This is a genomic window from Sphingobium sp. JS3065 (assembly GCF_026427355.1).
Taxonomy (GTDB): Bacteria; Pseudomonadota; Alphaproteobacteria; order Sphingomonadales; family Sphingomonadaceae; genus Sphingobium.
In genome coordinates, this window is the sequence record NZ_CP102665.1 from 459807 (window position 1) to 516474 (window position 56668).

Here is a 56668-nt window from a genome sequence, read left to right on the forward strand (position 1 = left end):
TCAAGGAAGTCGACAAGGCGCTGTGGTTCCAGATCGACTTCGAACGCGAACTGGGCGGCATCACCTTCCGCGGCGATGCGGGCGTGCGCTATGTCAAGACGGAGCAGACCTCCTTCGGCTATGGCCTGTCCAGCGGCACCGCCGTGCCGATCACCGTCGATCGCAGCTATGAAAACTGGCTGCCCTCGATGAACCTGGTGGCCGAACTGACGCCCAACCTGCTGCTGCGCTTTGGCGCGGCGCAGGTGATCACCCGACCGGGCCTAGGCGCGCTGTCGCCCGGCGGCAGCCTGACGTTGCAGGCCGCGAACCAGGTGTTCAACCAGGGTAATCCCTTCCTGAACCCGACCGAGGCGTTCAACCTGGACCTGGCGGCCGAATGGTATTTCGCCAAGGGATCGCTGCTGGGCGTCAGCCTGTTCCAGAAGGATATCGGTTCGCTTTCGGGCACGCAGATCTCCACGCTGGTGCCGTTCAACCAGCTTGGCTTCCCCATCAATCTGGCGACCGACCAGGGCCTGGCGCCCGACGTGCCGGTCACCGTGCGCCGCACGATCAACGGCGATGGCGGCAAGTTGCAAGGGTTCGAGATCAACTATCAGCACCAGCTTTCCTTCCTGCCGGGCTTCCTGAAGAATGTGGGCGTGCTGGCCAACTACACCTATGTGAAGGCCGACCTCAAATATCCGGGGCCGGGCGGCGTGGGCGTGGTCACGGGACCGCTGACCAACCTGTCCAAGCATACCGCCAACGCCACGCTCTTCTATGAGGACAGCTTGATCAACCTGCGCGGTTCGGTGTCCTACCGCTCCAAATATGTCGAAGCGTTCGGCGGCGGCGCCCGCGAACAGAGCAGCGAGGAAGGCGTCAACAGCTCCATCAACGTCGACGCGTCGCTGGGCATCAACGTGACCAAGGCGATCACCCTGACGATCGAAGGGAACAACCTGACCAACGAACGCAAAGACCAATATATCGACGCCAATGACCGCGTCGTGCTGAACCACCAGTTCGGGCGGCAGTTCTACTTCGGCGTCCGCTTCAAATATTGATCCATGGTTCCCGGGACGTTTCGCGCTTTTTCTGCACGCGGTGCGGAACGCCCCGGCTCCCCCGCAGCCCGGACCGCATGGTCCGGGCTGCTCCTTTTGGCGGCGCTGGCGGCACCCGCCGTCGCCATGGGCGCAACGCCAGTCTATGAGGTCAGCGCCCGCTGCGACGGCAAGGCGCGCTGCTTCCCCTCCATCGGTCAGGCGATCGCCGCATCCGAACAGGTGGGCGGCGGCTGGGTCGACATCCGGGTCGGGCCGGGCGACTATCGGGAAAAGCTGACCATTCGCCGTGCAAAGACGCGGCTGACCGGATCGGGGGTGGCCAAGACCAGGCTGCATTTCGACGCGGTGGCGCAGCGCGCGCGCGCGTGGCATCGCGATGGATGGGGCACGCCCGGATCGGCGACCCTGACTATCCGGGCCGACCGCGTCACGGTGAGCGGCCTGACCGTGGAAAACCGGTTCGACTATCTGGCCAATGATGCGCGACCTCAGGGCGACCCAGCCCGGATCGCAGATGCGCAGGCGGTCGCGCTGCTGCTGGATGTTGGCAGTGACCGGGTACTGCTGCGTCATGTCGCGCTGCTCGGCTATCAGGACACTTTGTTCGCCAACGGACGGCGAGCGCTGATCCGCGACAGCCTGATCGCAGGCAATATCGACTTCATCTTCGGCAAGGGCATGCTGTGGATCGACCGCAGCGAATTGCGGTCACGGCCCCGCGCCCAGCCGCCCGCGCCCGGCGGGTTCCAATCCTATATCGCCGCGCCCTCCACGCCCCGGTCGCAGGCGATGGGCATCGTCTTCGCCCGCTCCCGCCTGACGCGGGAAGCGGGCGTGCCCGACGGCGCGGTGGCGCTCGCCCGTCCCTGGCACCCGACCACCCGCTTCGCCGACGGCCGGTATGCCGATCCGGACGCAGTCGGCCAGGCGGTGTTCATCGACTGTTTCATGGACGCCCACATCCATCCCGACCACTGGACCGGCATGGCCGGCACCGCCCGCGACGGCAGCAAGAGCGCCTTCTTCCGTCCGCAGGATGCGCGCTTCTTCGAACGCGGCTCCCACGGCCCCGGCGCGCCGCATCGCGACATCGGCATGCGCTGGACGTCACCGCAATCCTTGGACAGGATGTGGAAGCAGTTCGCAACATATTGGCCGGACATCGGAAAATAAGCGCGCCATCATTGCCCGGCGGGTCTCGGTTGATGCCGTCTTCGGCTTAGAAGCGGCGTCGGGCACCGCTATCCTGCGCGGAGAAAGCGAAGCAGGACAGGGAGACGGATGTGGCGAACGGCCCGCAATTCAGCCGACGGACCATCATGGCCGGGAGCGCCGCGATGATCGGCATGGGCGCATCGCCCGTCGCGCGCGCCCTGGCCGACCAGCCTCGAAGGCCCCCCTTTCCCGTCGAGGACGACCATGGCCGGCCGATCGATCCTCCGCCGCCGGGCTATTACAAGGTCAGCGGCATCAGCGGGCCGGGCCTGCCCGTCACGGCGGAGACGGAACGGGGCGGCTGGGTGACCAGCGAAGCGGCGGTGGACCGCAGGGGCGTGCGCTTTAAGGGGCCGGGACCGGCGCCGGAAAATGCCCTGCCCTGGAATGATTCCGATTCCGGCCGCGTCGTCAGCCAGGGGCTGATCCCGCCGGTCAAGCCGCTGCTCCACCTGCACCTGCGCGACACGATCGTCTGTCTGGGCGGGGACGGCCATTATTACATGACCGGCTCCACCGGCGACGACATCTGGAAACAGAATGACGGCATCGAACTGTGGCGTTCGCCCGACCTTCAGCACTGGGATTATCTGGGACTGGTGTGGAGCATCGAGAAGGATGGCGGCTGGGAAAGGCAGTGGACGGTGCGCAAGGGCGACTATTTCCGCGCCATCTGGGCGCCGGAAATCCACTATATCAACGGCAATTATTATATCTGCCATTCGATCAGCCGGTCTGGCATCGCCATACTCAAAAGCACGAGCGGAAAGGCGGAAGGCCCCTATGTCCACGCCTTTTCCCCCGACCGGCCGCTGCGCAACGGCATCGACGCGACTTTGTTCGGCGACGATGACGGCGCGGTCTATCTGACCTATGGCCCGGCGCTGGAGATGGTGCGGCTGAAACCCGACCTGTCGGGCTATGACGGCAAATGGACGCCGGTCACGCTGGACGATCCGGATCTCGATCCCGCCCATCACAACCGGAAATGCGTGCGCCACGGCTATCGCGACATCGGCTTTGAAGGACCGACCATGTTCAAGCATGACGGCCACTATTATCTAGGCGTGGTCGACCGGTTCGAACCCAATCGCTATTCCTTCGCCCTGGCCATGGCCGACAAGCCGTTCGGCCCCTATCGCGAACGGCATGAAAGCGTGCCGTGCGGCGGCGGCGGCAACATCTTCAAGGACAAGGAAGGCCGCTGGTGGTGCACCATATTCGGCAATGACGACGAGGCGCCCTTCCGCGAAAAGCCGGGCATCGTGCCCGCCCGATTCGACGCAAAAGGCCATCTGGTCGCCGACTTCCGCCCCCGCACGCCATAACTGGGACAAGGGGAAACAGCCGCCTTTTGCAGGCCGCCATGGGCTGAATGTCGATCGGTCCTAGGCGTCGAAGCCGGGCGACTGGCGCTGCGCCTTGCGAAGCGCGGCTTCCCAGACGAGGTCGTGATGCGACCGGGCGCCCTCGACCGGCTGGCGCTCCCGGCTCATCTGGCGGCGGACTTCCTCTTGCGCGGCTTCGGGGGCGATCAGCATATTGTCACGGCCTACGGCCAGGCTGCGGACCTGCGCCTTGCAGGCTTCCTCCAGATGATAGATGCCGCTGAACGCCTCGCCCGGCGACGATCCCAGCGCGAGCGTACCGTGATTGCGCAGTAGCATGACCTTGGTGTCGCCGAGGTCCGCGACCAGCCGTTCCCGTTCGTCCAGGTTGAGAGCGACGCCCTCATAATCATGATAGGACAGGCGCGGGATCAGCGAGAGGGCGCGCTGGTTGAGCGGCAGCAGCCCTTCGGCGTGGGCCGACACCGCCATGCCGTCCGCGCTGTGGAAATGGGCGATATAATGGGCGTCTTCGCGCGCGCCGTGGACCGCGCTGTGGATGACATAGCCCGCATAGTTGATGCCGTAATCGCTTTCCCCGATGACGTTGCCGTCCAGGTCGACCTTGACCAGGCTGGATGCGGTGATCTCATCGAACATCAGGCCGAAGGGGTTGATCAGGAAATGATGATCCGGCCCCGGCACGCGGGCAGAAATATGGGTGTAGATGAAATCGTCCCAGCCATAGAGGGCGGACAAGCGATAGAAAGCGGCGAGGTCGACGCGGGCCTTCCATTCCGCTTGGCTGATGCCCGACTGGCGGAACCGGTCGTCCTTCAAGACTGTAGCCATGGCGATGCTCCTTTGCGCGGGATAGTAGAGATGCGGCGGGGCGCCGCCCAATGAGAAAGGCTGATAAATGGATTGGCATGGCTCATGCGGGGAATATCCCCGCGTCCACGAACGATGCGACATTGATATGGGCGGGCAGTTCGCCATAGGCATGGAAACGGTCGACCACCCGCTGCAACGGCTTCACCACGGTCGCGTCGGGAGGAATGAGCAGCGGGTTCTGCCGCTCCACGAGCAGGGCGGCGAGTTTCGGGTCGATCTTCGTCTGCTGGGCGAAGATGCGGGCATAGTCGGCGGGATGCGCCCGCGACCATATACTCGCCTTGCGCAGGCGGGCGATCACGTCGCGCAGGGCTTCGCGCTTCGCCGGATCGTCGAGCGCGGCCTGGGAGGCGACGATCAGGCCGAGGCCCGTGCTGATCCCCTCCCCGTCGCGCAAGACCCGCGCACCGCGCTGTTCCGCCGCGAGTTGATAGGTGCCGAAGGTCGCCCATGCCTCTATCTTTCCCGCCGCGAAGGCGGCGGCGGCGTCATTGGGCAGCATGAAGCTGATATCGACCTTTCGCCGGTCGAGCTTCGCTTCCTTGAGCGCTTCGACCAGCAGATAGTGGGAAATGCTGCCGCGTGCGCTGGACACGATGACGCGCCTGCCCTCCAATTGCGCGACCGAGCGGATCGAAGAGCCTGCGGGAACGATGATGGCGATGTCCCTGGTCGAGGATAGCGAGCCGGCGACGATCTTGAGCGGCACGCCCGCCGAGGCCGCGAGCACGGTCGGCAGGTCGCCCGCCACGGCGGTGTCGACCGCCCCGGCGTAGAGCGCCTCCAGCACCGGCGCGGCGCCGAGGAAATTCGCCCATTCGACGTCATAGGGCAGGTTTTTCAGGGCGCCGGCCGCCTCCGCCTTTGCCTGGAGCAGGTGAACCTGATCGCCCAGCACCAGTTTCGTGCGCCCGCCTTTGCCGGAACATGCGGTCAGGCCCAGCGCGGCGGCACCGGCTAGGAAGGTCCGGCGATCAGAAAGCAAGTGCGATCCGTCCATAATAATAACCGCCCGCTGGGTTGAAGGGGGAAGAGCCATAATAGCCCTGGCCCGTCTGGGGATTGCCCGGCCCGTTTTTCTCCGGGCGGACGTCGAACAGGTTGGTGGCTCCCACCGAGAGGGTAGCGAATTCCGTTACCTTGGCGCTGACGCTGGCGTCGGTGATGATCTTCGCGCCGAAATGCCGATCGTCGCCCGCCGCCGTGCGCTGCGTATATTTGCCGTAGCGGGTGGCGGTGAGGCTGAGGCCGAAAATGCCCTTGCTCCAGTTGAGCGTGCTGACCAGCTTCGTACGCGGCTGGAGCACTTCCAGTTCGCCGATCTTGTCGCCGCCGAAGAAGACCGATCCCGCGCCCAGTAGCGAAGCGCCGGTGGGGCCGAACAGTTGCGACGGGGTGGCGACGAGGTCCGTCACCTCGGTCTTCGAATAGTTGAACGCGAGGGTCAGGCCCAGCTTGCCCAGATCGCCAAGGCTTTTCGAATAATCGGCGACCAGATCGAAACCCCTGGTCGTGGTGTCGGCGGCGTTGATGAAATATTCCGCCTGCTCGATATCCGACAGGCCGTTGGCCGCGAGGATGGCGGAAATTCCAGGTCCGAACAGGCGGCCGGTGCGCTCGATCCGGTTTTTGATGCGGATATAATAGCCGTCCAGCGTCACCGACAGCGACGGCGCGGGCGTGAAGACGAAGCCGAGACCGGCGTTCCAGGTCTTTTCCGCCTTGAGTGGTCTGGCACCGAGCAATTGGCCTACGGTGGAGTCCGCCGTCACCAGCTTGGCGACGGTGGGGCGCAATTCCGTCTGGCCCGTCTCCGCATTGAAGAAGGAAGAGGTGCGGCCATCGGTCTGCTCATAGCCGATCTGCGTCAGCGACGGTGCGCGGAAGCCGGTGCCGACCGTGCCGCGAATGGCGAAGGCGGGGCTGACCTCGTAACGGCTGTTGAGTTTCAGGCCGACCGGGCTGCCGGAACCGTCGCTATAATGTTCGGCGCGGATCGCGGCGCCGATATACCAGGCGTCGAGCGGGTAGATGCCGAGGTCGACATAGCCCGCATAGACCTTTCGGCTGATATCCGCCTCGTCGGCGGGGGACAGGACGATGGCACCCTGCACCACGGGCGAGGCGGTGAGGCCGACATTCCAGTCATATTGCTGGTCGCCGGGCTGGAAACGATAGGCCGCCGGTTGATAGGCCAGCGAGTCTCCCGCGAAGGTGCGAAAGCGGTCGAGCCGATATTCGCCGCCGACGGAGATCTGCAACGGTCTGGCCAGGCCGATTTCGACTTCGCGGTGCAGGTCGACATTGTGGGTCCATTGGCGGAATTCGAAGTTGGCGAGATTGGGCCAGCTTGTGGGGCTGCTCGCGCCGAGCGAGGGGCGGATCGACAATTTTGAATATTGATGGCTGTAGTTACGGCCGAAGGAGGAACTGACATCATAGTCCCAGCCTCCCAGCGTTCCGCGCAGGCCGCCGACGAACTGGAAATCATTCTCGTCTATATTGTTGAGCGGATAATAGCCGTCGGGAAATAGTGCCGTGAAATTCGCGGTGCTGTTGGGGCGGCGGAAATTATTGCCGATCTGCGCGTCACGTTTGCCATAGGTTCCGAAGCTGTAGAGGGTGACATTTTCCGTCACCGGCAGTTCGGCATTGTAGGAAAGGTTGAATGCCTTGATCTGCGGGTCGCCATTATGCGCGCCGTCGCGGTTCCATTGGGCGTTGCGGGCATTGGCATCAGCAACATTGGTCAGCACCTGATCGCGGGTCAGGCCGCTGGCCGCCGCGACCTGATCGACCGTGCGGTTGGCGGGCAGGCCGTAGATGTTCGTGTCGGCCGCAGGCAGGTTCCACCATGCGTCGCCGCGTTTGCGGATGTCGCCGCTGAGTGTCAGGAAGCCCCCGTCGCCGATCTTCGTGCCATAGCGGATCGTCCCCTTCCAGCTATCCGGCCTGCCATTGGCGTTGTAGAGCGTGCCATAGGTGAAATCGCCGCTCAGGCCTTCCTTTTCCGCCAGTTGGATGTTGATGACCCCGGCTATGGCGTCGGTGCCATATTGGGCGGCGGCGCTGTCCTTCAGCACCTCTATCCGGTCGATGGCGCTGGTGGGGATCAGGTCGACGTCAACCGGATTCGCGCCCGACGTGTCGGCGATGGAATTGTTTAGAAAAGCGCCGTTGTGGCGGCGCTTTCCGTTGACCAGCACCAGCGTGTAGGCAGGCGCCAGGCCGCGATTGGTGACGGGACGGCCAACGGAGAAGACCCCTGCATTGGTCGCGCCGAAATTGAGCGAGGGCAGCAGTTTCGACAGCGCCTCGCCAAATTCGGCCGAGCCGGTGGCCTGCAATTTTTCGGCGCCCACCACGTCGATCGGCGCAGGGCTTTCCGCCACGGTGCGGGGGGCGCCGCGCACGCCAGTCACGATGATGGCGCTGGCGTCCGCCTCCGCGCCATCCGGCGCCGAGACGCTTTGCGCGAACAGGGGCGCGGGCGTCAGCAGCGCCCCGGCGAGTGCGGTCGAGCAAAGATAAAGGCGGTCATGCTTCATGGATTTATCCCCCGTTTCCGGGGATCGTCTATTTTCTATCGAATTGATTGAGAAATGACTTCGCTACTGTATCCATGAGTAAATTTGAATTTTAGTTATGCTTGCCGATAACGAAGTTCAGCTTCATCCGCCCCTGCCGAAACTGTTGTCGAAGGCGTCAGCGACCGGGCGCTTGCCGTCCGTTAGCCCTGCCTTCTGGAAGCGCTGCGCGATGGCCTGTTCATGCGCGATGATCTTGCCGTCAATGGGTTGCGCCACCCGGTTGTTGCGGTCGAAACTGGCGCGGGCGATGTCGAGCGGCAGGCCGGTCTCCTTCGAGAGCACCTGCGCGAATTCGTCGGGATGCGCACGCGCCCATTGGACGGCCTTCGCCTCCCGCTGGAGGAAATCGGCGAGCAAGGCGCGCTTGGGAGCGATGGATTCGGCGTTCGCGATATCGATATAGATGGGCAGGCCGTAATCCTTCGCGTCGACAACCGCCCTCGCCCCTTCCTTGATCGCCACATTGGTATAGGGCGTCCAGGTCGACCAGGCGTCGATGGCGCCGCTGTCGAAGGCGGCCTTGGCGTCGCCGGGCGGCAGGAAGGTGACGCGCACCCGGTCCGCCGGGATGTTGGCCCGCTCCAGCGCCTGGAGCAGCAGGTGATGGCCGATCGATCCCCGCATCGCGGCGACCGACTTGCCGATCAGATCCCGCGCCGAACGGATCGGCGAATCCTTCTTCACCAATATGGCCAGCGCCTCCCCGGCCTGGGCGGCGGGCGCCTGTATGCCTATGGCCTTGACCGGGCTGCCGCTTTGATAGGCGAAGATGAAGGGCGCGTCGGCGGCCAGGCCGAGATCGGCAGCGTCGCCGCCTACTGCCTCCAGCAAGGGCTGGGCCGCCGGGAATTCGGACCATTCGACCGTGTAGGGCGCGTCCTTCAGCACGCCCGACGCGATCATCATGGATTTGACCTGCCCCTTCTGGTTGGCGATGCGCAGCACCTTGTCGTCGCCGCCGCCGAATTTCGCGGCGGCAAGGCCGAAGCCCGCCGCCGCTACCAATGCCACCGCGATGATCGCGCCCCTGTTTTTCGCCATGTCAGCCCGCCAGCGCCAGACCCGCCCGATCCCCATCGGTACCGTTCCGTTCTGCCACCTTGCGCCGCACGATGGGAAGCAGTTCCCGGCCATAGAGGATGGAATCGGCCAGCGGATCGAAGCCGCGGATCAGGAAATGGTCGATGCCGATGTCGACATAATCGAGCATGGCATCCGCCACCTGTTCGGGCGTGCCGACCAGGCCGGTGCTGTTGCCAGCAGCCCCGGTCAGCGCCGCGACGCCGGTCCAGAGCCGCTTGTCCTGCCGGTTGGCGCTCGCGGTTTCGAGCAGGCGGAGCGACCCGGCATTGGCCGGGCGATGGCCGGTAATCGGCAGTCCGGCGGCGACGCGGTTTTCGCGTACCTGTTCCTCTATCTCCGCCGCGCGCTTCCACGCAGCTTCCTCCGTGTCGGCAATGACGGGCCGCAGCGACAGGGAAAAGCCCGGATCGCGGCCATAGCGCGCCGCCGAGCGGCGCACCTGCCGGACGCTGTCCTGCACCGATTCCAGCGTTTCGCCCCACAGGGCGTAGACATCGGCATGACGGCCCGCGACGTCGATTGCTTCAGGCGAGGAACCGCCGAAGAAGACGGGCAGATTGTCGGGCTTCACGGCGCTGAACGCCTGTTTCACGTCGTAAAACTTACCCTGATGGTCGAAGGGCTGGGCCGCCGTCCATTCCTGCCGCAAGATGGTCAGATATTCGTCGGTGCGGGCGTAGCGTTCCGCCTTCACGCTCCTGGTATCGCCGTCCCGCGCCATTTCCGCGTCAGCACCGCCCGTGATGATGTGGACGGCGACCCGCCCGCCCGACAACTGATCCAGCGTGGCCAGTTGCCGCGCCGCGACCGTCGGCTGGGTGAAGCCGGGCCGGTGCGCGACCAGGAAGCCCAGGGTGGACGTGATCGCCGCCGCATGGGCCGCGACGATCTGGCTTTCCGGGCTGTTGGAGCCGAAGGGGATCAGCACGCGGTCGAAGCCGCCCTTTTCCTGCGCCTTGGCCGCCGCCTCGACATAATCCTTGTCGAGTGCGCGGCTGCGCACCGCCGCCTGGGTTTCAGAGCCGTTGTTGAAGCCGATATAGCCGATAAATTTCACGCTCATGATCGCCTCTCAAATCAGATCACGAAAAAGCCGTGGGTGCCGTCGCGCTCCAATTGAGCGACCAGGCCATATTCCCAATCGAGATAGGCCTGCATGGCGGCGGCCTTGTTGTCGGTGCCTTCATAGGGGCGCTTATAGCGGCCCTCCGGCCCACGCGGGCTGGGCGCGCCGTCCGATCCCTTTTCCTGAGCCACGGCGGACCAGTCGACGTCCAGCACGAAGACTTCCCACCCCAGTTGCGCGAGCCAGGAGGCGGTCATGTCGGCTCGGGGGCCGATATCGTCGGTGACGACGATGCGCGCCCCGCGCACCGGCGCATTATGGTCGGTTTCCTGGACTAGCTGGCCGCCCTGCGCGTTGCGGAAGCCGGGCAGATGGCCGCCCTCATATTCGCGGGGCTGGCGCACGTCGTAGAGATAGAGGGTGCGGGCCGTGTCGGCCTTCAACTCTTCCAGCTCATCCCAGCCGATGCGCTTTACCCCGGCGCGATAGGCGACGTCGCGGGCATGAGCGCGGGCATCCTCCGCCGAGCGGTTGTCGACTTCTGGCGCGACGCGGGTCTGGCCGGTTTCAAGCTCCTGCCCCGCCAGCGTCCAGCCGATGGTGCCGTTGCGCAGCGCGAAGATCGGGTTCGGCAGGCCCGCATTGACCAGCGACTGGGTGCCGATGATCGACCGGGTCCGGCCCGCGCAATTGACGATGATCGTCGTGCCGGGATCGGGCGCGATGGACCGGGCGCGCAGCACCAGTTCGGCGCCGGGCACGCTGGTGCCGGTGGGGATGCTCATCGTGTTATATTCGTCGTAGCGGCGGGCGTCGAGGATGGCGATATCGGCCTTTCCCCGGATCAGCGCCTGCACTTCCTCCGCCGCCAGGGACGGCGTGTGGCGGCGATGTTCGACCAGTTCGCCGAACGCCTTGGAATAGCTGTTAACATCCTCGAACAGTTCGTAGCCTGCCTCGCGCCAGGCGTTGAGGCCGCCTTCCAGTTCGCGCACGTCGGTGTAGCCCAGCCCTTCAAGACGCACCGCGGCCTTGCGCGCCAGCCCCTCGCCATTGTCGTAGACGACGATCAGCGTGTCGAGACGGGGGATACGCCAGCGCGCTTCCTCATCGATGCGGCGCAGCGGAATCTGGGCGGCGAAGAGCGGATGGCCCTGCGCGAATTCATGTTCCTCGCGCACGTCGATCAGCGCGATCTCGCTGCCGACCAGCAGGGCGCGGCGGATATCCTGCGGTGTGGCAGTCTGAATACGGTCCAGCGTGTCGGTGGTCATGTGTTTCTCGATCTGTCCCAAAGGTTGGGGATCACGCCGTTGGCGTAACCCGAAATGAAGCTTTTGGGCGCGCCGTCGGGGGCGTAGGTCGCCCGCTCGACCGCGCCGATATTAGCGCCGTAGACATGGATGCTGATCGACGGGCGGTCGGCCAGGCCATTGGTCACGCGATGGATGTCGCCGATGCGGGGGGAGACGGCGTCGACTTCGCCTTCGCGCAGAAGCTGCTCGCCATGCGGGATCAGGCGGCCGTCGGGCGACTGGCGGAAGCGCTCCACTTTCTCCGCGCCGCGCAGCACGCCGACCAGGCCCCAGACGGTGTGATCGTGGATCGGCGTGGCCTGGCCCGGTCCCCAGACGAAGCTGACCACGCTGAACCGTTCGCGGCTGTCGCAATGGAGCAGATATTGCTGGTAGCGGTCCGGGTGCGGGCGGGTAAATTCCTCCGGCAGCCAATCGTCCTTCGCGATCAGGCGGCTTAGCAGGGCGCGGCCGCTCTCCAGGATCGCGCCCTCGTCGCGGGTCGCCGCCAGCAGGTCGGCGAAAGCGGTGACGAAGCCGCGCAGGCGGCCGATGTCGGTTGAGCCTTCGACGGGTCGGGCTATCGCGGCGACCGCGTTCATTCGGCGGCCTCGGCGATGGGGGCGAAGGGCAGGACGCCTTCCCCATGATCGTCGCCGCCCAGATAGGAAAGCAGCTTTTCGCGCAGGCGGCCGGACATGGCCGAGCGGTCGCCGCGTGGGACCGCGATCCGCTCCTGCGCGACGATGCGGCCCTTGTCGAGCACCAGCACCCGGTCGGCCAGCGCGATCGCTTCCTCCACGTCATGGGTGACGATCAGCACGGCGGGCCGGTGCGCACGCCAGAGCGACAGGACCAGGTCATGCATGCGGTAGCGGGTCAGCGCGTCCAGCGCGGCGAAGGGTTCGTCCAGCAGCAGCAGCTTGGGCTCGCGCACCAGGGCGCGGGCGAGCGCGACGCGCTGCGCCTCCCCGCCAGACAGCGTCAGCGGCCAAGCGTCGAGCCGATGGCCAAGGCCGACCTCCTTCAGCGCCGCTTCGCTGCGGTCGCGCACCCGGTCGCCCTTCAGGCCCAGGGCGACATTTTTCCACACCGGCTTCCAGGGGAGCAGGCGGGCGTCCTGGAACACCACGGCGCGGGAATCGGGGACTTCCACATCCTGGCCCCGCACCTCGTCCAGACCGGCGAGCGTGCGCAGCAGCGTGGTCTTGCCGGAACCGGAGCGGCCCAGCAGGGCGATGAACTCACCCGGCGCGATGTCGAGGTCCAGCCCCTCTATGATCGTGTTGGGGCCGAAGCGGCGGGTGAAGCCACGCAGCCTGACGACCGGCTCAGAATGTAGCGGGTCGCGATGGTCGGCGGCGCTTTGCAGGGCGGAAAATCCGAGACGGGCGTCCATGCTTATTGCTCCACTATGCTGGGGCGCCAGATCAGGGCGCGGGCTTCGACGGTGCGGACCAGCCAGTCGGCGCCAAGGCCGAGAATGGCGTAGACCATGAGGCAGACGACGATGATGTCGGTCCGCATGAAATCGCGGGCATTGTTGATGAGATAGCCAAGACCGGCCGAGGCGTTGATCTGCTCCGCCACCACCAGGACCAGGATGGCGACCGACAGCGCATAGCGCAGCCCCACCAGCAGGGAGGGTAGCGCGGAAGGCAGCACGACATGCCAGATCTGCTCCCAGCGGCTGAGGCCGAAGCTCCTCGCCGCATCCAGCAGGCGCAGGTCGACGCCGCGGATGCCGCTGTAGAGGTTGAGGTAGACGGGGAAAACGGTGCCGAAAGCGATCAATGCCACCTTGGGCGTCTCGCCGATGCCGAACCAGACGATGAAGAGCGGGGTAAGCGCCAGCGCGGGGATGGTCCGCTTGATCTGCATCAGCGGATCGACCGCAAGTTCCCCGGCGCGGGAGAGGCCCGCCACGAGGCCGAGGATGAGGCCTAGGCTCACGCCGATAATCAGGCCGACGGCGACTCGCGCGAAGGACACAAGCAGGTTGGAGGGCAGTTCGCCCGACAGCAGCATTTCCAGCAGCGTGCCGATCACGGCGGAGGGCGCCGCCAGCGTCCGTTCCGGGATCAGGCCGCTGCGCGATCCCAGTTCCCAGAGCAGCAGCAGGACGACGGGCGAAAGCCAGCGTCCGCCGAAGCGAGAAAGGGAAAATCCCCGTACGCCGACCTGTCCGGAACCGCGTCTGTCCACTGTCAAAACCGTCATCAACTCGCCCTCTTGGTGGTGAGGGAAAGCCCAACATGAATTATCTACCAATTCAATTAAGTTTTTATCGGTCGATCTATGAGGGCCGCTCATAGGGCGCGTTTGACCGCAAATCGGGCGCTAGCTGCCGCCGGAAATGCCGGGTTTCCGTGCTTCACCCGTATTGGCCAAGATTTTCATGGCCGCTTTAAATCTCTACTATTTTGATTGATATATAAGTCTTCGCGATAAGAGCGCGACACCGTTTCCGGCATCGGATCGGCGGCCGCCTTTTCCATCTGGCCCTTTTTCATCGAGGTTTCCATGCCGGTCAATCTGCCCACCAACCTGTTGCGCAGCTTCGTCGCCATCGTCGACACAGGGTCGATGCTGAACGCATCGGAGCAGGTGTTCGTGACTCAATCCGCGCTCAGCCTTCAGATCAAGCGGCTGGAGGAACTGGTGCAGCAAACGCTGTTCCTGCGCGAAGGGCGGCGGCTGAACCTGACCACCGCCGGGGAAGTGCTGCTGGATTATGCGCGGCGCGTGCTGCTGCTGCATGACGAGGCGGTCGCTGCGGTCAGCGCGGGGCGTTTCGCAGGACCGGCGCGGATCGGCATGGTGCAGGATTTCGCCGACAGCCTCTTGAGCGGGCTGTTGTCGCGCTTTTCCGAACTGCATCCCGATGCGCAAATCTATGCGCGGGTCGCGGGCACGGCGGAATTGCAGACGCTGCTGGACCGCCGGGAACTGGACATCGTGCTGGGGTTCGCCGCGCCCAACGATCAGCATGCGGTGACAGTCGCGCCGATGAGCTGGTATGGCGAGGCCGCGCTGGTCGAACGGGAGGTGATTCCGCTGGCCGTGCTGGAGGAGCCGTGCCGTTTCCGCGAGGCGGCGATCCGGGCGCTGGAGGATAGCGGGCTGCAATGGCGGATCGCGGTGGAGACGCCCAATCTGGCGACGCTGAAGGCCGCTGTCGGGGCGCGTCTGGGCATCACCTGCCGCACCCATTTGTTCCTGGAGGATAGCAAAGCGCTGGAGCATGAGCGGTTGCCGCACCTGCCGCGGGTCGCGGCAATTCTGCGGGCGGGGGAAAAGCTGGACAAGGCCGCGCACCGGCTGGCGGAACTGGCGCGGGAGACGGTGCAGACATTGTAGGGCTTTTGTGCAGGCGGTATTGGCCATTATCTGACGTGAGATATCCGTTCGGGCTGAGCGAAGTCGAAGCCATCTGCCGAGCGGGGCGAGGCTTCTATGCTTCGCCTCTGCTCAGCATGGCCCTTCGACTTCGCTCAGGGCGAACGGAAAACTGAACGTCCGCCATCCACCCAAATCGGTCAGTCCAGCATATATTGAAGCTAATATCCCCGTGCCGGATCGACGATGTCGCTCGGCTTTTCGCCGCACAGGAAGCGGGACAGGTCGTCATTGACCTTTTCCAGCAAGCGATGACGGATCAGGCTGTAATTGCTGGAGATATGCGGCGTCAGCCGGACGCGGGGATGGGTGTAGAGCGCGTGCCCCTCCGGCAGTGGTTCCGGATCGGTGACGTCGAGCGTCGCGAAACCAAGCCGTTCCCGGTCCAGCGCGTCGGTCAGCGCTTCCTGGTCGATCACCGAACCCCGCGCCACGTTGATGAGGTGCGCGCGCGGCTTCATCTTCGCGAAAAGGGCTTCGTTGAAGAGGTGGCGGGTTTCCGGCGTTCCGGGGACGGCGACGACGATATGGTCGGCCTCCGCCGCCAGCGTTTCCAAGTCGCCGACATGCTGCACGCCGTTGATGCCCGATTGCGCGCCGCTCCGCCGCAGGCCGATGACCTGCGCGCCGAGCGCAAGGCTGCGCCGGGCCACCGCCGCGCCGATCGCGCCCAGGCCGACGATGCCGATGGTGGTTCCGGAGACGCGGCCCAGCGGGCGGGGAATCCACTGATCCCGCGAATGCACCGTCGCCGCATGCAGCTTCTTGGCATGGGCATAGATGGCGGCGATCACATAATCGGCAATCTCTTCCGAAGCTACGCCGCGACCGCAGGTGACGAGCGGCGCGTCCAGCAGCCAGCCGGGGTAGAAATCCACCCCCGCCGACGCGCTGTAGACCCATTTGAGCCGCCCCGGCCAGATATCCGGCCGTAGCTGAGCGGATTGCCGCCAGGCGGGGGACGGCCTGACCAGCAATATGTCCGCCTCTTTCGCGGCGGTCCACGGTTCATCCTCCGCCACGTCGATCAGGGTCGGGGCGGAGGGGTGCAGGCCAAGGCTGCGGTTGAATTCGGGTTCCAACTGGCTGGCGATGATCAAGGACATCTCAGTTCCCCAGCGCGGCCCGTCCCGCCGCGATCAATATCGTATCGGGTTGCGGCGAGTGGATGCGGCTGCACAGCACGTCGCGATAATGGCGCTCCAGCGGATTTTTCCGGCTGATGCCCGGATTGCCGGTGAGTTCCAGCCCGATCTCGACGGCGCGGATCGCGTTGGCCGTCGCGAGATATTTGATGTTGTTGACCTCCACCGCGCTGGGGGTGTCGCCCGCGTCATGGCGGGCGGCGGCGTCGCGGATCAAGGTGCGGTTGACCTGCAACAGCGTCTCTATCTCCCCGAATTTTTCCTGCACTCGCGGCAGGGTGGCCAGCGAAGCGCCCAGATTGCTGGGCACCCGGTCGTTGAGATAGGCGCGCAGCCAGTCGCGCGCCGCCCGCGCCACGCCGTCATAGATGGTGGAGATGGCCAGCGCATTCCAGATCGCCAGGCTGGAATCGCCCGTCCCCGTCGCCCATTGTTCCGGCAGGCGGATGTCGACCGCATGGTCGAGCGGGACCGGCGTGTCCGTGAAATGCACGGCATGGCTGACGGTGGCGCGCATGCCCAGATGGTCCCAGGCCGGCTCTATCGCGATGCCGGGGCTGTCGGAACGGACCAGGAAATTGCCGACGCGGGGATTTTCCTCATCGGTCTTGGCCCAGACCGCGAACCAGTCGAGGCCGGTCGATCCGGTCGAGTAGATTTTCGTGCCGCTGATCGCCCAGCCGTCCGCCGTGCGCCGGGCAACGGTCGCGGGCATGCCGCCGCGCACCGGCGTCCCCAGTTCGGGTTCGACGCGCAGGCCGCCGATCAGTCCGCGACCCTGCACCGCCTGCCGCGCCAACTGTTCGTAAATGCCCTGCGGCCAGCCCTGCGCGCGGGCCGGGGTCGCGTGATAATGATAGGTCATGAACAGGATCAGCGCCGTCGACGGCTCCCCCTTGGCCACCGCGCCCAGCACGCGCAACGCTTCGGACAGGGATGCGCCGCGTCCGCCATGTTCCGGCGGAACGGTCAGCCCGATCAGCCCTTCCCGTCCCAGCAGGTCGAAATTGGCGCGGGGGAATTCACCGCTTCGGTCATAGGACTCTGCCGTTTCCCCCAATTGGCGGGTGATCCGGTCCAACAATTCGGAGCCGATGGGCGCGAAGGACGGAGTTTCGGGGACAATTGCCTGGCTGGCCATGATTTTCAGCCTCTTTTCGGTATAGAATCGTTGAACCGCTTGTCCCAGAGGGGACGGACATCGACAGCCTTGGGCAACAGCTTCTGCCCGAAAAACAGGTCCGCCACCTGCTGTTGGGAAGCAATGGCCGCATCGGTTACGGGGCGCAGTTCATAGGTGGCGCTCTTGCGCCGGAACTGATCCGTCACATAATCGAGCGGCACCCCGATATCCTGGGCGACGATTTTCGCCCATTCGTCCTGATAAGCCGCCGCCCACCCATAGGCCTGTTGCGCCAGCCCCAGATATTCGCGGAGGATTTCGGATAATTCGGGGTCCGCCAGCGCGTCGACATGGGCGGCGACCAGATAATTGCCCGACAATATGCCGTATGCGGTGCGCAATATCCGCGCCCCTTCGGTCGCGATTGCCCGTTGGATCGGGAAGCCGTAGATCGCCCACGCATCCAACGCGCCTTGGGAAAAGGCGGCGGCCCCATCGGACACGCCCATGGCGACCGGCGTGATGTCATCCCAGCCCAGGCCTCCTTCCTCCAGCATCCGGATCAGGAAATATTGCGAGGTGGTGGCCCGCACATAACCCACCCTTTTGCCCTTGAGATCGGCGATGGAGCGGGCCTTGGACCCCTTGGGCACCAGGACCACCTGATTGTTGACGTCGCCATTGGCCACGGCGATCTGCCGGAAGCTCTGAATCGTGGAGGCTGCGGCGAAGATCGGCGGAATCTCGCTCATGCCGCCATAATCGAGCGAACCGCCGTTCAGCGCTTCCACTACCAGATGGCCTGACTGAAACTCGCTATAGTGAATATCGAAATTCCTCGGCGCGATCCCCGCCGCCTTGAACAGCAGCCGCGAATCCCCTTCGCCCTTGCCGGTTATCGAAACACGCAGCCGGGGGCGCGAACCGCCGCCAGCGCCGCAGCCCGACAGCAGCAGGCCGGACGCCGCGCCCGCCGCCATGAAAGCGCGCCGCGACCAGTCGTTAGCGACCACCGGCGCTTTCCCGCTGGCTTGCCGTCCGCTCGAACAGGATCACGTTGGGATCGCGGAGGAATTCCTGGCGGGCGGCGGCGCGGAAGCGGTGCCAATGAATGATTAGGAGAGGTAACAGAGACATTTTCGTCCTTCCGGGATCGATTTCCTATTTATCTATTTTATCGGTAGAGATAAGTCTCACAAGCAATGCTGAACCCACTATTAGAAATGCTTGACCGATGCTGAGGGTCGATCATGCGCTGAAACAAGTTCAGCATGACGGTTTGAGGAAATGGCTCTAGCTATTCGGTCCATGACGACATCCCCCGACCTTGCCATTCGCCTGCGCCGCGCCGATTTCAACCGTGCCCTGGCGGAGGCGGACCTGAACGCCATCGCGCCGCTGCTGGCGCTCCACGCCGTTCTCGTCACCGGATCGGACAGCGCCGTCATTTCGGGGCGGAAGGCGCAGCTCCAGGCATGGAAGCGGGAATTCGGCGCGAGCGAGCGCATCGTCTATAGCCGGACGCCGGAAAGCATCGTCGCGTCCACGGTGGAACCCATCGCGATGGAACACGGACGATGGCAGGGCGTGGCCGCCGGGTCGGACCAGCCCCTCGCATCGGGAAGCTATAGCGCCAAATGGCGGCGGGTAGGCGTGGATTGGATCATCGAGGCGGAAATCTATCTGACGCTCGCCTGATTTGCGCGTTGGTCGGAAATGCTTGAACAGCCGCCCGTCAGCGCCCAATTAGAAGCTGTTCCTTTCCCATTTCAGACCTGCGAATTGCGAGTGATGATGACGACCGCCAACCCCCTTCTTGCCGATCACGACCTGCCCGATTTCGCGGCGATTCAACCCGCGCACGTCGTCCCCGCGATGGAAGAGGCGATCGCCGCCCATCGCGCCGCCGTCGAAAGCATCACCGCCAGCGGAAAGGACGATTTCGACGCGGTCATCCTGGCCGCCGAACGGGCCGATTTCCTGCTGTCGCGGGTCTGGTCGCCGGTGGGGCATCTCGCCTCCGTGGCCGACACGCCCGAATTGCGGGAGGCGCATGCCGCCGCCCAGGCGCTGATGACCGCCTATCTGATGGAGGCGGGGCAAAACCGCGCCCATCATGACGCCGTGGCCCGGCTGGCCGCCCGTCCCGATTTCGCTGCCCTGCCCGCTGCCGCCAGACGCGCCGTCGATCTGGCGCTGCGTGGTTTCCATCTGGCGGGCGTCGCGCTGGAGGGCGAGGCGCGGCAGCGCTTCCTGGACATCGGCGTGGGCTTGAGCGACCTCAGCACCAAATTCGGCAATGCCGTGCTCGACGCGACGGAGGCGTGGAGCGAACATATCACCGACGAAGCGGCGCTGGCCGGGGTTTCGGAAAGCGACAAGGCGATCCTGGCGGCCTATGCGCAGGAAAAGGGCCTGCCCGGCTGGCTGATCACGCTGCGCCAGCCGAGCGTGCTGGCGATCCTCTATCATGCGCAGGACCGCGCGCTGCGGGAGCGTGTCTATCGCGCCTACAACAGCCGCGCCTCCGATCAGGCTGACGACAAGAGCCACGACAATAGCGAGCGGATCGACGCGATCATGGCGTTGCGGCATGAGGCCGCGCAGATATTGGGCTTTGCCGATTCCGCCGCTCATTCGCTGGAGACCAAGATGGCCGCCGACGCCGATGAGGCGCTGGCCTTCCTGGCCGACCTCGCCCGCCGGGCGCGGCCGGTGGGGGAAGGCGAGCTGGCGGAGGCCCGCGCCTTCGCGGCCGAGCATCTGGGGCTGGACGATGTGCAGCCGTGGGATCTTTCCTATGTGGCCGAAGCGATGCGCCGCACCCTGCACGGCGTGGATCAGGAGGCGTTGAAGGCCTATTTCCCCCTGCCCCGCGTGCTGGCGGGGACGCAGGCGCTGATCGAACGGCTGTTCGACGTCCGCCTGGCCGCTCGCGAAGGCGTGTCGACATGGCATCCGGACGTGCTGTTCTACGACGTGCTGGATGCGGGCGGCGCGGTGGTGGCGGGCGTCTATCTCGACCTGTTCGCGCGGGCGGGCAAAAGGGGCGGCGCGTGGATGGACGTTTGTCGGTCCCGCTTCCGCGACGCCGATCGGCTGCATCTGCCCATCGCCTATCTCACCACCAATTTCGCGCCGCCCGCGGGCGACCGGCCTTCGCTGGCAACGCATAATGACGTGGTGACGCTGTTCCACGAATTCGGCCATGTGCTGCATCACCTGCTGACGGAGGTCGACCTGCCGTCCATCGGGGGCATCAGCGGGGTGGAATGGGATGCGGTGGAACTGCCCAGCCAGTTCATGGAGAATTTCGCCTGGGATCGGGACACGCTGATCGGGCTGTCCGGCCATGTCGAGAGCGGGGAGCCGTTGCCGGAGGCGATGTTCGACCGGCTGCTGGCGGCGCGTCAGTTCCAGGCGGGCCTCGCCATATTGCGCCAGATCGAGTTCGCGACCTTCGATTTGCTGTTGCATCGGGACTATGATCCGGCGAAGGGCGCGCGGGTCGATGCGGTGCTGGATCAGGTGCGCAAGGCGGTCGCCGTGATTCAACCGCCCGCCTGGAACCGCTTTGCCCATGCGTTCAGCCATATTTTCGCGGGCGGCTATGCGGCGGGCTATTATTCCTATTTGTGGGCGGAACTGCTGTCGGCCGATGCGTTCGAGATTTTCGCCCATGGCGACATAGCGGGCGGCGGCGCGACCGCTTTCCGGCGCGAGATCCTCGCGGCGGGGGCGAGCCGCCCCGCCGCCGAGAATTTCCGCGCCTTTGCCGGGCGCGGCCCGGAGGTCGACGCCTTGTTGCGAATGCGGGGACTGGCTGCCTAGAGCGATTTCCAGTCAGATGGCATCATCTGACGTTTAAGAAATCGCGGTAAAACAACGGAATAGAGCGCATCTGCGGCATGCGATATTGTGCCTGCAGGTAGAGGATCATTATGTCCGGGTGCACGGCGTCGACGGCAGCGCGATGGTGCTGATCCGGTTCAGCGACGCGATACGCGGAATGACCCACCTTGCCGGGTCGCAGGTGCATCGTAGCTGGTGGGTGGCCAATGACGCGGTCCGAACGCTGCGCCGCACGAGCCGTACCGCGCAGCTCACCCTTTCGAACGAAATGATCGTGCCGGTATCCCAGCCCTATGTCGCCGACGCGGTGAGCCGCTGGGGGCGCGCTGCAATCCGCCATCTGAAATGCGAACTCAGCCGTCAGTCTTCTTTCCCTGGGGCATCCATTCTTCTCCTCATCCGGTCAGGCGAGGGCGAAGGCCTTGCTCCGCCCGCGATTGATCAGCAGCACCATTCCCGCCCCGATCAGGCACAATATCCCCGCCGCGACGAAGGCGGGCATATAGCTTTGCCAGATCGTGCGGGAAAGGCCGCCCGCCAGCGCCGCGCTGGCCGCGCCGAGCTGATGCCCGGCGAAGATCCAGCCGAACACGACATTGGCCCGTTCCGGCCCGAAGCGCTGCGCCGTCAGCTTGACCGTCGGCGGCACGGTGGCCACCCAGTCCAGGCCATAGAATATCGCGAACACCGACAGGCTGTAGAGCGAGAAATCGCTGAACGGCAGGTAGAGCAGCGACAGCCCGCGCAGCCCATAATACCAGAATAGCAGCCAGCGATTGTCGAACCGGTCCGACAGCCAGCCGGAAGCCAGCGTGCCCACGAAATCGAACAGGCCCATCATCGCCAGCATCGACGCCGCGCCCACCGCCGCCAGCCCATAATCGCCGCAAAGCGGGATGAAATGGGTCTGGACCAGCCCGTTGGTGCTGGCGCCGCAGATGTAGAAGGAGAAGAACAATATCCAGAAGCTGGGCACCCGCGCCGCATCGGCCAATATGCGGAGCGGCGTCATCAGCAGCGCGCCGAAACCGGCGGGCTGCGGCGGGGTGGGATGCACTTCCCTGTCGCCATATGGCGGCAGGCCGACATCGGACGGGCGGTCGCGCATCAGCAGCAGCACGACCATGGCCGCCAGCAGGATCGCGCCGCACATCAGCAGGACCGAGGCGCGCCAGCCGAAACGCTCCGTCAGGCCGGCGAGCAGCGGCAGGAAGGCCAGTTGGCCCGTGGCGGTGCTGGCCGACAGCAGACCCACCACCAGGCCGCGCCGGTGCGAAAACCAGCGGGTGGCGACGGTGGCGCCCAGCACCATGGCGGTCAGGCCCGTGCCGATGCCGATGACGACGCCCCAGAGCAGCACGAGTTGCCACAGTTCCGTCATGCCCGTGGACAGCAGCAGGCCGCCGACGATGATCGACAGCGAGATCAGCATCATCCGCCGCACGCCGAACCGGTTCATGAAGGCGGCCGCGAACGGCCCCATCCCGCCGAAGAGCAGGAAACGGATGGCCAGCGCCCCCGAAATATCCGCCGCGCTCCAGCCATATTCCTTTTGCAGGGGTGCGATGAACACGCCCGGCGCGCCCACGGCCCCCGCGACGACTAGCATAGTCAGGAAAGTGGCGGCCAGCACCGCCCAGCCATAATGAATATGCCGCGCGCCCATATGGCGAGCGAGGGTCGCTGACAACATGAAGGCCCCTGTCCCGGACGATTGCCGGGCGTTAGATGATGTTCGTCATGACAAGGTCAAGGGGCCAGTTGGCGCAATCTGGATATGAAGGGCCGTCGGCGATCCGGTCAGGCGCCGATGTCCCCGCCCCCTTTCAGGCGGTCAGCCAGTCCGGTCGACCTTCGCCTCGCGTTCCGCGCAAGGGCCATGATGCCGGGCGGCGGTTGAGGGAGACGACGGCGCTGTTCTCGTTCCAGCTATGGATCAGCGCCGGAATATTCTCCGAAGGGGTGGGCCTGCCGAAGTAAAATCCCTGGGCATAATCGCAGCCCATTTCCTTGAGCTTGATCGACTGGTCCGCTTCCTCGACGCCTTCGGCCACGACCTTCATGTTGAGCGCGCGTCCCAGCGTGATCAGCGCGGACACGATGGCGGCGTCGCTTTCCCGCGCCGTCACGCCGCTGACGAAGGAGCGGTCGATCTTCAGCGTGCTGACCGGCAGGGACCGCAGGTGGGACAGGGACGCGAAGCCGGTCCCGAAATCGTCCAGCGCCAGGGGGATGTGGCAGCGGTGCAGTTCGTCGATGGACCGGCGGACGGTGTCCGATCCCGCGCCCAGGAAGACGCCTTCGGTAATCTCTATCTCGATCGCGTCCGGCTGTATGGAGAAGCGGTCCATCGTCTCGATCAGGCGTCCGGCGAACCGTTCCCGTCGCAGTTCGGCCGAAGACACGTTAATCGCGACATGCCCCACGGGCAGGCCGCGCGCGCGCCAGGCGGCCATGTCGGCGAACACCTGGCTGGTCATGGTCTGGCCGATCATGTCCGCCACGTCATGATCGTCGAACGCCGCATAGATTTCGGCGGGCGAGCGGATCGTGCCGCAACTGTCGCGCCAGCGCAGCAGCGCCTCGAACCCGACCAGTTCGCCGGTCTGCAACGACACTTTGGGCTGATAATAGCTGATGATCGTGCCGTCGCGCACGGCGGTCCTGGCCCGGTTGATCATGGCCACCCGCTCCTGCATGTCCTCCAGCAGGGACGGTTCGAACATCTGCATGCGCCCGCGGCCCAGCGACTTGGCGCGATAGAGCGCCAGGTCCGCATGGCGCAGCAGCTCCGTCGCGACGCGACCGTCGTCGGGGAAGGAGGCGACGCCGATGCTGACCCGGCATTCGAGCGACCGGCCCGCCGCGAAAAAGGTTTCGCGGATGGTGAGGATGCGGTTGGCCAGGGCCGCAAGCTGCTGCCGGTTTTCGACATCCTGGATCAATATGGCGAATTCGTCGCCGCCCAGGCGTGCCACCACCGCGTCGTCGGCAAAGATTTCCTTCAGGCGCGCGGCGAAGCTCTTCAACAGTTCGTCGCCGGCATGATGGCCCATCAGGTCATTGACGTCCTTGAAATTGTCGATGTCCAGCAGGAACACCCCGACCTTCCTGAAGCTGGTCATCGCGTCGGCCAGCGCCTTGTCCAGGCAGGCGTTGAACATCGCCCGGTTGGGCAGTTCCGTCAGCGAATCATGCTCGGCGTTCCAGCGTATCTGCTCTTCGATCAGCACGCTTTCGTGGATATCCTCGGTATAGCCGTACCAGCGGATGATATGGCCGTCCTCGTCCCGCCGGGGATAGGCCTGCGCCCGCATCCAGCGATATTGGTCGTTGACCATCAGCCGGACGCGCACGTCGAAGGGTTCGCCGCTGGTCAGCGAATGGCCGATGCGCTGGGTCAGCGGCCCGATATCGTCCGGATGCGTCGTCGCAAGCCAGCCATTGCCCTCCGCCTCCTCCCTTTCCAGACCGGAATTTTCCAGCCAGCGGTCGGTGAAGTCGATGATCCGGCCGTCCGGATCGGCGATCCAGGGAAGCTGCGGATTATATTCGACGATCAGGCGCAGATTTTCCATGCTGCGGCGCAGCCGGCCGATTTCCGCCTGCTCGCCCGTCAGGTCGACCATCACCATGTCGCCGGTCAGCCGTCCCGCCGCATCGCGCCGGGTCCGCGCGGCGACGCGCATGTTCTTCAGCGCGCCGTCGCCGTCTTCCAGGGTCAGCGTCGCTTCGCCCCCGCCCTCGCGCAGTGCGGCGCGGATGAGTTGGAACACCGGTTTGCGGAAGATCGGACGGACGCCGCGAAGCCAGCGGACCAGGGGCTGCGCATCGCGCAGCCCGAAATGGCGGGCGACCGGGTCGGGCCAGCACAGCCCCTCCCCGTCGACCGAGCAGCGCGAAACGCCCGCCGACGCCAGAAACTGCTGGTCGTCATCCATCGGGCCCTGCCTGCCTTGCAATTCGTCAGGTGACCGCGATGAAATCTGGTCCGTCATTCTACTCCTGCCAACCCCCGACGGGCCTTGCGAATGTTTCACCATCTGCCGGCTAAGATTTGATTAATGGCCGCATCCGCGACACGGGCAGATCCTTGGGAGCGCGGCATTAAAATGCTGCCGACAGGCTGACTCCATAGGTGCGGGGCGCCCCGTAGGCCGCCGTCCTGAACACCCCCAGCCCCGACCGGTCGTCGGCATAGGTCTTGTAGACCTTGTCGGTCAGATTCTGGACCCAGGCGGCGATGTCCCATTGCCCGTGCCGCAGGCCGAGGCGAAGATTCACCAGCGTGCGCGGATCGGATTTGAAGGCGTCGGAATTGGTCGGCTCGAAATAGACGGTCGAACGATGATCCACGTCCGCCCGGGCGAAGATGGTGCCGAAGCTCACGGGAACTTCATAATTGACCGCGCCATAGCCGGTGAAGTGGGGCGCCAACACCAGGTCGTTGCCGGTGCAGTCCGTGCGGTTGCTTCCGCCTGGAGGAATGAGCGATGCGGGGACGCCGCAATTGTCGAACCTCTTATAATGCGCGTCGAGGACGGCGGCATTCCCCTCCAGCCGCAGGCGGGACGATAGTTGCAGCGACAATTCGCCCTCCACACCCTCCACCCGCGCACGGCCCGCGTTGGTCAGCGCCAGCCCGCTGCCCAGCACCTGCGACACCTGCAGCCGGTCGTAATCGGTATGGAAGACCGCCAGGTTCAGCCGCAGCCGCTTGTCCAGCGTCAGCGCCTTGAAACCGATTTCGTAGCTGGTCGCCTTTTCCGGGCTGGCGTCCAGGCCGCCGAGCGAGGAGGCGAGGTCGACATTATAGGCCGCGCTCTTGAAACCGCGGGAGAAGCGCGCATAGACGTTGGCGTCCGGCGCGACCGCATAGGAAATGGTCGCGCTCGGCGACAGGTCGTCGTCGGTCGAGCGGCCGTCGAAGGTCAGGTTGGGGAAGCCCAGGAAGGTGAAAATGCCCGTGCCGCTGGCGTCGTCCTGCACGAAATGGGCGCGCTTCCTCTCGCGGGTGTAGCGCAGGCCCGCGGAGAGCGAGAGGCGATCGGTCAGTTCATAGTCGAGCCGCCCGAACAACGCGCCGCTCTCCGTCTTGACGCTCCCCTTCGTGGTCAGCATCGGTTCGCCCGGCACGCCCGTATTGGCGCCCAGCGCTATCCCCCGGTCCGTGCGCACCATCTGGTCGAAATAATAGACGCCCAGCAGGTAACGCAGCTTTCCGGCGCCACCGGACAGGCGCAGTTCCTGACTGAAGAAATGCGAATCGTCGCTGAAATTGTCCGCCGCGACGAAATCGACCTGCTCCTGGTCGTCGTCCAGCGCCGCATTGTAGGAAGAGTCGCGATAGGCGGTGATGGACGTCAGCGTGACCGCGTCCGACGTCCATTCCGCCGTCAGCGATACGCCCTGGCTGTCGCGGTGGAGCCGGTTGGGCCGGTTGTTGTTGACGTGCAGCGGTTCCCTGGACGGGAAATCGGCGGGATAACCGGCCAGCGCATCCGCCTGGAAGAAGGCGGGCGTGCCCCGGTCGCGCAACCCCTCCCAACGGGCGATGAAGGACAGTTGGTCGGTCGGCGCATATTTGGCCGACAGGCGCCAGGTCAGCAGATCGGTCGACCCGGCATCCTTGCCGCCCGACAGATGCTTGTAGAAACCATCCTGCCGGGCATAGGCGACCGCGCCGCGCACCGACACCCGGTCATTCAGGCGCATGCCCAGCACGCCTTCCGCCCGGCGATAGTCGTAATTGCCCGCGTCCAGCCGGAAGGAGGCTCCCGGATCGGCGTCGGGCTGTTTGGTCTGGACGTTGACCACGCCGGCAATGGTGTTCTTGCCATATTCGGTGCCCTGCGGGCCGCGCGCGATCTCCACCCGGTCGACGTCCAGCAGATGCTGGACGAAATTTTCAGGACGGCCGATATAAACCCCGTCCACATAGATGCCGACGCCCGTTTCCAGCCCGATATTGCGGACCAGCGTGGAAATGCCACGAATCGAGATCTGGCCCTGCAACTGGCCGGCGATGCCGCCGCTGATGTCGACATTGGGCGCCATGCGGGTCAGGTCCGTAAGGGTCTGCAAACCTGCCGCGACGATCGTATCGCCCGAAATGCTGGTGACGGCCAGGGGCGCCTTCAGCAGCGATTCCGGCACCTTGCGCGCCGTCACCGTAATGTCCGCGCGGGAATCCCCGTCATCCCGGACTTCCGCCCAGGCCGTGCCCCCCGATGCCAGCCCCGCCATCGCGCCCATCGTCGCGGATGCCAGAAGCGTTCTTTTCCAATGCCTATAACCTAAACTAATCATCACCCACGAAACCCGTTATTTTTGTTGATGCGCCCTATGTAGGGGCGTTTGGTAAACTGCTGGTTAAACGCTTGGTGGTACCGGCTCCGGAACGGAGCAGCTTCGCCCCGGCCAGACCGAGGAAAGACGGGTCGCCGGAGCATCTGCTTAACCCCGTTTTAAGACCTCACGCGGCATGACGGCAGAATGATGCCGCGTGAGGAACCATGAGCGAATATATCCCCAGCACACAGCTTCGCGCCGGAAGTTCGACCACCGCCGCCGATTTCATCGCGGGCGTCGACGCCACGCTTACCATCGACAAGCTGGTGACACGCTTCAGCCAGGCACTGGGCCTTCAGGCCGCCAGCCATGCCTGTTACGCGGTCGAGGGCGACAGCCGGCGCTTCCTCTTCGGCGAAACCGGCTGGTCCGGGCCGGTCGCGCAGCCGGAAATCCTGCCCCGGCTGTGCTTTTCCATCATCGGTTGGGACGAGAAGCACTATGAGGTCGAAATCCGGCTGCTGAGCATGCTGGAAAGCCGGGAGGAGCGCGCGAACCTGCACGCCATGGCCACGCTGTACCTGTGCCGGGGCATCGCCCTGCTGGATGCGCGGGACGACGCGACCGCCCCTTCCCTCACCGAAACAGAGCTTTTCTGCCTGGACCGGCGGCGGGAGGGTTGGTGCGATCTGGACATTGCAGACGCGCTGGAGCGGTCGGTTCAGGCCGTGAAGGTGCATATCCAGCGCGCCCAGGGCAAGCAGCGCGCCTGAACGCCCTTGGCCGATTGGATTTTTTGCCGCGCCGATCGATTGCGCGCCGCAACTTTCCGATGACCTCCCCTTAATAATATGCTAACGGCCGAACCGTTGCATGCGGGAGACGAACGGATTTGATACATCTGATTTCGAAGAACAATTCCGCACTTTACCAGGACGAGATCAGAGATTTGCACCAAGCCCGCGCGGAGGTGTTCGTCAACCAGCTGGGCTGGGATCTCCGGGTCAGTGACGGGTTGGAATATGACGAATATGATGATGCGCGCGCGAGCAACATCATAGGCTTTTCGACCGAGAATCGGGTCGTCATGGGGCTGCGTTTCCGGCCCACTGACGATTGCTCGATGCTGCTCGACCATTTTTCGCACGTCCTGCCGGCGGGCATCCGCCCCATCGACGACGGGCGCACCTGGGAATTAAGCCGGGGCTTTTGCGTCGAACGGGGCATGCGGCGCCACAATCTGCGGCGGAAGGCCGCGTGCATGATCGCGCCGCTGGAACTGGCCCTGGAGGCCGGGATCGACCGTTGCGTCGGCTTTACCGACGTGCGCATGCTCAGCTTCTGCTATGGCGTCGGCTGGAAGCTGACGCTGCTCGGCTCCGCCATGGACTATGGCCAGGGCGAGGCTGTCGCCTATGAGGTGGAGGTGTCGCAGGCGGCGCTGGACGAAATGCGGCAGATGTGGGGCCTGCCCAGGCCGTCGCACGTCACCGTCGACGACCTTCTGCCGGGGGAGGAAAGCGCGCATGTCGCGGCGGCCCGGATGGCCCGCGACAATCCGGAACTGCAAAAGATCGCCGCCCAGCCGGAGATCGGTTCCAGCGCACAACCGTCCGCCGCTGGGCGGACAGACGTTTATTATAGCGGATTCGGGACAACCCGACAGGCTGCAGGGGGACATTGATGAATTCCGATTCTATTCGACAGGCACCGGCGGAAGAGATTGAAAGCTGGATCGTCGCGCGTATCGCTGAAATGGTGAATGTGGCGCCTGCCGCCATTTCCGCCGATGCGCCGTTCGACAGTTTCGGCATCGATTCCGCCAAGGCGATCTCGCTGATGGTGGAACTGGAGAATTGGCTCAACCTGCCCGACGAACTGCCGCTGGAACTGCTGTTCGAGGCGGAGGCGATCCGCGACGCGGCGGCGGGCATCGCCGAAGCGGTCGCGGACATGGCGGCGGCCCAGGCAGAGGGATCGGCAGCGCGATGATGCAGGACGAACTGATCGAATATGGCGGCTCGGCCGCCGCCATCCGCCACCATTATGACGTCGGCAACGATTTCTATTCGGCGTGGCTGGACCCGACCATGACCTATTCCAGCGCCATGTGGGACGGGCTGCCCAAGGACGCGCCGCTGGAAGAGGCGCAGCGGCGCAAGCTAGCCTATCATGCGGAGTCGGTCGGCGCGGCCGAGGGCATGAGGATATTGGACGTCGGCTGCGGCTGGGGCGGCATGATGCGCAACCTGCGCAACAGCTATGGCGTCGCCGAATGCGTCGGACTGACGCTGAGCGAGGAACAACTCGCCTATATCGAGCAGTTGGGCGATCCGGGCATCGGCGCGGTCCTTTCCAACTGGCACGACTATCGCCCCGACAGGCCGTTCGACGCGATCATCTCCGTCGGCGCGTTCGAGCATTTCGCCCATCCGCAGCAGAGCGTGGACGAGCGCCGGGGCGTGTATCGCGAATTCTTCCAGGCATGCCGCGACTGGACGGCGGGCAAGGGGCGGTTGTCGTTGCAGACCATCGCCTATGGCAAGATGTCGCCGGAGGACGCCAATCCCTTCATTTCGAACGAGATATTCCCGGCGGCGGAATTGCCGACGCTGGAGGATATCGTGATCGCGTCCAAGGGGCTGTTCCGCATCGAAAGGCTGCGCGACGACGGGCTGGACTATGCGCGCACCTGCGAGATGTGGAGCAACAAGCTGCGCGGCGCGGTGCGGAGCGGCGTGGTCGATCCGGCTGTCCATCCGGTCGAGAAATATTCCCGCTATCTGCGCATGTCGGCCGCCGGTTTCCGCATGCGGAAGATCGGACTGCTCCGGATCGCCTTCGCCGCAGAATAATATAGATCGTCGGGTTCGCAACCAATGCAGATAGACTTTAGTCGATCGATAATCGACATCGTCCTTGACCATGAAAACGGCGTTCCGGATCGGCCCGCCCTGATATTCGACGTGGGCGAAGGGCCGCAGGACAGCCTTACCTATGCGCAGGTGGCCGCCAGGGTGAGGCAGCTTGCGGGCGCGCTGTCGGCGCGGGGGCTGGCCGGGCGGCAGATCGCCCTGTTATTCTCGGCAGGGACCGATTTCGCGCTCGCGCTGCTGGCCTGTCTGGCGGTGGGGGGCATCGCGGTTCCGCTGGCGCCGGTCGGGCGGCGGCGGGCGAGGCTTCAGAACATCCTGAACATGCTGGGGGATATCAGGCCCGATTGCGTCATGCTGGACGACAGCATGGCCGGGCAGTTCGGGCAGGAACTGTCGGCCACGCTTCCCGGCGCCGTCAGCTATCTGGAATTTTCCGGTCTGGCCGGGGAATCCCATCCCTTCACGCCGCTGCGGCTGGAAGCGGACCGGTTGGCCGTGCTCCAATACACGTCCGGCACCACATCGAACCCCAAGGGGGTGATGATCACCCATGGCAACATCATCGCCAACGAGACGATGATCAAGGCCGCCTTCTGCCACAGCCAGGATTCCCATTTCGTCGGCTGGGTGCCGCATTATCATGATCAGGGGCTGTTCGGTAACATATTGCAGCCGCTGTTTCTGGGGTCGACCTGCGTGATCACCTCGCCCGCCGCGTTCATCAACAAGCCGATGTCCTGGCTGCAACTCATCACCCGTTATCGCGCGCATACCAGCGGCGGGCCGAATTTCGGCTATGACCTGTGCGTCGATCATGCCACGCGCCGGGGCATGCCGGAACTGGACCTGTCGAGCTGGCGGGTCGCCTTCAACGGCGCGGAGAGGGTGCGGCCCAGCACGATGGACCGTTTCGCCGAATGTTTCGCCGATGCCGGATTCGACAGACGGGCCTTCCTGCCCTGCTATGGGCTGGCGGAATCGACGCTGGTGACCATCGCCGTGCCGCCGCAAAGCGAGCCGATGGTGCGGACCTATGACAGCCGCGCCCTGGCCGCCGGGCGGGCGGAGGAAAGCGCCGAGGGTATCGACCTGGCCTGCTGCGGTCCCGCCATGGCTGGCGGAGAGGCGCGGATCGTCGATCCCGGTACGGGCGAGCCGCTGCCCGACGGCGCGGTGGGCGAAATCTGGCTGCGGGGTCCGCATATCGCGGCCGGCTATCTGAACAATGCGGCGGCGACCGAGGAGACCTTCGGTGGGCGGCTGGATGAGGGCGGGCCGTTTCTGCGCACGGGCGATCTCGGCTTTTCCACGGCGGACGGCTTTTTCATCGTCAGCCGCCTGAAGGACGTCATCATCGTGCGCGGCCGCAATTACGCGCCGAGCGATGTCGAGCATATCTGGTCGGAAATTTCCGGGACCGTGGAACAGGCCAGCGCCGCCGCCGTGGAGATGGAGGTCGACGGCGTGCAGCACATCGCCCTGATCGCGGAATTGAAGCGGGACGAGGCCCGGAACCTCTCCGTCGAGACTTTGCGGGAAACCGCCGGGAAACTGCGCGCCATCGCCATGGAACGGCTGGAACTGGGCATCACCGATCTGGTGATGGTGCCCGCCAGCGCGATTCCCCGCACGACCAGCGGCAAGGTGCAGCGGAAACAGGCCGCCCGGCTGCTGATGGAAGGCGAACTCGCTGTCCTGGGCATGACGGGGCCGTTGGAGCACAATTTCAAGCCATTGCGGCAGAAGGCGACGGCTGGCGGCTGACCGCCCGTGCATGCGGCGCGATGCGGAAGGCGGACTCGTTCCTTGATGCCCCGGCCGGGGAAGCGTAAACTCTCGCTCGACCTTAACCGCATCTGGTGGAGGATCGCCCGATGATTCATGCGTCTTTGCCCATGCGCTGGACTCCAGCAATCTCTCTGCTGCTCGCGGCGACCGCCGGTCCGGCCTTCGCCCAGCAGATGATCCTGCCGGAGGGCATGGCCATCCAACTGGAGACGCGGCAGGCGCTTTCCTCCAAATCGGCGCGGGTCGGCGATGCGGTCGAACTGGCGGTGGCCAAGCCGGTGACGATCGGCGGCGTGACGCTCATCCCGGCGGGCAGTCCTGCGACGGGTACGGTCAGCCGGGTCAGGGACAATGGCCTGTTGGGCCGGTCCGGCAAGCTGGATATCAAGGTTAGCGCGATCAAGCTGGGCGGGATCGACGTGCCGGTGCGGGGTCAGCGCAACGCGCAGGGCAAATCCGGCACGCTGGGCGCGGTGGGCGCGGGCATCGTCTTCCTGCCGCTGGCGGTGATCATCCGGGGGAAGGACGTCAAATTGCCTGCGGGCACGCCGTTCGAGGTCTATGTCGACCGGGAGGTTTCGATTGGACCGGCCGTCCCTGCCGCGCCCGCCGCCGTCTCGTCCGATAGCCCCGCTGCAACGAGCGTCATAAGGACGATAGATCCCAATCAGGCCATCGGCGCGGAATGAGGTGCGCCGTCAGGCCGCGCCATCCGGCCCCAGGCGGAGCGCGCTGGCCCGGACGAATATCGCATGGATCACCGGATCGGTGTCGGAAATCCGCTTCGCCACGTGGAAATCGATGGGCGCGAGGGGCGGCATCCCCTCCAGTTCGACCAGCGCGCCGCTCGTCAGGTCGTCGCGGGCCATGGGTTCTGGAAAAATGCCGATGCCGCCGCCCGCCTTGGCGATGTCGATCATCATCCGGGCGTTGTTGCACAGGTTGAGCGACTGATGCGCGATCCGCGAAGCGGCGATGGCGTCGCGCATGCGCCCGTAGATCGGCGAATGGCTGGCCAGCGACCATATCGGGATCGTGCGGTCCAGCGCATCGCCATGGAAAGAAGCCGCGACGGCGGGGCTGGCCAGCCAGGCCAGGCGCACCGCCCCGATCGGACTCGACTGGAGCGAAGGGTGCGCCAGCGGCCCGGCCGCGAACGCGATGTCGGTGCGGCCGACCAGCAATTGCTGGATCAGATTGGCGGTCAGGTCGATTTCCAGTTCCAGGCTGACATGCGGCATATCCGCCTTCAATTGGGCGACGAAGGCAGGCAGGCAACTGGCGGCGGCAATTTCCCCGGCCCCGACGCGGACCACGCCGGTCGCTTCCTCCAACCCGCCGCAACGCAGCAACATGCTTTGCAGATCGCTCCAGAGCGGCCCGCAATCGCGGACAAGCTGGCGTCCGGCGGCGGTGAACGACATGGTCCGGCCCTCTCGGCGGAACAGGCGGGCGCCCAGATGGCCCTCCAACTCCCGCACGCGCGCGGAAATGGCGGGCTGCGTGGTGTTCAGCCGCTCCGCCGCGGCGGCGAAAGTGCCGAGCCGGTCGATCCAGAGCAGGGTCTCCAGATGGAAGAGGCCGATGCGATTGATAGACATTCATTTTGATTAGAGCAAAAAACAAATCATTAGAAATGATAAATTCCTTCCGCCAGAGTGGCGTTTCCAAGGAGAGGCGAGCTGATGGTCAAAAAGCTATATTCGGATGCCGCAAGTGCGTTGGAGGGATTGCTCTTCGACGGGATGCATCTGTGCGCGGGCGGTTTCGGGCTGTGCGGAATTCCGGAGCGGTTGATCGACGCGATCCGGGATTCGGGGGTCAGGGATTTGACCATCGCCTCCAACAATGCCGGGATCGACGGCGAGGGGCTGGGCAAGCTGCTGCGCACGCGGCAGGTGAAGAAGATGATCTCCAGCTATGTCGGCGAGAACAAGGAGTTCGAGCGGCAATATCTGGCGGGTGAACTGGAAGTGGAGTTCTGCCCCCAGGGCACGCTGGCCGAGCGGTGCCGGGCTGGCGGCGCGGGGATTCCGGGCTTCTATACCAAGACGGGCGTCGGGACCGCCGTGGCCGAGGGCAAGGAGGTCAAGAATTTCGACGGGCAGGATTATATCCTGGAACGCGGCATTTTTGCCGATGTGGCGATCATCAAGGGGTGGAAGGCCGATGAGAGCGGCAACCTGATCTTCCGCAAGACGGCGCGCAACTTCAACCAGCCCATGGCGACGGCGGCGAAGATCTGCGTGGCCGAAGTCGAGGAAGTGGTGCCGACCGGCAGCCTCGATCCCGACGCGATCCATCTGCCGGGCATCTATGTGAAGCGCATGATTGTCGGCGCGCCCTATGACAAGAAGATCGAATTCCGCACCGTTCGCCAGAGGGAGACCGCATGATGGCCCAGGAAACCAAAGGCCAGGAAACCAAAGGCCAGAAAACCAAAGGCTGGAGCCGTGATGAAATGGCTGCGCGGGCGGCGAAGGAGTTGCAGGACGGTTTCTACGTGAATCTGGGCATCGGCATTCCGACGCTGGTGGCGAACCATATTCCCGCGGGGGTGGAGGTGACGCTCCAGTCCGAGAACGGCATGCTGGGCATCGGCCCCTTCCCCTATGAGGGCGAGGAGGACGCCGACCTGATCAACGCGGGCAAGCAGACGATCAGCGAATTGCCGCAGTCGGTCTATTTCTCCAGCGCGGACAGCTTCGCGATGATCCGGGGCGGGCATATCGACCTGACCGTGCTGGGCGCGATGGAAGTGTCGGAAAATGGCGACATCGCCAACTGGATGATCCCCGGCAAGATGATCAAGGGCATGGGCGGCGCGATGGACCTGGTCGCGGGCGTCAAGAAGATCATCGTCGTCATGGAACATACGAGCAAGGATGGCAGCCCCAAGTTCATCCCCGCCTGCACTTTGCCGCTGACGGGCAGGAATGTGGTCGACATGATCATTACCGACCTGGCCGTGTTCCAGCGGCCCGACCATGACAGTCCGTTCAAGCTCATCGAATGCGCTCCGGGCGTGACGGCGGAGGAAATCGCCGCCAGGACGAGCGCGCATTATACGGTTTAGGGCCGTTCGACCGGGCTTGCCCTGTTCAAGTCGAACCATATTCCTGCAAAACGGCAAGCCTTCCGCCTCCATCTAGGTTAACATGCACTTCGCCCGTCCATGCCGGACTCGATCCGGCATGGGGGGCCGGAGAGGTGTCATATGTGGCGCCGGAGCAGAGAATGGGGCCTCGAAAGGCGGCGCGCGCGCGCGCTTGCCGCTGCGCCTTTCCCTTGTCCGCGCTGGGCGCTGTTCTGCTGCCTGCTTCTCTTCCCTTTTCCATGCCCGGCGGGACCGTTCGAGGACGCCGCCGCCGCCTATCGGCGCGGCGACTATGCCAATGCCATGCGCCTGTACCAGTCGCTGGCGGATGGCGGCGATCCGCGTGCGCAGAACAGCCTTGGCCGCATGTACCTGCGGGGCCAGGGCGCAGGCCGGGATTACAGGCAAGCGATGAAATGGTTCCGCCGGGCCGCGGCGCTGGGGGTGGCGGACGCCCAGTTCCATCTGGGCGAAATCTATCTGCGGGAATTCGGCGTCGAGCAGGATCTGGTGGAGGCGGCGCGATGGTATACCAGGGCCGCCGAACAGGGGCATATCGGCGCGCAATTCACCCTGGCGGTCCTCTACACGATAGGCCGGGGCGTCAGCAGGAGCCCGCTGAAGGCGGTCTATTGGTTCGAACGCGCCGCGTCCCAGGGCAATGCCGCGGCGCAGGTGCAGCTCGGAATCATCTATGGCGCGGGTCAGGGCGTGGCCCGCGATTCCGTGGCCGCCTATAAATGGTTCGCCCTGGGCCAGGCCAACGCCCGCGAGTCGAAGCTGCGCGCCAAGGCGAGCCAGAATATGAACCGCCTGTCGCGCGGCATGACCCCGGCGCAGATCGCCGAGGCGCAGCGCCAGGCCCGCGAATGGCAACCCGTTCCAGCACGGGGCGGCCAGTCATGAACAAACCCCCGCCCCTTTCCCCCGCCCCCCCTCTCTCGACGGCGAACGGACCCCGAAACTGGCTGAAGGGCGGCGTCAAATATGGGTTCGCCCTGATCGTCGGGATCGTCAGCCTGCTGCTGACGCTGGGCGTCTGGCAATGGCTTGTCCTGGGCCAAAGCCGGTCGACCGAAACCGAATTCAGCCTGGAGGCCGAGCAACGCGCAGAAGGCATCAAGCGGCAATTCTTCTCGGAAACCAGCGTGATCCGCGCCCTGCTGGGCTATTATCAGGCGTCGCAGGATGTCTCCCCGGAAGAGTTCAAGGCGTTTGCAAAAGTGTATCTGACCGGGCTGTCCAGCCTCGATTCCGTGCAATGGGCGCCCTATGTCCCCGGCGGAGAGCGCCGGGACTGGGAGGAAAAGGGCGCGGCTTTCCGGTTCACCCAGGTCGATGCCCATGGCGCGGCCGTCGGGGCGGATCGGCGCGGCAGCTATTTCCCGATCGTCTATGCGGAATCGGCCACGGGCGGCGCGCCGGAGACACTGGGTTTCGACTGGGGATCGGACCCGTTCGCGCGTGGGGCGATGCTGGCCGCCCGCGACAGCGGAGAGATCAACGCCGCCGCCCATATCCGCCTGCCGCGGATGGATGACGGCACGCCCCGCATCGCCCTGTTCGCCCCCGTCTATGACGGCGGGGAGCAGATCGCCGTGGATCAGCGCCGCAAGCATCTCAAAGGGTTCGTCGTCGCCGTGCTACGGATCGGCGACGTGATCCAGGGCGCGATCGACCTGATGCCCAGGAAGGGCGTCGACCTTTACCTGCTGGATTCCTCGGCCCCGGCGGCGCAGCGGGTGCTGCTGTCGATCATGGCGCCCGGCAGCAAGGCGAAGCGGCGGCCCGGCGCCGGTCCGGCCATGGATTCGGACCTGTTCCATTCCAGTTCGCTGGTTATCGGCAACAGCGTCTTCACCATCTACACCGCCGCGACCGACGCCTATGGCGACAAGCGGGGCGCGACCACGCCCACCATCGCGCTGGCGGGCGGCCTGGCCGTCACCCTGATCCTCTTCATCTACCTCGTCTCGCTCGCCAACCAGCGGGCGCGCACCGAACAGGTGGTGGCGCAGCGCACGGCGGAACTGCGCGGCGTCAACATGCGGCTGGAAGAACGGACGATCCAGTTGGAGGAATCCGAGACCGAATTGCGCGCCGCCAAGAACCGGGCGGAGGAAGCCACCCGCGCCAAGAGCCAGTTCCTGGCCAATATGAGTCATGAGATCCGCACCCCCATGAACGGCGTGATCGGCGCGGCGGAACTGTTGAACGACACAAGGCTGAATGCGTCCCAGCGCGAATATCTGACCATGATCACGCAATCGGCGGACGCGCTGCTGCATCTGATCAACGACATCCTCGACTTTTCGAAGATCGAGGCGGGGCGGCTGGAACTGGAGCATGTGGCCTTCAGCCTGCGCGACGAACTGGCCGACACGTTGCAGGCCTTTGCCGGGCGCGCGACCGAAAAGGGGATCGAACTGGCCTGTCATGTCGCGCTGGACGTGCCGGACGCGCTGGAGGGCGACCCCCACCGGCTGCGGCAGGTGATCATCAACCTGGTCGGCAATGCGTTGCGCTTCACCGAACGGGGTGAAGTGGTCATGGATGTCGCGATCCAGTGGATGGAGCAGCCGCAGATCCGGCTGCGCTTCGCGGTCAGCGACACCGGCCCCGGCATAGCGGCGGACAAGCGGCAACTGATCTTCGAGGCTTTTTCCCAGGCGGACACTTCCTTCACCCGCCGTTTCGGCGGCACCGGCCTTGGCCTCACCATCGCATCGCAACTGGTTCAGCTCATGGGCGGGCGGCTGGAACTGGACAGCGCGGTCGGCCGGGGCAGCGTCTTTCATTTCACCATTCCCTTCGCCCTGGCGCAGGGCGAACCGGCCCGCCTGCCCGCCGAACAGCCGTCGCTGCATGGCCTGCCCGTGCTGATCGTCGACGACAACGCCACCAACCGCCGCATATTGGAAGAGATGATCCGCGGCTGGGGCATGAAGCCGCTGGCGGTCGAGAGCGGCCCCAAGGCGCTGGCCGCGCTGCGCAACGCGGCAGGGATCGGCCGTCCGCTGCGGCTGGTGCTGCTGGACATGATGATGCCGGACATGGACGGATTTGCCGTCGCGAAGGAAATGGCGCGGAGCGGCGAAGCCCAGCGTCCGGCGGTGATCATGCTCTCCTCCGCGCGGAAGGACGAGGTGGCCCGGCGCAACTGGGCGACCGGCATCGCCGCCTTCCTGCTGAAGCCGGTGCGCCAGTCCGAATTGCTGGAGGCCATTTTTGCCGTGCTGAAGGTGACGGTGCGGGAAGAAACCGCCCTGCCCGAACCCGTGCCGGACGACCGGCCGTCGCTCCATGTGCTGGTGGCGGAGGACAATGCCGTCAACCAGCGTCTGGCGCTGCGCCTGCTGGAAAAGCGCGGGCATCGCGTGAAGATCGTCGGCGACGGCGCGCAGGCGGTGGAGGCGCTGGCCCAGGACCGTTTCGACGTGGTGCTGATGGATGTGCAGATGCCGGAAATGGACGGTTTCCAGGCAACCGCCGCCATTCGCGAACGGGAACGCGGCCAGGGGAAACATATGCCCATCATCGCCATGACGGCGCATGCGATGCGCGGCGACCGCGAACGATGCCTGGCGGCGGGGATGGACGACTATATCTCCAAACCACTGCGGGCGGAGGATTTCTACGAGGTTGTGGAGGGGCGGTTCGCCAGCGCGGCGAAGCCCCATAGCGAGGAAGGGTCCAGGCCATGAGCACGCTTCTTGATTGGACCAGGGCGCTTCAGAATGCCGATGGGGACGAGGGCCTGCTGATCGAACTGGCGGGCGTCTTCATCGACGAATGTCCGGAGATGATGCGGCAGGTCCGCGCCGCCATCGACCGCAGGGACGCGCGGGAGCTTCGGCGCACCGCGCACAGCCTGAAGGGATCGGCGCATATCTTCGCCGCGTCGGAGGCGGGGGCAGCCGCCTTCCGCCTGGAGGAGATGGGCGCGGACGGCAATTTCCGCGATGTCGAGGACGGCTGGACCCTGCTGCGCTTCGAAGTCGAGGGCCTGCTGACCGAATTGATGGCGCGGGTGGGCGACCGCAATCCGGATGAGACCAAAAACACGCAAAAATCGTGAAATGGGGTGAAACGCCATGACGCAAAAACGCATCGCCGTCCTGCTGGTGGAGGATAATCCGGTCTATTCGCGGCTGATCCAGAAGCTGCTGAGCCGGTCCGACAATCCGGTGTTCGAAACCGTGCTGGCGGGCACGCTGGAACAGGCGCTGGAACGGCTGGCGGTGGGCGGGATCGACGTCGTCCTGCTGGACCTGATGCTGCCTGACAGCACGGCGCTCGACACCTTCTACCGCGTCCGGGCGCATGACCTGCGCATCCCCGTCATCGTCCAGAGCGCGATGGACGATGTGGGCCTGGCCAGCAAGGCGGTGGAAGGCGGGGCGGAGGATTACCTGCTGAAGGACGGCATCAACAGCGCGACGCTGATCCGGTCGATCCATTATGCCATGGAACGCACCCATGCGCGGGGGGCGGAATGGTCTTCGGCCATGCTCCACCTGGCGCAGCAGCAATTTCTGAAGGCCGCCCATATCGCCGGGCTGGACCCCAATATCCGGCAACGCCTGCTCTTCCCCGAACGGACGCAGATCGCCGCCCTGCCCTTCAAGCGCGACGGCATCGATCAGGTCGAGACCGTCTTCGCCTATCGGGTGCAGCATCTGCTGACCATGGGTCCGACCAAGGGCGGGCTGCGCTATCATCCCGACGTCAGCCTGGGGGAGGTCGCCGCTCTCTCCATGTGGATGACCTGGAAATGTGCCCTGGCGAAACTGCCCTTCGGCGGGGCCAAGGGCGGGGTAAGGGTCGATCCCGCCGCGCTCAGCAAGGACGAGCTGGAACGGCTTACCCGCCGCTATACGTCGGAATTCATCGGCATGATCGGCCCCGACAAGGATATTCCCGCGCCCGACATGGGAACCGACGCGCAGGTCATGGCCTGGATCATGGACACCTATAGCGAGCATGTCGGCTATTCCGTGCCGTCAGTGGTGACGGGTAAGCCGGTCGTGCTGGGCGGATCGCTGGGCCGGCATGAGGCGACCGGGCGGGGCCTTGCCTATCTGGTGAGCGAAACCTGCCGCCAGATCGGTCTTGACCTCAACGGCGCGACCGCCGTGGTGCAGGGGTTCGGCAATGTCGGCATGCACACCGCCACCTTCCTGGCCGAAGCCGGAGCGAAGATCATCGGCATCAGCGATGTCAGCGTGGCGCTGCACAATCCCAAGGGCCTGCCGATCGACCGGCTGAAGGACCATGTGCGCCAGCACAAGCAACTGTTCGGTTGCCCCTATGGCGAGATCATTCCCAGCCGCGACCTGCTGGAACTGCGCTGCGACATATTGGCGCCATGCGCCTTGCAGAACCAGATCACCGCGGAAAATAGCGCGCGGATCGATTGCCGGATCGTGGCGGAGGGCGCCAATGGGCCGACGACGCTGGAGGCCGACGACATGCTGCAGGCGCGCGGCATCATCGTGCTGCCCGACATCCTCGCCAATGCGGGCGGCGTCATCGTGTCCTATTTCGAATGGGTTCAGGGGCTTCAGAACCTGACCTGGCCGCTGGAGGAGATCAACATGCGCATGCGCGACATATTGACCGACGCGCTCGCCCGCACGCAGCGCCGCGCCCAGGCGGAGAAGGTCGACCTGCGCACCGCCGCCATGATCGAGGCGTTAAGCCGCGTCGGCGCGGCCAATCATCTGCGCGGGCTGTTTCCATGAGGGGGCGGAATGCTCCCGGAAACAGGGCCTGCTTCAACCACCTGAGCGCGCGCGGCAGCGATGCACGCCTGAAGATGATTGTGCCGGAATGGCTTCGACAGGCGCGTGATGTCCGGCGCGATCAGGTCGACCCCTTCATAGCCCGATATGATCAGCAGGGCGATGTCCGGATGGTCGGCGCGCAGCCGCAGCGCCAGTTCCACCCCGGTCATGCCCGGCATGATGTGGTCGGTGATCAGGATATCGGGCCGGCCGCCGGACTCGATCATCTCCAGGGCGCTTTCGGCGCGGTCGGTGTCGACCACCTCATAGCCCATGTCCATCAGCATTTCGCGGGTGCTGTTGCGGACCAGGTCGTTGTCGTCCACCAGCAGCACCTTGCCCGAACGCGCCGCGCCGCCCATTTCCACGGGCGGCGGATCGACCTTCGCGCTGGGAGCGCTTTCGACCGGGAGCCAGAGCCGGATGCTGGTGCCCCTGCCCACGGCGCTGTCGATTTCCACCATGCCGCCCAACTGACCGGCAAGGCCATGGACCATGGACAGGCCCAGCCCCGTGCCGTGACCGGACGGCTTGGTCGTGAAGAATGGCTCCATCGCCGCCGCCCTGACTGCCGGAGCCATGCCGGTGCCGCTGTCGGTGACGGTGAGGCAGACATATTGGCCGGGCGGCAGCGTGGCGGGCAGACGGCTTTGCCGGGCTTCCGCCGCTATGCCGAGCGCGCCGCCGCCGGACATGGCGTCGCGGCTGTTGACGGCAAGGTTGAGGAGCGCGACCTCCAGTTGATGGGCGTCTGCGCGCACCGGGGGCAGCATCGGCTGGAGATCGACGGACAGCGCGATCCGCGGTCCTAAAGTGCTGGCCAGCAGCGCCTGCATCCCGCCGAGCAGATCGGACAGATCCACCGCCTTGACCGCCAGCGGCTGGCGGCGGGCGAACGTCAGCAGCCGTTGGACCAGCGTCTGGGCGCTTTCCGCCGCCTGCATGGCGATGGTCGCGTGCCGTTCGATGGATTCGGGCGTCCGCTTTCCCGACAGGATCAGGTCCAGCCCCCCGACGATAGGCATCAGCAGATTGTTGAAATCATGGGCGACATGGCCGGTCAACTGGCCCAGCATGTCCAGCTTCTGGACCTGGCGCAGGCTGTCCTGCGACCGCTCCAGTTCCGTGGTGCGTTCCCGGACGCGATGTTCGAGCTGGCCGTTCAGCGCCTCCAGCGAGGCGAAGAGCCGGCCATTTTCCAGCGCGGTGGAGGCGGCGCGGGCCAGCGCCTCCAGCAGGCCGATCTCATTGTCGGTGGGCTGGCCGAATTCGGACCAATAGGCGCCGACGGCGGCGATGGGATTGATCCGGCCGATGGGCACCATCAGCATGGAGCGGACGAAGGTGGTGCGATACGCCTCTACCGGCACGCGCGGATCGTCGAAGACATCCGGGATGACGGCCGTCTGATGGTTTTCCATGGCCCAGCCCGACACGCAACTGGCGGCCGGAAAGCGCTGGCCCGCCCAGAGCGGCTCCATCGAATCCTCGGCGATATAATGGCAATGGTCCTCGTCTCGCAGGACGACCGTTATGCCGTCCGCCCCCACGGCGCGGCGGGCGAAGGCGCGCAGCACATGGGTCACCGCCTCCAGCGACCGCGCGCCCGCCAGCGCCTCCATAGCTTCGGCGGCGATGCTCCACCTTGCCACCAGCGCCTTTTGTTCAGCGCTTCGTTCGCTCACCAGTTTCTTGTCCATCGACAGCCTTTTGCATCGAAAACAGCGTTTGTTTCTATCATTGGACAGGATCGTTCACAAAGCGATTATGATCAAGGACTTAGAAGACGCCTTATACAGGCGGCCGTCAACACATGCTTAACCCTGTTTTAGTGAGAGATGGAGGGTGCGATCATGGGTTGAAAATGCGCATGTCCTGGGCGCGGGCGGCGAATTCGGAATGTCCCGGAATGAGCATTTGCCGCGATTCATTCATACCGGCGCGTAGCGTGGGGAGGGGACCGAGCGAAACTGGGTGGTGGGAAATGGCACGACCTGCGTGTTTCCCCTCCAGCCTTTGGCTGGTCCCCCTCTCCATCTATCGATGGGGAGGAATAGGATAGCGCCTGTTCTCATCAAATATGCCCTTTGTCAGAAGCCCGGCAAAGCGCGACACCGCCAGTTCGAGCGGCTGGTCGGCGGCCCAGCCGCGCACGTCATAGGCCGAATTGATGGTCGACATGATGATATGCCCGGCAATCGCAGGGTCGATCAGGCGCACGGACCCCTCCCGCATGCCGTCCAGGAGAGCGCCCCCAGCCAGAGAGCCTCCCGGTTGCTGAGTTCGAGCGCCTCGGCCCGTAGCGCAGCCGGCATGGCCTGCAACGCGGTCGACCGCAGGAGCGGATGGTCGCTCGCGAACTGGAGGACGAGGACGGACGCAATCGCATTTTCCAGCCGTTGCCATCGCGTCCCCCCTCTCGCGTCCACGGCCCTCTGAAGGCGGGTCAGGCGGCGGTAGCTTTCCCGGAAACATTCCAGGATGAGATCGTCCTTCGCCTCATTATGATGGTAGAAGCTGCCCTTCGTCAGGTTCATCTCGCGCATGATGCGGTCGACAGACGCGCCCTTATAGCCATGTTCGTTGATGAGCCTGGTCGCGATCCGCATGAAGGGCGATTGAAGCGGCGCCGCGTCGAGCGCCTCCTCCAGCGTGAGGGGGATGGCCGCCGCTTCCAGGTCTTTTGCGCCGATGCCCTCCCGCAAAATGTCGAACATGCGGTGGCGGACGCTGTCGAAATCCCCGAAAGCATAATGGGGCAGCCAGAAGGTCGCCCAGAACAGGGATTCGTTGAGAAGCTGCGCCCGCGCCGTCAGCACGCATTCCGCTCCGGATCGTCGCTCGCCCCGAAGAATCCGCGGACATCCCGGAACAATGCCTGATATTGGGCGATCAGGGGCAGGCGATATTCCTCGTCCAGCGCCCGGATTTCCGAAAAGTTCGCCAGCGGGCGTATTTCCTTCCGCAGGGATCGGGCCGCATGGTCGAAGAAGAGGGCCAGATATTTCTCGACGCGCGCTTGCGGGGTCGGTTCGGCGTCCGCTTCCCGCACCATGGCGTGGAGCCGCGCTATGCTGTCCTCCAGCACCGCGGCGGCCAGCAGTTCCTTGTATCGGAAATAGTAGATGACGCTCGTCGTCTTGAGCGAAATGGCCTGGGCGACCTCCTGAAAGGTCATGCCCGTCACGCCCCGCTCATTGAGCAGGACCGTCGCGACATCCAATATCCTTTGCTTCTTGTCCTCGAAGCGGGTGCGCCGCGTCCCTCCCGCCGCTTCGGTCACCAACGGGGCATCGGAGGGGGCGGGTCCATTGGCCATGCCTCCTTATGTCGCGGCGTCACCCGCCATGCCACCATTTTCTCGACAAGGGTAGAAAGTTCAAACTGTTGGTCAGGAAATCGATGGACAGAAAGGCAGGATTATCTTCGCTTGTTTCGAATGATTGGTATGTTTATCCGCTCGACTAAATCCATGCCCTATAGTCCCGCCATATCCGCCGCTTTCGGCATGGCGGCGAGCTGAGGGCGGATGTCGCGGGCCATCAGGTCCGCGATGAAGATCGACCCCTGTTGCGTCAAGTGGCCATAATCGAACTGGACGGGGACGCCGGATTTCACCCACAGGCGGCAATCGGACGCGCAAAGGCTGCGATAGGTCGAGAAATAGGGGATATTAGCCTGCTTCATCGCCGTGGCGAGTTGCTGGTCGACCACCGCCACCTGGCCGTTCCGGTGGATGGACAGCGGTTCGGCCTGGTCGATATGCTTGGCCAGCAACCGGGGCAGCGCCTGGTCATATTCCACTATCGGCCCGGACACGATGACGTGCGGCGCCGCCTGCCGGATCAGCCGGACGGTCTGTTCGACATCGGGAACGTCCTTGTCCAGCCAGCGGGCCGACAGCACGACCATGTCCGGCCGCAACCGGGGCAGATATTCGGAAAACACCCGTTGCATGAGGGCCAGGCAGCGCGCATCCCCGCGACTGTGGATCAGGGGTTTGCACCCCGCCGCCGTCGCCTGGAGCACATGCATGTTCGGCAAGGCATGGTTCAGGCCATAATAGAGATGGGCGGCATGGCTGTCCCCGATGATGAGAAGGCGGGGCTTGTCATGCGGGGCCGTCAGGCATTTTTCGACCGAATAGTCCGACAGGCGGTTCTGGGTCGTCAGGAAGCAGGAGCCGGTCCGCATCATTTCCGTCCGCCCCGTCCGCTCGCCATAGGCGAGGACGTCGCGCGCCTGCGCGGATATGGGGTAGAGGCTATTGCTGAGCAGGGCGAGCGACAACACGCCCGCGCCGCAGGCCGCCATGGCGGCCGTGCCCCGCGCCACCACGGCTCGGGAGGTCAGGCGGCTCGACCGGCGGAACGGCTTTTCCACGAAGGCCCAGGAAAGCGTGGCCGCCACTATGGCCGCGGCCAGCAGCGCCAGCCGCTCCACATTGTCCAGGCGGCTGTCGATCTGGCGATAGAAGACGATGATCGGCCAGTGCCAGAGGTAGAGCGAATAGGATATGAGGCCGATGAAGCGCATCGGCGGCAGCGAAAGCAGGCGTCCGCCCCAGGTCGTTCCCCGCTGCCCGCAGAGCAGGACGAGGCCCGCGCCAAGACAGGGGACAAGCGCCGACGCGCCGGGGAAAGTGGTCGCCTTGTTGTAGAAGAAGACCGACCAGGCGATGAGCGCAAGTCCCGCCGCGACCCCGATTTCCGCCTGCCACTGGCGGCGCGGAGCCGGGATCGCGCCCATCGCCAGCAGCGACCCCAGGGACAGTTCCCAGGTGCGGAAGGGAATGAGGTAGAAAGCGGCGCTGGCATTGCGCGACACCATCCATTGCGCCGCGACGAAGCTGGCCAGCGTCAGCGCCCAGATCAGTTGCCGCCGGTGCGTAGCCGACCAACTGCGGGTGAAGAAGATCAATAGCGGGAAGAAGATGTAGAATTGCTCCTCCACCGATAGCGACCAGGTGTGCAGCAGCGGGTTGCTGTCCAGTTCGCCGTCGAAATAGCCGCTCTGGCCGTAGAACAGCATGTTCGAGACGAAGAAGATGGAAGCGATGATCGACCGGGACACCTCCGTCGCCTGATCCGACATCAACAGCCCGCAGGCGGCGAGCATCACGACCAGATAGAGGGCGAACAGCGCGGGGAAGATGCGCTTGATGCGCCGCTTGTAGAAATCGAACAGCGCGTCGCGCCACGCGCCCTGTTCGCCCAGAAGCGTTTGCGTGATGAGAAAGCCGGAGATTACGAAGAACACGTCGACGCCGACGAACCCGCCGGAAAAAAGACTGGTGCCCAGATGAAAGATGACGACCGGAATGACCGCAACGGTCCGCAGTCCGTCAATATCCGTGCGATATTGCTTAATCATGCCCGGACCGTCCGCAAATCATGCCGCCGCGATCCAAGTGGTTCCATTATTTCTTCCCTGTCATCGCGAAGGAGATGAGCCGTCTTCATCATGTAAAGCAGCACGCGACCACGCATTTTTGTCCCCAATGTATGAAGATCGACGGAATCTTTGATTCCTTTGTCCGATGGGATTTTCGTACCAGAAAATTTTTCGGTTTCTTCAGTGTCCGCAATCGTCACATCGCATAATATGCAATGTTCATCGTTTTTTATGATGAAATAACAATGATTTGGGATTAATTACTATAAATAATGCAAATCGGGAAATATATGGATAATAGCCCGAAGAATAGTTTTTACTTTTCCTGGAACTATCGATGATTTTGACCATCAAGGACCGTTGGTTGCGTCTCTCTCGTAAAAGTCGAAATATGCGGTTGTTGGGGATTGGCGGGGCTTTCATGGGGACGATGGCTGGCATGATGCTGCTCGCGGCACCACGCGATCCCGCTGATTATTCGCATGACCGGCAACCCTTCGACATCGCGATCACTGTGGACGACCTGTCGGGCAACGGGGATTTGCCCCCTGGCATGACCCGCCTGGCCATCGCCGATCTTTATCTCCGCACGCTGAAGCGGCATCGGGTGCCGGACGCCCATGGCCTCGTCAATGTCGGCAAATTGCGGCGGGACAGGGACGGCGCGGCGGTGCTGGATCGCTGGCGGCGCGCGGGCTATTCGCTCGGCAATCATTCCTACAGCCATATGAACCTCAACCGCGCGCCCTCCCTTCAGGCATGGGAGGCCGATGTCGTGACCGGCGAGGAAGAGATTGCCCGCCGGATGGAAGGCGCGGACTGGCGTTACTTCCGCTTCCCCAACATGGCGGCGGGGCGGGACAAGGCGCAGCATGACAGCGCCATCGCCTTCCTGAAGGAGCGGGGATACCGGATCGCCGAAGCCAGCGTCAGCTTCGACGACTGGGCCTATAGTGACGCCTATGCGCGCTGCCTCCGCACCGGCGACAGGGCGGCGGTCGCGGCCATGAAGGCGCAATATCTGAAGGGGGTCGATGACGGCATAGTCAGGATGAAGGCGCTTTCGCATGCCGTCTATGGCCGCATGATCCCTCAGGTGCTGCTGACTCATTTGAGCGCCTGGGGCGCGGATACGCTGCCCGATGTGCTCGCCCGGCTCGACGCGGCGGGGGCGCGCTATGTGAGCCTGCCGCAGGCGCAGCGCGATCCGGCTTATGCGGGTGCCGATCCCTGGGCGGGAAACCAGTTGCTGATGGACCGCGCCGCCCGCCAGCGCAGGATCGACGTCGAAGCGATCCCCAAACCGCATTCGCCGGTCGATCCCAGGACGCTTTGCCGCTGACCCTTTCAGCCGACCGGCGCGTCGTTCAGCGGCAGGCCTCCATGCTTTCGACCGCCAGGGCGATCAGGCGCGGCATGCTCGCCACGCTGTCCTCCGCATGGGCGGAGGCCGCCGTGCCCCGGATCACCCGCCCCTTGATGCCGTGGAAGATCGCCGCCAGCCGGAAGAAGTTGAAGGCGATGCAGAAGGCGTAATCCGCTTCCGAAATCGGTGGATGCCCCGCATTGCGGCAATAGGCGGCGCGATATTCCTCCTCGCTGGGGATGCCCAGCGCGGCAAGATCCGCCCCGCCCAGCCCCGCCACGATGTCCGGCGGCATGCGCCTCCATCCAGCGGGCCAGGGCGGCTTCGTCGAAACGATAGGCTTAGCGGACGGCGGTCGTCCCGGCGTTGACGGATGCATCCACGCTCATGTCGCTACTCCCCCTGGCTCTTGCGCCGGTCGCGCTTGATCTTCTTGGCCAGGCTCCATTTATGGACCTCGGTCGGGCAGTCGTGATGGTCGCGGCGGGGATCGCGTTCATAGGCACGACCACCTCGCGGACGAAGGCTTCCACCTTCGCCGCGATTTCCGCCGTCCGATCCGGCCCGGCGCCGATGTGGGCCACGCTCATTTCGGCGCCATGCGGATCGCGCCGTCCAGGCGGATGACTTCGCCATTCAGCATCGGATTGGCGACGATCTGCTCGACCATCAGCGCATATTCGTCGGGGTGGCCGAGGCGGCTGGGGAAAGGCACCTGCCTGCCCAGCGAATCCTGCGCCTCCTGCGGCAGGGACGCCAGCAGCGGCGTCAGGAACAGGCCCGGCGCGATGGTCATCACGCGGATGCCGTAGCGGGCGAATTCGCGGGCGATGGGCAAGGTCATGCCGACCACCCCGCCCTTCGATGCGGCATAGGCGGCCTGGCCGATCTGTCCGTCGAAGGCGGCGACGCTGGCCGTGTTGACGATGACGCCGCGCTCTTCACCGCCGACCGGTTCGGCATCGTGCAGGCGGGCCGCGAATTTCGACAGGACGTTGAAGCTGCCGATCAGGTTGATGGTCACGATCTTCGAGAAATCGCCCAGCGGGATCGCCTTGCCATCGCGGCCGATCACCTTGGCGGGCGGGCCGATGCCCGCGCAGTTGACCAGGATGCGGGCCTTGCCGTTCAGCGCCTCCGCCTCATCCAGCGCGGCGTCGACGGCGGCTTCGTTGGTCACGTCGACCTTGATGAAATGACCGCCGATCGCCTTCGCATGCGCCTCGCCCAGATCGGCGTTGAGGTCGAAGATCGTTACCTTCGCCCCGCCCCTGGCCAGCCGCTCCGCCGTGGCTCCGCCAAGGCCGGATGCGCCGCCCGTGACGATGGCGGCAAGTCCCCTGAAGTCCATTCCATACTCTCCCGACAGAATTGTGAAACTCTCTAGTGCATCATGCACTCATGAGTGTATTTCGTCTTCCACGGTTTCCTGTCAACGGACTATCGCCAAGGGAAAAGGGTCATAGATGCAGTCTGTTTCACCGTTTCGGACCCCCGCCCAGAAGGAGGCGGAACGCGCCGCCAAGCGGGACGCCGTGCTGCGGGCGGCGGTGCGGATGTTCAACGAACGCGGCTTTCACGCGACGTCGCTGGACGATGTCGCCGCCACCCTCGGCATATCGAAGCGGACCATCTACCACTATCTCGCCAACAAGGATCAGGTGCTGCTGGAATGCATCACCATCGGCCTGCATCAATTGCTGGAAGCGGCGGAGGAAGCGCGGCGGGAACCCGGCGACGGCCGCCATCGGCTGACCCGGTTCCTGCGCCGCTACGCCGAAGTCAACATGGAGGATTTCGGCCGTTGCGTGATCCGCACCGGGGTGGAGGCGCTGTCGCCCGAAAGCCTGCCGCGCTATCGCCAGCTCAAGCGGGAAATCGACGCCGCGCTGCGGACCATGATCCAGGAAGCCATCGACGAGGGCTCCATCGCCCCGGTGGACGTGAAGCTGGCCGCCTTCACCCTGGCGGGGGCGCTCAACTGGCCCGCCCGGTGGCATGACCCCGAAGGCCCGCTGCCGGTCGACAGCATCGCGGTGATGCTGGTCGACATCCTGACCAAGGGGCTTGATCCCCGGCCTTGAAAAAAGCGGCATCGACCCCAACTGCACTCGCAAGTGCATAATGTACGAAGAAGTTTTGCGCCGGCCGTTATTCGGCGAGAAGGATTTGGAGAAGAAACATGCAGGACGATCCGATCATCATCGCCAGCTATGCCCGCACGCCGATGGGCGGTTTTCAGGGCGCGCTATCGCCGCTGAAGGCGACGGAACTCGGCGCGGCGGCGGTCAAGGCGGCGGTCGAGCGCGCCGGTGTGGCGGCGGATGCGATCGACCGCGTCTATATGGGCTGCGTCCTGCCCGCCGGGCTGGGGCAGGCGCCCGCGCGGCAGGCGGCGCTGGGCGCGGGACTTGGCCTCAACACCGAAGCGACCACCGTCAACAAGATGTGCGGATCGGGCATGCAGGCCGCGATCATGGCCTATGAAGCGTTGAGCGCTGGCACGGCCGACATCGTGCTGGCGGGCGGCATGGAAAGCATGACCAACGCGCCCTATGCCCTGCCCAAGCACCGTTCCGGCGCGCGCATCGGCCATGACCGCATCGTCGACACGATGATGATGGACGGGCTGGAGGACGCCTATGAACCCGGCAAGGCGATGGGCGTCTTCGCCGAAGAGGCGGTGCGCGACTATCAGTTCACCCGCGCCGACCAGGACGAATATGCCATCCGCTCGCTGGACCGCGCCAACGCCGCCATCGCCAGCGGGGCGTTCAAGCGGGAGATCGCGCCCGTCACCGTCTCCGGACGCGGCGGCGACATGGTGATCGACACCGACGAACAGCCCGGCAAGGCCAAGCCTGAGAAGATTCCTTCGCTCAAACCCGCCTTCGCGAAGGACGGCACCATCACCGCCGCCAATTCCTCCTCCATCTCCGACGGCGCGGCCGCGCTGGTCATGACCCGGCGCAGCGTCGCGGAAAAGCTGGGATTGAAGATGGTGGCGAAGGTCGTCGCGACCGCCGCCCATGCCCATGAACCGGCCAAGTTCACCACCGCGCCCGTGCCCGCCATGCGCAAGCTGCTGGCGAAGGCAGGCTGGTCGGTGGAGGATGTCGACCTGTTCGAGATCAACGAAGCCTTCGCCGTCGTCGCCATGATCGCCGCGAAGGAACTGGGCATCCCGGCGGAAAAGCTGAACGTCAATGGCGGCGCGACGGCGCTGGGCCATCCCATCGGCGCTTCGGGCGCGCGCATCGTGGCGACCCTGGTCGCGGCGCTGGAAAATCGCGGGCTGAAACGCGGTGTCGCCAGCCTCTGCATCGGCGGCGGCGAAGCGACGGCGATGGCGGTCGAACTGCTTTAGGGCGCGGATTCGGAATGCGGGGAATGGCCAGTCCAAGACATTCCTTCTCCCTTGAGGGAGAAGGATACCAAGCCTTGGTGACGAAGGAGCCTAGGCGGAGTTGGATGAGGGGGAGCGGGCCTGCGGCCCGCGCGATCCTGTGGATCGCAACCCCCTCACCCAGCTACGACTAAGGCAGCAAGCTGCCAAGTCTGCGCAACCCTCTCCCTCAAGGGAGAGGGATTTGGAACGTCCGCTCCCCGCCCAAACCGGTCAGGGCGACCGGCACTTCCTCTGTCCGCGGCATCCAGGACGAATGGCCACCCGCATCGGCGATTGGTTGTCGGGACGGAATCTGCTATTCCTTGTCCATTGGATGGCGTTGGCCAGACCATCGCGCATGACGCCCGGCTGACCGCGCCGCCCCGGCATTTGGGCCGATGGAGGATGTCATGGCGATTTCCCAAAGATTGCGCGGTTATATGGACCGTTGCGGCACGCGATTCGACGAATGGCCGCACGAACATTCCAGCGAAATGGCGCGGGCGGCGCAGGCGGCCCATGTGCCCGGAAGCCAGGTTGCAAAGGCGGTGCTGGTGCAGGCGGGCGACGAATATATGCTGGCCGTCCTGCCCTCCTCCAAACATGTGAGCTTCAACTTCCTCCAGCAATGGCTGGCGCGGGAGGTGACGCTGGCGGAGGAACATACGACGGCGGCGCTCTTCCCCGATTGCGAACTGGGCGCGATCCCGCCTGTCGGTGCCGCCTATGGGCTGAAGACGATCATCGACGACGACATGCTGATGGACCGGGATGTTTGGTTCGAGGGCGGCGACCATCACACGCTCATCCATATGAATGCGGAGAATTGGCGGCGGCTGCAAAAAGGCGCCGGGCATTTCGCGTTCAGTATTTAGCTGGCGGAGGGAAATGGGCGGGCGTTGCGCATTTCCCCTCCACCAATCGCTGCGCGATCGGTCCCCCTCCCCATCTGCGATGGGGAGGATTTGGCGCTCTCCTCTCATGCAATTTATTCCACACTGTCATCGGAAAAATCCTCCGTCACAGATGTTCCCCCATCGCCGGGCATCGCCTAAAATCATCGTCCCGGAGAAGCTGAAAGGAATCATGCAATGGACGCAAAGACGAGCAATGATCCGCTGTCCTGCCCCGTGAAGGAGCCTGCCGCGCTGCGATCCCTGCTGGGGCGCACCAATCGCGACTGGTGGCCGAACCAGCTATCGCTCGACATCCTTCAGCAGAACGGGCTGTCCGGCAATCCGCTGGGCGATGATTTCGATTATGCCGCCGCCTTCAAATCGCTCGATTACGACGCGGTGAAGAGGGATCTGACGGCGCTGATGACCGACAGCCAGCCCTGGTGGCCGGCGGATTACGGCCATTACGGCCCCTTCTTCATCCGCATGGCCTGGCACTCGGCGGGCACCTACCGCACCGGCGACGGGCGCGGCGGCGCATCCTCCGGGTCGCAGCGTTTCGCGCCGCTCAATAGCTGGCCGGACAATGCCAATCTGGACAAGGCGCGCCGCCTGCTGTGGCCGGTGAAGCAGAAATATGGGCAGGCGCTGAGCTGGGCGGACCTGATGATCCTGGCGGGCAATGTCGCCATCGAGTCGATGGGCGGGCCGGTCTTCGGCTTTGGCGGCGGACGCGCCGATGTGTTCGAGCCGGAAAAGGACGTTTATTGGGGCACGGAAGAATTCTGGGTCGGCCAGGAAGGCAATGAGACCCGCATCCAGCCCGAAAGGAACATGGTGCTGGAAAGCCCGCTGGCGGCGATCCAGATGGGCCTTATCTACGTCAATCCGGAGGGGCCGGGCGGCAATCCCGATCCGCTGCAATCGGCCCGCGACATCCGCGAAACCTTCCTGCGCATGGGCATGAACGATGAGGAAACCGTCGCGCTGACGGCGGGTGGCCATACTTTCGGCAAGGCGCACGGCGCGGGCGACCCATCGAAGATCGGTAGGGAACCCGAAGGCGCGGACATCGCGCAGCAGGGCCTGGGCTGGCAGAGCGGTTATGAAAGCGGCATGGGCGATCATACCATCACCAGCGGCATCGAAGGCGCGTGGACGCCGACGCCCCGGACCTGGGACCACAGCTTCTTCCACATGCTGCTCGATTATGAATATGAGCTGGTGAAAAGCCCGGCGGGCGCCAAGCAGTGGCAGCCGGTGAACCAGAAGCCGGAAGACCTGGCCCCCGGCGCGCACAGCCCGGACAGGCGCGTGCCGACGATGATGACGACGGCGGACATGGCATTCAAGATGGACCCGGAATATCGCAAGATTTCCGAGCGGTTCCGCAACGATCCGGCAGCGTTCGAAGATGCCTTCGCCCGCGCCTGGTTCAAGCTGTGCCATCGCGACATGGGGCCGAAGGCGCGCTATCTGGGGCCGGAAGTTCCCGCCGAAGACCTGATCTGGCAGGATCCGGTTCCGGCGGTCGATCATCCGCTGGTCGATGCGGTGGACATCGCCTCGCTCAAGCAGAAGATATTGGCGTCCGGCCTCGGCATCAGGGAACTGGTGCAGACGGCCTGGGCGTCGGCATCGACCTATCGCGGGTCGGACCATCGCGGCGGCGCCAATGGCGCGCGCATCCGCCTTGCGCCCCAGAAGGACTGGGACGTGAACCAGCCGGATCAGCTAGGCCGGGTGCTGTCGGCGCTGGAGAAGATCAAGGCCGAGTTCGACGGCGCGGGTGCGAAGAAGATTTCGCTGGCCGACCTGATCGTGCTGGCGGGATCGGCGGCGATCGAAAAGGCGGCGAAGGACGGTGGGCGCAGCATCGAGGTGCCCTTCACCCCCGGCCGCACCGACGCGACGCAGGAGCAGACGGACGTGCAGAATTTCGAGCCGCTGGAGCCGAAAGTCGACGGCTTTCGCAACTATCTGCCCGTGCCGTTCAGCGTGCCGGTAGAGGAACTGCTGATCGACCGCGCACAGTTGCTGACGCTGAGCGCGCCGGAAATGACGGTGCTGGTCGGCGGGCTGCGCGTGCTGGGCGCCAATCATGGCGGGTCGACCCATGGCGTGTTCACCGACCGGCCGGGGACGCTCTCCAACGACTTCTTCGTCAACCTGCTCGACATGGGCACGGCATGGAAGGAAGTCGAAGGGCAGAAGGACATCTTCACCGGCACCTGCCGCAAGTCCAATGAACAGAAATGGACCGGCACGCGGGTCGACCTGATCTTCGGATCGAACTCCCAATTGCGGGCGCTGTCGGAAGTCTATGCCTCGGCCGATGCGGGCGACAAGTTCGTGAACGACTTCGTCGCGGCCTGGACCAAGGTGATGAACGCCGACCGGTTCGACCTGGCGGCCTGAAGAAGGCGGCCCTCCCCATGGCCGGGGACTCAGCGCCCCGGCCATGCATGCGGTTTATCGTTAGCGGCTTAGGAAGCGTGGCGCGCGCCGTTCGCGGAAAGCGGCGATGCCCTCCACGCAATCGGACGAGCGCGACAGTTCGCCCTGAATTCGGCGCCGAAGGTCGAGATCCTGGCCCAGCGTGCCTTCGACGGCCCCGTTCGCCCCAGAGCGCGGGTCAGCAGGAATGATACGCCGCTGTCGGGCGCCAGGCACAGCTTCGCGAAGGGCGCGAGGAAATAAGCGTCGGTGGCAGCCACGATGACATCGCCCATCAGGGCCAGCGCCACGCCCAGCCCGACGACCGGCCGCGCGCGGTGTCGGCAACCTGACCATCATCAACAACAATGCGGGCAATGGCGAAACGGGTCTGGCCGCGCTGATCAAGGCGGGGCGGGTGAAGAAGATCATCTGCTCCTTCCCGCGCCAGACCGATTCCCATCATTTCGACGCCCGCTACCGCGCCGGGGAGATAGAGCTGGAACTCGTGCCACAGGGCAATCTGGCGGCGCGGATTCAGGCGGCGGGGGCCGGGCTTACCAAGCAGGACTTCGACGACACCGTCGCCCTGCATCCCAGCATGGCCGAGGAACTGGTGCTGCTGAAATAGAGGGTCAGGCTTGCGCGTTTCGCGTGGTCATGGCCGCCTCCAACTCACGCCGCAGATGCTCGACCACGAAGTGGATCTTGGGAACGAGGTGCCGCCTTTGGGGATAGACCGCCCAGATCGGCTCGTCATCCGGGCGGCAATCCTCCAATATCAGTTCCACCATGCCATGTTGCAGATGGGGCAGGACATAAAATTCCGGAAGCTGGCATATCCCAAGGCCCGCCACGCAGGCCTCCACGACCGCATGGCCGCTATTGCAGCGAAAACGGCCGGACGGGCGATGCGAGACGTCCACCCCGTCAACCTTGAAATGCCAGCTTCCGCTCGTTCCGCCGATACATTCATGCGCCCCGATCTCCTCGACCGTGGCCGGGCGGCCTGCACGGGCAAGATAATCGGGCGCGGCGCAGGTATATAGGCGGCGCGACGCTATGCGCGTCTTGATCAGACGGGGATCGGAAATCGTCCCGGTGCGGATGGCCAGGTCGAAATCCTCCGTCATCAGGTCGACGACGCGGTTGGTCAGTTCGATGGACACGGACAGGCGAGGATGGTGCATGGCGAACCGCCGGATCAGGGGCGCGACATAGCGTTCGCCCATCGCCGTCGAGCATGTTACCCGCAACTCTCCCGCCGGTTCGCCTTGCTCCGCGATATGGGCGATGGCTTCGTCCGTTTCCGCGGCGATGCGTCGGCATTGTTCCAGGAACACCCGTCCGGTGTCGGTCAGGCGAACCGTCCGCGTGGTCCGATAGAAAAGCTGGGCGTCGATCCGCTGTTCCAGCGCCATCACGGCCCGGCTGACGTGCGTGGTCGACACGGAAAGGGATCGCGCCGCGCCCGTGAAGGAACTGGCGGCGGCGACCGCCATGAATTCGTCCAGCCCCTCCCATTTCGACATATTATCGCTCCTGAGCAACAGTATATTGCGAAATGAGCGTATTAACGCTGAAAGGAGACAATGCTAGGCCTTCCTCGTCGAAGGAGAAATAGGATGAAGACTCGCGCCGCCGTCGCGTTCGCAGCGAAGAAGCCGCTGGAGATCGTCGAAGTCGACCTGGAAGGCCCGAAGGCGGGCGAGGTTCTGGTGGAGATCATGGCGACGGGCATTTGCCATACCGACGCCTATACGCTGGACGGATTCGACAGCGAGGGCATCTTCCCGTCCATCCTGGGTCATGAAGGCGCGGGCATCGTGCGCGAAGTCGGGGCGGGCGTCACCTCCGTCAAGCCGGGCGACCATGTGATCCCGCTCTACACGCCCGAATGCCGCCAGTGCAAAAGCTGCCTTTCGGGAAAGACCAACCTGTGCACCGCGATCCGCGCCACGCAGGGCAAGGGGCTGATGCCCGACGGCACGACCCGCTTTTCCTACAAGGGGCAGCCGATCTACCATTATATGGGCTGTTCGACCTTCTCCAACTTCACCGTCCTGCCGGAGATCGCGGTGGCGAAGATCCGTGAGGACGCGCCCTTCGACAAAAGCTGCTATATCGGCTGCGGCGTCACCACCGGCGTCGGCGCGGTGATCAACAGCGCCAAGGTCACGCCCGGTTCCAACGTCATCGTCTTCGGGCTGGGCGGCATCGGACTCAACGTGCTTCAGGCGGCCCGGCTGGTGGGCGCGGACCGGATCATCGGCGTCGACATCAATGAGGGCAAGGCGGAATGGGG

General features: G+C 64.7%; 50 protein-coding genes and 3 pseudogenes (2 of these 53 only partly in view). 26 read left to right on the forward strand and 27 right to left on the reverse strand.

The genetic code is table 11. From position 1 onward, the window contains the following. The 3 genes from NUH86_RS19445 to NUH86_RS19455 all read left to right on the forward strand — a co-directional run. Positions 1–1052, forward strand: the 3' portion of a protein-coding gene (locus NUH86_RS19445; protein WP_267252953.1) for a TonB-dependent receptor. 1798 nt of this gene lie to the left of the window's left edge; 1052 of the gene's 2850 nt are visible here — the last part of the coding sequence; the start codon falls outside the window, past its left edge; it ends in the stop codon at positions 1050–1052. Positions 1053–1148: 96 nt separating this feature from the next. Further along, the gene (locus NUH86_RS19450) at positions 1149–2228 is read left to right on the forward strand and encodes a pectinesterase family protein (RefSeq protein WP_267252954.1); all 1080 of its coding nucleotides are present in this window, start codon (positions 1149–1151) and stop codon (positions 2226–2228) included. Positions 2229–2338: 110 nt separating this feature from the next. Then, positions 2339–3598, forward strand: a complete 1260-nt coding sequence (locus NUH86_RS19455) for a family 43 glycosylhydrolase (RefSeq protein WP_267252955.1) — start codon at positions 2339–2341, stop codon at positions 3596–3598. A 60-nt stretch (positions 3599–3658) separates the two neighbouring features. Here NUH86_RS19455 and NUH86_RS19460 read toward each other — a convergent pair whose 3' ends face one another. The 9 genes from NUH86_RS19460 to NUH86_RS19500 all read right to left on the reverse strand — a co-directional run bounded on the left by NUH86_RS19460 (position 3659) and on the right by NUH86_RS19500 (position 13746). After that, positions 3659–4450, reverse strand: coding sequence for a class II aldolase/adducin family protein (locus NUH86_RS19460; RefSeq protein ID WP_267252956.1), 792 nt, complete (start codon positions 4448–4450; stop codon positions 3659–3661). 82 nt (positions 4451–4532) lie between these two features. Further along, on the reverse strand, positions 4533–5477 hold the full coding sequence (locus tag NUH86_RS19465) for an ABC transporter substrate-binding protein (protein WP_267252957.1): 945 nt from the start codon (positions 5475–5477) through the stop codon (positions 4533–4535). After that, positions 5467–8040: a TonB-dependent receptor plug domain-containing protein gene (locus tag NUH86_RS19470; protein ID WP_267252958.1), complete on the reverse strand. Its 2574-nt coding sequence runs from the start codon at positions 8038–8040 to the stop codon at positions 5467–5469. The genes NUH86_RS19465 and NUH86_RS19470 overlap by 11 nt, the downstream gene beginning before the upstream one ends. A 123-nt stretch (positions 8041–8163) precedes the next feature. Then, entirely contained in the window at positions 8164–9123 is a 960-nt protein-coding gene (locus NUH86_RS19475) for an ABC transporter substrate-binding protein (RefSeq protein WP_267252959.1), read from the reverse strand. A gap of 1 nt (position 9124) precedes the next feature. Further along, complete coding sequence (locus tag NUH86_RS19480) at positions 9125–10228, reverse strand: LLM class flavin-dependent oxidoreductase (RefSeq protein ID WP_267252960.1); 1104 nt, start codon at positions 10226–10228, stop codon at positions 9125–9127. A 14-nt stretch (positions 10229–10242) separates the two neighbouring features. Continuing rightward, positions 10243–11505, reverse strand: a complete 1263-nt coding sequence (locus NUH86_RS19485; RefSeq protein WP_267252961.1) for a rhodanese-like domain-containing protein — start codon at positions 11503–11505, stop codon at positions 10243–10245. Beyond that, positions 11502–12128 carry a cysteine dioxygenase gene (locus NUH86_RS19490; RefSeq protein WP_267252962.1) on the reverse strand — a complete coding sequence of 209 codons (627 nt, stop codon included), beginning with the start codon at positions 12126–12128 and terminating at the stop codon, positions 11502–11504. The genes NUH86_RS19485 and NUH86_RS19490 overlap by 4 nt, the downstream gene beginning before the upstream one ends. Continuing rightward, on the reverse strand, positions 12125–12925 hold the full coding sequence (locus NUH86_RS19495; RefSeq protein WP_267252963.1) for an ABC transporter ATP-binding protein: 801 nt from the start codon (positions 12923–12925) through the stop codon (positions 12125–12127). Before NUH86_RS19495 ends, NUH86_RS19490 begins: the two co-directional genes overlap by 4 nt. Before the next feature lie 2 nt (positions 12926–12927). Then, entirely contained in the window at positions 12928–13746 is an 819-nt protein-coding gene (locus NUH86_RS19500) for an ABC transporter permease (RefSeq protein ID WP_267252964.1), read from the reverse strand. A gap of 303 nt (positions 13747–14049) precedes the next feature. Here NUH86_RS19500 and NUH86_RS19505 point away from each other — a divergent pair, with 303 nt between their 5' ends. Then, positions 14050–14886 (forward strand): LysR substrate-binding domain-containing protein, encoded by an 837-nt coding sequence (locus NUH86_RS19505; RefSeq protein ID WP_267252965.1) that lies wholly within the window; start codon positions 14050–14052, stop codon positions 14884–14886. 200 nt (positions 14887–15086) lie between these two features. Here the strand turns inward: NUH86_RS19505 and NUH86_RS19510 are convergent, their stop codons facing one another. From NUH86_RS19510 to NUH86_RS19525, 4 genes are read right to left on the reverse strand one after another with little or no spacing between them, the layout of a single operon-like run. Further along, positions 15087–16031, reverse strand: a complete 945-nt coding sequence (locus NUH86_RS19510; protein WP_267252966.1) for a D-isomer specific 2-hydroxyacid dehydrogenase family protein — start codon at positions 16029–16031, stop codon at positions 15087–15089. Position 16032: 1 nt separating this feature from the next. Beyond that, complete coding sequence (locus NUH86_RS19515; RefSeq protein ID WP_267252967.1) at positions 16033–17211, reverse strand: acyl-CoA dehydrogenase family protein; 1179 nt, start codon at positions 17209–17211, stop codon at positions 16033–16035. 5 nt (positions 17212–17216) lie between these two features. Then, the gene (locus tag NUH86_RS19520) at positions 17217–18206 is read right to left on the reverse strand and encodes an ABC transporter substrate-binding protein (RefSeq protein ID WP_267252968.1); all 990 of its coding nucleotides are present in this window, start codon (positions 18204–18206) and stop codon (positions 17217–17219) included. Next, on the reverse strand, positions 18196–18330 hold the full coding sequence (locus NUH86_RS19525; RefSeq protein ID WP_267252969.1) for a hypothetical protein: 135 nt from the start codon (positions 18328–18330) through the stop codon (positions 18196–18198). The genes NUH86_RS19520 and NUH86_RS19525 overlap by 11 nt, the downstream gene beginning before the upstream one ends. Positions 18331–18501: 171 nt before the next feature. Between NUH86_RS19525 and NUH86_RS19530 the strand changes: the two genes are divergently transcribed. The 3 genes and pseudogenes from NUH86_RS19530 to NUH86_RS24900 form a co-directional block, all read left to right on the forward strand. After that, complete coding sequence (locus NUH86_RS19530) at positions 18502–18891, forward strand: nuclear transport factor 2 family protein (protein ID WP_267252970.1); 390 nt, start codon at positions 18502–18504, stop codon at positions 18889–18891. 96 nt (positions 18892–18987) lie between these two features. Further along, entirely contained in the window at positions 18988–21024 is a 2037-nt protein-coding gene (locus NUH86_RS19535; RefSeq protein WP_267253008.1) for a M3 family metallopeptidase, read from the forward strand. 85 nt (positions 21025–21109) lie between these two features. Beyond that, a pseudogene (locus NUH86_RS24900) lies at positions 21110–21337 on the forward strand (LytTR family DNA-binding domain-containing protein); the annotation flags it as partial. Positions 21338–21448: 111 nt separating this feature from the next. Here the strand turns inward: NUH86_RS24900 and NUH86_RS19540 are convergent. The 3 genes from NUH86_RS19540 to NUH86_RS19550 all read right to left on the reverse strand — a co-directional run bounded on the left by NUH86_RS19540 (position 21449) and on the right by NUH86_RS19550 (position 27291). Further along, entirely contained in the window at positions 21449–22738 is a 1290-nt protein-coding gene (locus NUH86_RS19540; protein WP_267252971.1) for an MFS transporter, read from the reverse strand. A 133-nt stretch (positions 22739–22871) separates the two neighbouring features. Then, positions 22872–24986, reverse strand: a complete 2115-nt coding sequence (locus NUH86_RS19545; RefSeq protein ID WP_267252972.1) for a putative bifunctional diguanylate cyclase/phosphodiesterase — start codon at positions 24984–24986, stop codon at positions 22872–22874. A 166-nt stretch (positions 24987–25152) separates the two neighbouring features. Further along, the gene (locus NUH86_RS19550; protein ID WP_267252973.1) at positions 25153–27291 is read right to left on the reverse strand and encodes a TonB-dependent receptor; all 2139 of its coding nucleotides are present in this window, start codon (positions 27289–27291) and stop codon (positions 25153–25155) included. 269 nt (positions 27292–27560) lie between these two features. On the opposite strand from NUH86_RS19550, the gene NUH86_RS19555 reads away from it, so the two are divergent. From NUH86_RS19555 to NUH86_RS19580, 6 genes are all read left to right on the forward strand, one after another. Next, on the forward strand, positions 27561–28109 hold the full coding sequence (locus NUH86_RS19555; RefSeq protein WP_267252974.1) for a hypothetical protein: 549 nt from the start codon (positions 27561–27563) through the stop codon (positions 28107–28109). A 119-nt stretch (positions 28110–28228) separates the two neighbouring features. After that, complete coding sequence (locus NUH86_RS19560) at positions 28229–29020, forward strand: acyl-homoserine-lactone synthase (protein WP_267252975.1); 792 nt, start codon at positions 28229–28231, stop codon at positions 29018–29020. Then, positions 29020–29328: an acyl carrier protein gene (locus NUH86_RS19565; protein ID WP_267252976.1), complete on the forward strand. Its 309-nt coding sequence runs from the start codon at positions 29020–29022 to the stop codon at positions 29326–29328. Before NUH86_RS19560 ends, NUH86_RS19565 begins: the two co-directional genes overlap by 1 nt. Further along, positions 29325–30191: an SAM-dependent methyltransferase gene (locus NUH86_RS19570; protein WP_267252977.1), complete on the forward strand. Its 867-nt coding sequence runs from the start codon at positions 29325–29327 to the stop codon at positions 30189–30191. Before NUH86_RS19565 ends, NUH86_RS19570 begins: the two co-directional genes overlap by 4 nt. Before the next feature lie 24 nt (positions 30192–30215). Next, on the forward strand, positions 30216–31976 hold the full coding sequence (locus NUH86_RS19575) for a fatty acyl-AMP ligase (protein WP_267252978.1): 1761 nt from the start codon (positions 30216–30218) through the stop codon (positions 31974–31976). Positions 31977–32107: 131 nt separating this feature from the next. Then, a complete protein-coding gene (locus NUH86_RS19580; protein WP_267252979.1) occupies positions 32108–32689 on the forward strand; it encodes a hypothetical protein in 582 nt (193 codons plus the stop codon). Between the two features lie 9 nt (positions 32690–32698). Here NUH86_RS19580 and NUH86_RS19585 read toward each other — a convergent pair whose 3' ends face one another. Beyond that, complete coding sequence (locus tag NUH86_RS19585; RefSeq protein WP_267252980.1) at positions 32699–33601, reverse strand: LysR family transcriptional regulator; 903 nt, start codon at positions 33599–33601, stop codon at positions 32699–32701. An 84-nt stretch (positions 33602–33685) separates the two neighbouring features. Here NUH86_RS19585 and NUH86_RS19590 point away from each other — a divergent pair, with 84 nt between their 5' ends. The 6 genes from NUH86_RS19590 to NUH86_RS19615 all read left to right on the forward strand — a co-directional run bounded on the left by NUH86_RS19590 (position 33686) and on the right by NUH86_RS19615 (position 40841). Continuing rightward, positions 33686–34396 (forward strand): CoA transferase subunit A, encoded by a 711-nt coding sequence (locus NUH86_RS19590; RefSeq protein WP_267252981.1) that lies wholly within the window; start codon positions 33686–33688, stop codon positions 34394–34396. Further along, entirely contained in the window at positions 34396–35076 is a 681-nt protein-coding gene (locus NUH86_RS19595; RefSeq protein ID WP_267253009.1) for a CoA transferase subunit B, read from the forward strand. The genes NUH86_RS19590 and NUH86_RS19595 overlap by 1 nt, the downstream gene beginning before the upstream one ends. Before the next feature lie 141 nt (positions 35077–35217). Then, positions 35218–36003: a tetratricopeptide repeat protein gene (locus NUH86_RS19600; protein ID WP_267252982.1), complete on the forward strand. Its 786-nt coding sequence runs from the start codon at positions 35218–35220 to the stop codon at positions 36001–36003. Continuing rightward, positions 36000–38801 (forward strand): response regulator, encoded by a 2802-nt coding sequence (locus NUH86_RS19605; RefSeq protein WP_267252983.1) that lies wholly within the window; start codon positions 36000–36002, stop codon positions 38799–38801. Before NUH86_RS19600 ends, NUH86_RS19605 begins: the two co-directional genes overlap by 4 nt. Then, positions 38798–39175 (forward strand): Hpt domain-containing protein, encoded by a 378-nt coding sequence (locus NUH86_RS19610; protein WP_267252984.1) that lies wholly within the window; start codon positions 38798–38800, stop codon positions 39173–39175. The genes NUH86_RS19605 and NUH86_RS19610 overlap by 4 nt, the downstream gene beginning before the upstream one ends. Before the next feature lie 16 nt (positions 39176–39191). Then, entirely contained in the window at positions 39192–40841 is a 1650-nt protein-coding gene (locus NUH86_RS19615) for a Glu/Leu/Phe/Val dehydrogenase dimerization domain-containing protein (protein ID WP_267252985.1), read from the forward strand. On the opposite strand, the gene NUH86_RS19620 is transcribed toward NUH86_RS19615, so the two are convergent. The 5 genes from NUH86_RS19620 to NUH86_RS19640 all read right to left on the reverse strand — a co-directional run bounded on the left by NUH86_RS19620 (position 40817) and on the right by NUH86_RS19640 (position 46256). Then, on the reverse strand, positions 40817–42583 hold the full coding sequence (locus tag NUH86_RS19620) for an ATP-binding protein (protein WP_267252986.1): 1767 nt from the start codon (positions 42581–42583) through the stop codon (positions 40817–40819). The two genes, NUH86_RS19615 and NUH86_RS19620, sit on opposite strands and share 25 nt — an antisense overlap. Positions 42584–42920: 337 nt before the next feature. Further along, positions 42921–43103 carry a hypothetical protein gene (locus NUH86_RS19625; RefSeq protein ID WP_267252987.1) on the reverse strand — a complete coding sequence of 61 codons (183 nt, stop codon included), beginning with the start codon at positions 43101–43103 and terminating at the stop codon, positions 42921–42923. Beyond that, on the reverse strand, positions 43094–43702 hold the full coding sequence (locus NUH86_RS19630) for a TetR/AcrR family transcriptional regulator (RefSeq protein WP_267252988.1): 609 nt from the start codon (positions 43700–43702) through the stop codon (positions 43094–43096). The genes NUH86_RS19625 and NUH86_RS19630 overlap by 10 nt, the downstream gene beginning before the upstream one ends. Beyond that, the gene (locus NUH86_RS19635; protein ID WP_267252989.1) at positions 43696–44202 is read right to left on the reverse strand and encodes a TetR/AcrR family transcriptional regulator; all 507 of its coding nucleotides are present in this window, start codon (positions 44200–44202) and stop codon (positions 43696–43698) included. Before NUH86_RS19635 ends, NUH86_RS19630 begins: the two co-directional genes overlap by 7 nt. A gap of 158 nt (positions 44203–44360) precedes the next feature. Next, complete coding sequence (locus NUH86_RS19640; protein ID WP_267252990.1) at positions 44361–46256, reverse strand: acyltransferase family protein; 1896 nt, start codon at positions 46254–46256, stop codon at positions 44361–44363. Between the two features lie 442 nt (positions 46257–46698). On the opposite strand from NUH86_RS19640, the gene NUH86_RS19645 reads away from it, so the two are divergent. Next, on the forward strand, positions 46699–47619 hold the full coding sequence (locus NUH86_RS19645; RefSeq protein ID WP_267252991.1) for a polysaccharide deacetylase family protein: 921 nt from the start codon (positions 46699–46701) through the stop codon (positions 47617–47619). Between the two features lie 25 nt (positions 47620–47644). On the opposite strand, the pseudogene NUH86_RS19650 reads toward NUH86_RS19645, so the two are convergent. The 3 genes and pseudogenes from NUH86_RS19650 to NUH86_RS19660 form a co-directional block, all read right to left on the reverse strand. Then, positions 47645–47941 (reverse strand): annotated as a pseudogene (locus NUH86_RS19650) (phosphotransferase family protein); the annotation flags it as partial. Positions 47942–47984: 43 nt separating this feature from the next. Then, positions 47985–48233: a hypothetical protein gene (locus NUH86_RS19655; RefSeq protein ID WP_267252992.1), complete on the reverse strand. Its 249-nt coding sequence runs from the start codon at positions 48231–48233 to the stop codon at positions 47985–47987. Then, positions 48230–48994, reverse strand: coding sequence for an SDR family NAD(P)-dependent oxidoreductase (locus tag NUH86_RS19660; RefSeq protein ID WP_267252993.1), 765 nt, complete (start codon positions 48992–48994; stop codon positions 48230–48232). Before NUH86_RS19660 ends, NUH86_RS19655 begins: the two co-directional genes overlap by 4 nt. Positions 48995–49109: 115 nt before the next feature. Between NUH86_RS19660 and NUH86_RS19665 the strand changes: the two genes are divergently transcribed. The 4 genes from NUH86_RS19665 (at position 49110) to katG (ending at position 54345) form a co-directional block, all read left to right on the forward strand. Next, complete coding sequence (locus tag NUH86_RS19665) at positions 49110–49727, forward strand: TetR/AcrR family transcriptional regulator (protein ID WP_267252994.1); 618 nt, start codon at positions 49110–49112, stop codon at positions 49725–49727. A gap of 98 nt (positions 49728–49825) precedes the next feature. Continuing rightward, positions 49826–51010, forward strand: a complete 1185-nt coding sequence (locus NUH86_RS19670; protein WP_267252206.1) for an acetyl-CoA C-acyltransferase — start codon at positions 49826–49828, stop codon at positions 51008–51010. Between the two features lie 431 nt (positions 51011–51441). Further along, the gene (locus tag NUH86_RS19675; protein WP_267252207.1) at positions 51442–51906 is read left to right on the forward strand and encodes an aminoacyl-tRNA deacylase; all 465 of its coding nucleotides are present in this window, start codon (positions 51442–51444) and stop codon (positions 51904–51906) included. Positions 51907–52122: 216 nt separating this feature from the next. Continuing rightward, complete coding sequence (gene katG, locus NUH86_RS19680; protein WP_267252208.1) at positions 52123–54345, forward strand: catalase/peroxidase HPI; 2223 nt, start codon at positions 52123–52125, stop codon at positions 54343–54345. A gap of 68 nt (positions 54346–54413) precedes the next feature. On the opposite strand, the gene NUH86_RS19685 is transcribed toward katG, so the two are convergent. After that, positions 54414–54674 (reverse strand): enoyl-CoA hydratase-related protein, encoded by a 261-nt coding sequence (locus NUH86_RS19685; RefSeq protein ID WP_267252209.1) that lies wholly within the window; start codon positions 54672–54674, stop codon positions 54414–54416. 20 nt (positions 54675–54694) lie between these two features. On the opposite strand from NUH86_RS19685, the pseudogene NUH86_RS19690 reads away from it, so the two are divergent. After that, positions 54695–54922: pseudogene (locus NUH86_RS19690) on the forward strand (CoA-transferase); the annotation flags it as partial. A 76-nt stretch (positions 54923–54998) separates the two neighbouring features. Here the strand turns inward: NUH86_RS19690 and NUH86_RS19695 are convergent. Further along, a complete protein-coding gene (locus tag NUH86_RS19695; protein ID WP_267252210.1) occupies positions 54999–55895 on the reverse strand; it encodes a LysR substrate-binding domain-containing protein in 897 nt (298 codons plus the stop codon). 93 nt (positions 55896–55988) lie between these two features. Here NUH86_RS19695 and NUH86_RS19700 point away from each other — a divergent pair, with 93 nt between their 5' ends. Then, a protein-coding gene (locus NUH86_RS19700; protein WP_267252211.1) for an S-(hydroxymethyl)glutathione dehydrogenase/class III alcohol dehydrogenase crosses the window boundary here: on the forward strand, positions 55989–56668 show its 5' portion. The gene runs 433 nt beyond the window's last position; 680 of the gene's 1113 nt are visible here — the first part of the coding sequence; it begins with the start codon at positions 55989–55991; the stop codon falls past the right edge of the window.

Excerpts from the sequence above, each read along its gene's own strand:
- NUH86_RS19550 (WP_267252973.1), bottom strand. The coding sequence starts at position 27,291 with ATGGCGGGGCTGGCATCGGGGGGCACGGCCTGGGCGGAAGTCCGGGAT.
- NUH86_RS19660 (WP_267252993.1), bottom strand. The coding sequence starts at position 48,994 with ATGGACTTCAGGGGACTTGCCGCCATCGTCACGGGCGGCGCATCCGGC.
- NUH86_RS19480 (WP_267252960.1), bottom strand. The coding sequence starts at position 10,228 with ATGAGCGTGAAATTTATCGGCTATATCGGCTTCAACAACGGCTCTGAA.
- NUH86_RS19585 (WP_267252980.1), bottom strand. The coding sequence starts at position 33,601 with ATGTCTATCAATCGCATCGGCCTCTTCCATCTGGAGACCCTGCTCTGG.
- NUH86_RS19525 (WP_267252969.1), bottom strand. The coding sequence starts at position 18,330 with ATGTCTCTGTTACCTCTCCTAATCATTCATTGGCACCGCTTCCGCGCC.
- NUH86_RS19470 (WP_267252958.1), bottom strand. The coding sequence starts at position 8,040 with ATGAAGCATGACCGCCTTTATCTTTGCTCGACCGCACTCGCCGGGGCG.
- NUH86_RS19490 (WP_267252962.1), bottom strand. The coding sequence starts at position 12,128 with ATGAACGCGGTCGCCGCGATAGCCCGACCCGTCGAAGGCTCAACCGAC.
- NUH86_RS19655 (WP_267252992.1), bottom strand. The coding sequence starts at position 48,233 with ATGAGCGTGGCCCACATCGGCGCCGGGCCGGATCGGACGGCGGAAATC.
- NUH86_RS19610 (WP_267252984.1), top strand. The coding sequence starts at position 38,798 with ATGAGCACGCTTCTTGATTGGACCAGGGCGCTTCAGAATGCCGATGGG.
- NUH86_RS19510 (WP_267252966.1), bottom strand. The coding sequence starts at position 16,031 with ATGTCCTTGATCATCGCCAGCCAGTTGGAACCCGAATTCAACCGCAGC.
- NUH86_RS19645 (WP_267252991.1), top strand. The coding sequence starts at position 46,699 with ATGGGGACGATGGCTGGCATGATGCTGCTCGCGGCACCACGCGATCCC.
- NUH86_RS19485 (WP_267252961.1), bottom strand. The coding sequence starts at position 11,505 with ATGACCACCGACACGCTGGACCGTATTCAGACTGCCACACCGCAGGAT.
- NUH86_RS19665 (WP_267252994.1), top strand. The coding sequence starts at position 49,110 with ATGCAGTCTGTTTCACCGTTTCGGACCCCCGCCCAGAAGGAGGCGGAA.
- NUH86_RS19580 (WP_267252979.1), top strand. The coding sequence starts at position 32,108 with ATGCGCTGGACTCCAGCAATCTCTCTGCTGCTCGCGGCGACCGCCGGT.
- NUH86_RS19460 (WP_267252956.1), bottom strand. The coding sequence starts at position 4,450 with ATGGCTACAGTCTTGAAGGACGACCGGTTCCGCCAGTCGGGCATCAGC.
- NUH86_RS19565 (WP_267252976.1), top strand. The coding sequence starts at position 29,020 with ATGAATTCCGATTCTATTCGACAGGCACCGGCGGAAGAGATTGAAAGC.
- NUH86_RS19600 (WP_267252982.1), top strand. The coding sequence starts at position 35,218 with ATGTGGCGCCGGAGCAGAGAATGGGGCCTCGAAAGGCGGCGCGCGCGC.
- NUH86_RS19555 (WP_267252974.1), top strand. The coding sequence starts at position 27,561 with ATGAGCGAATATATCCCCAGCACACAGCTTCGCGCCGGAAGTTCGACC.
- NUH86_RS19670 (WP_267252206.1), top strand. The coding sequence starts at position 49,826 with ATGCAGGACGATCCGATCATCATCGCCAGCTATGCCCGCACGCCGATG.
- NUH86_RS19530 (WP_267252970.1), top strand. The coding sequence starts at position 18,502 with ATGACGACATCCCCCGACCTTGCCATTCGCCTGCGCCGCGCCGATTTC.
- NUH86_RS19620 (WP_267252986.1), bottom strand. The coding sequence starts at position 42,583 with ATGGACAAGAAACTGGTGAGCGAACGAAGCGCTGAACAAAAGGCGCTG.
- NUH86_RS19545 (WP_267252972.1), bottom strand. The coding sequence starts at position 24,986 with ATGGATGACGACCAGCAGTTTCTGGCGTCGGCGGGCGTTTCGCGCTGC.
- NUH86_RS19535 (WP_267253008.1), top strand. The coding sequence starts at position 18,988 with ATGACGACCGCCAACCCCCTTCTTGCCGATCACGACCTGCCCGATTTC.
- NUH86_RS19675 (WP_267252207.1), top strand. The coding sequence starts at position 51,442 with ATGGCGATTTCCCAAAGATTGCGCGGTTATATGGACCGTTGCGGCACG.
- NUH86_RS19475 (WP_267252959.1), bottom strand. The coding sequence starts at position 9,123 with ATGGCGAAAAACAGGGGCGCGATCATCGCGGTGGCATTGGTAGCGGCG.
- katG (WP_267252208.1), top strand. The coding sequence starts at position 52,123 with ATGGACGCAAAGACGAGCAATGATCCGCTGTCCTGCCCCGTGAAGGAG.
- NUH86_RS19515 (WP_267252967.1), bottom strand. The coding sequence starts at position 17,211 with ATGGCCAGCCAGGCAATTGTCCCCGAAACTCCGTCCTTCGCGCCCATC.
- NUH86_RS19695 (WP_267252210.1), bottom strand. The coding sequence starts at position 55,895 with ATGTCGAAATGGGAGGGGCTGGACGAATTCATGGCGGTCGCCGCCGCC.
- NUH86_RS19635 (WP_267252989.1), bottom strand. The coding sequence starts at position 44,202 with ATGGCCAATGGACCCGCCCCCTCCGATGCCCCGTTGGTGACCGAAGCG.
- NUH86_RS19495 (WP_267252963.1), bottom strand. The coding sequence starts at position 12,925 with ATGGACGCCCGTCTCGGATTTTCCGCCCTGCAAAGCGCCGCCGACCAT.
- NUH86_RS19605 (WP_267252983.1), top strand. The coding sequence starts at position 36,000 with ATGAACAAACCCCCGCCCCTTTCCCCCGCCCCCCCTCTCTCGACGGCG.
- NUH86_RS19615 (WP_267252985.1), top strand. The coding sequence starts at position 39,192 with ATGACGCAAAAACGCATCGCCGTCCTGCTGGTGGAGGATAATCCGGTC.
- NUH86_RS19540 (WP_267252971.1), bottom strand. The coding sequence starts at position 22,738 with ATGTTGTCAGCGACCCTCGCTCGCCATATGGGCGCGCGGCATATTCAT.
- NUH86_RS19575 (WP_267252978.1), top strand. The coding sequence starts at position 30,216 with ATGCAGATAGACTTTAGTCGATCGATAATCGACATCGTCCTTGACCAT.
- NUH86_RS19590 (WP_267252981.1), top strand. The coding sequence starts at position 33,686 with ATGGTCAAAAAGCTATATTCGGATGCCGCAAGTGCGTTGGAGGGATTG.
- NUH86_RS19595 (WP_267253009.1), top strand. The coding sequence starts at position 34,396 with ATGGCCCAGGAAACCAAAGGCCAGGAAACCAAAGGCCAGAAAACCAAA.
- NUH86_RS19500 (WP_267252964.1), bottom strand. The coding sequence starts at position 13,746 with ATGACGGTTTTGACAGTGGACAGACGCGGTTCCGGACAGGTCGGCGTA.
- NUH86_RS19640 (WP_267252990.1), bottom strand. The coding sequence starts at position 46,256 with ATGATTAAGCAATATCGCACGGATATTGACGGACTGCGGACCGTTGCG.
- NUH86_RS19570 (WP_267252977.1), top strand. The coding sequence starts at position 29,325 with ATGATGCAGGACGAACTGATCGAATATGGCGGCTCGGCCGCCGCCATC.
- NUH86_RS19505 (WP_267252965.1), top strand. The coding sequence starts at position 14,050 with ATGCCGGTCAATCTGCCCACCAACCTGTTGCGCAGCTTCGTCGCCATC.